Annotated in this window: 43 protein-coding genes and 1 pseudogene (1 of these 44 running past the window's edge); 25 read left to right on the forward strand and 19 right to left on the reverse strand. The window is 68.1% G+C overall.

Annotation, left to right across the window (positions count from 1 at the left end):
- From AB0M24_RS24445 to AB0M24_RS24460, 4 genes are all read left to right on the forward strand, one after another.
- A protein-coding gene (locus AB0M24_RS24445; protein WP_363772033.1) for a Pls/PosA family non-ribosomal peptide synthetase crosses the window boundary here: on the forward strand, nucleotides 1-3529 show its 3' portion. Its footprint begins 203 nt before the window's first position; the window shows 3529 of its 3732 coding nt (coding positions 204-3732); its start codon lies off the left edge, out of view; it ends in the stop codon at nucleotides 3527-3529.
- Between the two features lie 71 nt (nucleotides 3530-3600).
- Nucleotides 3601-4722 carry a M1 family metallopeptidase gene (locus AB0M24_RS24450; RefSeq protein ID WP_363772036.1) on the forward strand — a complete coding sequence of 374 codons (1122 nt, stop codon included), beginning with the start codon at nucleotides 3601-3603 and terminating at the stop codon, nucleotides 4720-4722.
- Nucleotides 4723-4883: 161 nt separating this feature from the next.
- The gene (locus tag AB0M24_RS24455; protein ID WP_363772039.1) at nucleotides 4884-5993 is read left to right on the forward strand and encodes a mechanosensitive ion channel domain-containing protein; all 1110 of its coding nucleotides are present in this window, start codon (nucleotides 4884-4886) and stop codon (nucleotides 5991-5993) included.
- Nucleotides 5994-6008: 15 nt separating this feature from the next.
- Complete coding sequence (locus AB0M24_RS24460) at nucleotides 6009-7199, forward strand: M48 family metallopeptidase (RefSeq protein WP_363772042.1); 1191 nt, start codon at nucleotides 6009-6011, stop codon at nucleotides 7197-7199.
- Here the strand turns inward: AB0M24_RS24460 and AB0M24_RS24465 are convergent.
- Entirely contained in the window at nucleotides 7192-7539 is a 348-nt protein-coding gene (locus AB0M24_RS24465) for a MerR family transcriptional regulator (RefSeq protein ID WP_363772045.1), read from the reverse strand. The genes AB0M24_RS24460 and AB0M24_RS24465 overlap by 8 nt on opposite strands.
- A gap of 42 nt (nucleotides 7540-7581) precedes the next feature.
- Between AB0M24_RS24465 and AB0M24_RS24470 the strand changes: the two genes are divergently transcribed.
- Genes AB0M24_RS24470 through AB0M24_RS24480 form a run of 3 tightly spaced genes read left to right on the forward strand, consistent with a single transcriptional unit; the run spans nucleotide 7582 to nucleotide 9906 of the window.
- Complete coding sequence (locus AB0M24_RS24470; protein ID WP_363772048.1) at nucleotides 7582-8250, forward strand: alpha/beta hydrolase; 669 nt, start codon at nucleotides 7582-7584, stop codon at nucleotides 8248-8250.
- The gene (locus tag AB0M24_RS24475) at nucleotides 8247-9593 is read left to right on the forward strand and encodes an MFS transporter (protein ID WP_363772051.1); all 1347 of its coding nucleotides are present in this window, start codon (nucleotides 8247-8249) and stop codon (nucleotides 9591-9593) included. The genes AB0M24_RS24470 and AB0M24_RS24475 overlap by 4 nt, the downstream gene beginning before the upstream one ends.
- A 4-nt stretch (nucleotides 9594-9597) precedes the next feature.
- Entirely contained in the window at nucleotides 9598-9906 is a 309-nt protein-coding gene (locus AB0M24_RS24480) for a hypothetical protein (RefSeq protein WP_363772054.1), read from the forward strand.
- A 50-nt stretch (nucleotides 9907-9956) separates the two neighbouring features.
- Here AB0M24_RS24480 and AB0M24_RS24485 read toward each other — a convergent pair whose 3' ends face one another.
- Both AB0M24_RS24485 and AB0M24_RS24490 read right to left on the reverse strand, forming a co-directional pair.
- Entirely contained in the window at nucleotides 9957-13190 is a 3234-nt protein-coding gene (locus AB0M24_RS24485) for a S8 family serine peptidase (RefSeq protein ID WP_363772057.1), read from the reverse strand.
- A gap of 247 nt (nucleotides 13191-13437) precedes the next feature.
- Nucleotides 13438-13962 (reverse strand): hypothetical protein, encoded by a 525-nt coding sequence (locus tag AB0M24_RS24490; protein WP_363772060.1) that lies wholly within the window; start codon nucleotides 13960-13962, stop codon nucleotides 13438-13440.
- A 271-nt stretch (nucleotides 13963-14233) separates the two neighbouring features.
- Between AB0M24_RS24490 and AB0M24_RS24495 the strand changes: the two genes are divergently transcribed.
- Both AB0M24_RS24495 and AB0M24_RS24500 read left to right on the forward strand, forming a co-directional pair.
- Complete coding sequence (locus AB0M24_RS24495) at nucleotides 14234-15886, forward strand: tetratricopeptide repeat protein (RefSeq protein WP_363772063.1); 1653 nt, start codon at nucleotides 14234-14236, stop codon at nucleotides 15884-15886.
- A 27-nt stretch (nucleotides 15887-15913) separates the two neighbouring features.
- Nucleotides 15914-16600, forward strand: a complete 687-nt coding sequence (locus AB0M24_RS24500; protein ID WP_363772066.1) for a hypothetical protein — start codon at nucleotides 15914-15916, stop codon at nucleotides 16598-16600.
- 279 nt (nucleotides 16601-16879) lie between these two features.
- Here the strand turns inward: AB0M24_RS24500 and AB0M24_RS24505 are convergent, their stop codons facing one another.
- Nucleotides 16880-17299, reverse strand: a complete 420-nt coding sequence (locus AB0M24_RS24505; RefSeq protein WP_363772069.1) for a cupin domain-containing protein — start codon at nucleotides 17297-17299, stop codon at nucleotides 16880-16882.
- Between the two features lie 74 nt (nucleotides 17300-17373).
- On the opposite strand from AB0M24_RS24505, the gene AB0M24_RS24510 reads away from it, so the two are divergent.
- From AB0M24_RS24510 to AB0M24_RS24525, 4 genes are all read left to right on the forward strand, one after another.
- Complete coding sequence (locus AB0M24_RS24510) at nucleotides 17374-19029, forward strand: FAD-binding dehydrogenase (RefSeq protein WP_363772072.1); 1656 nt, start codon at nucleotides 17374-17376, stop codon at nucleotides 19027-19029.
- 76 nt (nucleotides 19030-19105) lie between these two features.
- A complete protein-coding gene (locus AB0M24_RS24515) occupies nucleotides 19106-19906 on the forward strand; it encodes a serine protease (RefSeq protein ID WP_363772075.1) in 801 nt (266 codons plus the stop codon).
- Nucleotides 19907-19961: 55 nt separating this feature from the next.
- Nucleotides 19962-20441: an NAD(P)H-dependent oxidoreductase gene (locus tag AB0M24_RS24520; RefSeq protein WP_363772078.1), complete on the forward strand. Its 480-nt coding sequence runs from the start codon at nucleotides 19962-19964 to the stop codon at nucleotides 20439-20441.
- Nucleotides 20438-20905: a flavin reductase family protein gene (locus tag AB0M24_RS24525; RefSeq protein ID WP_363772081.1), complete on the forward strand. Its 468-nt coding sequence runs from the start codon at nucleotides 20438-20440 to the stop codon at nucleotides 20903-20905. Before AB0M24_RS24520 ends, AB0M24_RS24525 begins: the two co-directional genes overlap by 4 nt.
- On the opposite strand, the gene AB0M24_RS24530 is transcribed toward AB0M24_RS24525, so the two are convergent.
- Nucleotides 20894-22561, reverse strand: a complete 1668-nt coding sequence (locus AB0M24_RS24530) for an FAD/NAD(P)-binding protein (RefSeq protein WP_363772084.1) — start codon at nucleotides 22559-22561, stop codon at nucleotides 20894-20896. The two genes, AB0M24_RS24525 and AB0M24_RS24530, sit on opposite strands and share 12 nt — an antisense overlap.
- 193 nt (nucleotides 22562-22754) lie before the next feature.
- Between AB0M24_RS24530 and AB0M24_RS24535 the strand changes: the two genes are divergently transcribed.
- The 5 genes from AB0M24_RS24535 to AB0M24_RS24555 all read left to right on the forward strand — a co-directional run bounded on the left by AB0M24_RS24535 (nucleotide 22755) and on the right by AB0M24_RS24555 (nucleotide 28886).
- Nucleotides 22755-23852, forward strand: a complete 1098-nt coding sequence (locus AB0M24_RS24535) for an LLM class flavin-dependent oxidoreductase (RefSeq protein WP_363772087.1) — start codon at nucleotides 22755-22757, stop codon at nucleotides 23850-23852.
- A complete protein-coding gene (locus AB0M24_RS24540) occupies nucleotides 23849-24316 on the forward strand; it encodes a GNAT family N-acetyltransferase (protein WP_363772090.1) in 468 nt (155 codons plus the stop codon). Before AB0M24_RS24535 ends, AB0M24_RS24540 begins: the two co-directional genes overlap by 4 nt.
- Before the next feature lie 245 nt (nucleotides 24317-24561).
- Nucleotides 24562-26595 (forward strand): EAL domain-containing protein, encoded by a 2034-nt coding sequence (locus AB0M24_RS24545; protein WP_363772093.1) that lies wholly within the window; start codon nucleotides 24562-24564, stop codon nucleotides 26593-26595.
- A 67-nt stretch (nucleotides 26596-26662) separates the two neighbouring features.
- On the forward strand, nucleotides 26663-27496 hold the full coding sequence (locus AB0M24_RS24550; RefSeq protein WP_363772096.1) for a trypsin-like peptidase domain-containing protein: 834 nt from the start codon (nucleotides 26663-26665) through the stop codon (nucleotides 27494-27496).
- A 40-nt stretch (nucleotides 27497-27536) separates the two neighbouring features.
- The gene (locus AB0M24_RS24555; protein WP_363772099.1) at nucleotides 27537-28886 is read left to right on the forward strand and encodes a M20/M25/M40 family metallo-hydrolase; all 1350 of its coding nucleotides are present in this window, start codon (nucleotides 27537-27539) and stop codon (nucleotides 28884-28886) included.
- A gap of 36 nt (nucleotides 28887-28922) precedes the next feature.
- Here AB0M24_RS24555 and AB0M24_RS24560 read toward each other — a convergent pair whose 3' ends face one another.
- Together AB0M24_RS24560 and AB0M24_RS24565 are read right to left on the reverse strand one after the other, a co-directional pair.
- Nucleotides 28923-30155 carry a cyclopropane-fatty-acyl-phospholipid synthase family protein gene (locus AB0M24_RS24560; protein WP_363772102.1) on the reverse strand — a complete coding sequence of 411 codons (1233 nt, stop codon included), beginning with the start codon at nucleotides 30153-30155 and terminating at the stop codon, nucleotides 28923-28925.
- Nucleotides 30156-31406: an FAD-binding oxidoreductase gene (locus AB0M24_RS24565; protein WP_363772159.1), complete on the reverse strand. Its 1251-nt coding sequence runs from the start codon at nucleotides 31404-31406 to the stop codon at nucleotides 30156-30158.
- A gap of 229 nt (nucleotides 31407-31635) precedes the next feature.
- Between AB0M24_RS24565 and AB0M24_RS24570 the strand changes: the two genes are divergently transcribed.
- Nucleotides 31636-32085 (forward strand): hypothetical protein, encoded by a 450-nt coding sequence (locus tag AB0M24_RS24570; protein WP_363772105.1) that lies wholly within the window; start codon nucleotides 31636-31638, stop codon nucleotides 32083-32085.
- Nucleotides 32086-32105: 20 nt separating this feature from the next.
- Nucleotides 32106-33635, forward strand: a complete 1530-nt coding sequence (locus AB0M24_RS24575; protein ID WP_363772108.1) for an acyl-CoA dehydrogenase family protein — start codon at nucleotides 32106-32108, stop codon at nucleotides 33633-33635.
- A gap of 7 nt (nucleotides 33636-33642) precedes the next feature.
- Here AB0M24_RS24575 and AB0M24_RS24580 read toward each other — a convergent pair whose 3' ends face one another.
- The 4 genes from AB0M24_RS24580 to AB0M24_RS24595 all read right to left on the reverse strand — a co-directional run bounded on the left by AB0M24_RS24580 (nucleotide 33643) and on the right by AB0M24_RS24595 (nucleotide 39236).
- Nucleotides 33643-34794 carry an acyl-CoA dehydrogenase family protein gene (locus AB0M24_RS24580; protein ID WP_363772111.1) on the reverse strand — a complete coding sequence of 384 codons (1152 nt, stop codon included), beginning with the start codon at nucleotides 34792-34794 and terminating at the stop codon, nucleotides 33643-33645.
- A gap of 5 nt (nucleotides 34795-34799) precedes the next feature.
- Complete coding sequence (locus AB0M24_RS24585; RefSeq protein WP_363772114.1) at nucleotides 34800-36716, reverse strand: acetyl/propionyl/methylcrotonyl-CoA carboxylase subunit alpha; 1917 nt, start codon at nucleotides 36714-36716, stop codon at nucleotides 34800-34802.
- Nucleotides 36717-36718: 2 nt separating this feature from the next.
- A complete protein-coding gene (locus AB0M24_RS24590; protein ID WP_363772117.1) occupies nucleotides 36719-38308 on the reverse strand; it encodes a carboxyl transferase domain-containing protein in 1590 nt (529 codons plus the stop codon).
- Between the two features lie 139 nt (nucleotides 38309-38447).
- Nucleotides 38448-39236, reverse strand: coding sequence for an SGNH/GDSL hydrolase family protein (locus AB0M24_RS24595; protein ID WP_363772120.1), 789 nt, complete (start codon nucleotides 39234-39236; stop codon nucleotides 38448-38450).
- Between the two features lie 163 nt (nucleotides 39237-39399).
- Between AB0M24_RS24595 and AB0M24_RS24600 the strand changes: the two genes are divergently transcribed.
- Nucleotides 39400-39972 (forward strand): TetR/AcrR family transcriptional regulator, encoded by a 573-nt coding sequence (locus AB0M24_RS24600; protein ID WP_363772123.1) that lies wholly within the window; start codon nucleotides 39400-39402, stop codon nucleotides 39970-39972.
- 41 nt (nucleotides 39973-40013) lie between these two features.
- Complete coding sequence (locus AB0M24_RS24605) at nucleotides 40014-42029, forward strand: phospholipase A2 (RefSeq protein ID WP_363772126.1); 2016 nt, start codon at nucleotides 40014-40016, stop codon at nucleotides 42027-42029.
- Here AB0M24_RS24605 and AB0M24_RS24610 read toward each other — a convergent pair.
- From AB0M24_RS24610 to AB0M24_RS24625, 4 genes and pseudogenes are all read right to left on the reverse strand, one after another.
- Nucleotides 41989-42825, reverse strand: a pseudogene (locus tag AB0M24_RS24610) (acyltransferase family protein); the annotation flags it as partial. The gene AB0M24_RS24605 and the pseudogene AB0M24_RS24610 overlap by 41 nt on opposite strands.
- Nucleotides 42822-43529 carry an alpha/beta hydrolase gene (locus tag AB0M24_RS24615; protein ID WP_363772129.1) on the reverse strand — a complete coding sequence of 236 codons (708 nt, stop codon included), beginning with the start codon at nucleotides 43527-43529 and terminating at the stop codon, nucleotides 42822-42824. The gene AB0M24_RS24615 and the pseudogene AB0M24_RS24610, both read right to left, overlap by 4 nt.
- Nucleotides 43530-43591: 62 nt before the next feature.
- Nucleotides 43592-44245, reverse strand: a complete 654-nt coding sequence (locus AB0M24_RS24620; protein ID WP_363772132.1) for a response regulator transcription factor — start codon at nucleotides 44243-44245, stop codon at nucleotides 43592-43594.
- On the reverse strand, nucleotides 44242-45381 hold the full coding sequence (locus tag AB0M24_RS24625) for a histidine kinase (RefSeq protein ID WP_363772135.1): 1140 nt from the start codon (nucleotides 45379-45381) through the stop codon (nucleotides 44242-44244). The genes AB0M24_RS24620 and AB0M24_RS24625 overlap by 4 nt, the downstream gene beginning before the upstream one ends.
- Nucleotides 45382-45501: 120 nt before the next feature.
- Here AB0M24_RS24625 and AB0M24_RS24630 point away from each other — a divergent pair, with 120 nt between their 5' ends.
- Entirely contained in the window at nucleotides 45502-46008 is a 507-nt protein-coding gene (locus AB0M24_RS24630) for a hypothetical protein (RefSeq protein ID WP_355554743.1), read from the forward strand.
- Here the strand turns inward: AB0M24_RS24630 and AB0M24_RS24635 are convergent.
- Nucleotides 45980-47092, reverse strand: a complete 1113-nt coding sequence (locus AB0M24_RS24635; protein ID WP_363772138.1) for an erythromycin esterase family protein — start codon at nucleotides 47090-47092, stop codon at nucleotides 45980-45982. The genes AB0M24_RS24630 and AB0M24_RS24635 overlap by 29 nt on opposite strands.
- 79 nt (nucleotides 47093-47171) lie before the next feature.
- Here AB0M24_RS24635 and AB0M24_RS24640 point away from each other — a divergent pair, with 79 nt between their 5' ends.
- Nucleotides 47172-47858 (forward strand): TioE family transcriptional regulator, encoded by a 687-nt coding sequence (locus AB0M24_RS24640; RefSeq protein ID WP_363772141.1) that lies wholly within the window; start codon nucleotides 47172-47174, stop codon nucleotides 47856-47858.
- On the opposite strand, the gene AB0M24_RS24645 is transcribed toward AB0M24_RS24640, so the two are convergent.
- Nucleotides 47821-48831, reverse strand: coding sequence for a homoserine O-acetyltransferase (locus tag AB0M24_RS24645; RefSeq protein ID WP_363772144.1), 1011 nt, complete (start codon nucleotides 48829-48831; stop codon nucleotides 47821-47823). The two genes, AB0M24_RS24640 and AB0M24_RS24645, sit on opposite strands and share 38 nt — an antisense overlap.
- The gene (locus AB0M24_RS24650) at nucleotides 48831-50117 is read right to left on the reverse strand and encodes a bifunctional o-acetylhomoserine/o-acetylserine sulfhydrylase (RefSeq protein ID WP_363772147.1); all 1287 of its coding nucleotides are present in this window, start codon (nucleotides 50115-50117) and stop codon (nucleotides 48831-48833) included. Before AB0M24_RS24650 ends, AB0M24_RS24645 begins: the two co-directional genes overlap by 1 nt.
- 189 nt (nucleotides 50118-50306) lie before the next feature.
- Here AB0M24_RS24650 and AB0M24_RS24655 point away from each other — a divergent pair, with 189 nt between their 5' ends.
- Complete coding sequence (locus AB0M24_RS24655; protein WP_363772150.1) at nucleotides 50307-51314, forward strand: Gfo/Idh/MocA family oxidoreductase; 1008 nt, start codon at nucleotides 50307-50309, stop codon at nucleotides 51312-51314.
- Between the two features lie 102 nt (nucleotides 51315-51416).
- Here the strand turns inward: AB0M24_RS24655 and AB0M24_RS24660 are convergent, their stop codons facing one another.
- On the reverse strand, nucleotides 51417-52637 hold the full coding sequence (locus AB0M24_RS24660) for an IS110 family transposase (protein WP_363772162.1): 1221 nt from the start codon (nucleotides 52635-52637) through the stop codon (nucleotides 51417-51419).
- Between the last annotated feature and the right edge of the window lie 414 nt (nucleotides 52638-53051).

The following is a 53051-nucleotide window of genomic DNA, read 5'->3' on the forward strand; positions in this document are numbered from 1 at the left end:
CGGAACCGTGGACCTCTACGTCTCGATCCTGGCCACCCTCGCGGCGGGCGCGGCGTACGTGCCCGTCGACTTCGAGGACCCGGACGAGCGCGCCGAGCTCGTTTTCGGTGAGGCGCAAGTGAGTGCCGTGCTCGGCGAAGGCCGATCCCTTGTGCTGCACGGCACTCCGTTCGGCATGCCGGGCGAGCCGGGTCTCGACAACGACGCGTGGATCATCTTCACGTCCGGCTCCACCGGCAAGCCCAAGGGCGTTGCGGTCACGCACCGTTCCGCGGCTGCGTTCGTCGACGCCGAGGCGCGCCTGTTCCTCCAGGACGAGCCGATCGGCCCGGAAGACCGCGTGCTTGCGGGGCTTTCCGTCGCGTTCGACGCCTCCTGCGAGGAGATGTGGCTCGCGTGGCGGTACGGCGCCTGCCTCGTGCCCGCGCCACGTTCGTTGGTGCGCACGGGAATGGACCTCGGCCCGTGGCTGGTCGAGCAGGAGATCACCGTCGTCTCCACGGTTCCGACGCTGGCCGCGCTGTGGCCGGTCGAGGCGCTGGACGACATCCGGCTGCTGATCTTCGGCGGCGAGGCGTGCCCGCCCGAGCTGGCCGAACGGCTCGCGGTTGACGGCCGCGAAGTCTGGAACACCTACGGCCCAACGGAAGCGACCGTTGTCGCCACCGCCGCGCAGCTGACCGGCGAAGGTCCTGTGCGCATCGGTCTGCCGCTGGCCGGCTGGGAGCTCGCCGTCGTGGACGCGGCGGGCGAGGTCGTGCCGATGGGCGAGTCCGGTGAACTGGTCATCGGTGGTGTCGGTCTCGCGCGCTACCTGGACCTGGCCAAGGACGCCGAGAAGTACGCGCCGCTGCCCTCGATGGGCTGGGACCGCGCGTACCGCAGCGGTGACATGGTCCGCGCCGAGCCCGAGGGCCTGCTGTTCCTGGGCCGCGCGGACGAGCAGATCAAGCTCGGTGGCCGTCGTATCGAGCTCGGTGAGGTCGACGCGGCACTGCTGGCGCTGGACGGCGTCGCGGGTGCCGCCGCCGCCGTGCGCAAGACGCGTGGCGGCAACCAGATCCTCGTCGGCTACGTCGTGACCGACGGCGAGTTCGACCAGGCCGCCGCGGTGGAGACGCTGCGCGCGGAGCTGCCTGCCGCACTCGTGCCGTTGATCGCCGTCGTCGAGACGCTGCCGACGCGCACGTCCGGCAAGGTCGACCGCGCCGCGCTGCCGTGGCCGCTGGAGTCGATGGACACCGCCGGTGTGGTGTTCTCAGGTGTCGAGGGCTGGCTCGCGGAGCAGTGGGCCGCCGTGCTCGGTTCCGGTCCCGCGTCCGAGGGCGCGAACTTCTTCGCGTCCGGTGGTAGCTCGCTGGGCGCCGCGCAGCTCGTCTCGATGGTGCGCACGCGCTACCCAAGCACGTCCGTGTCGGACATCTACCAGAACCCGACGCTGTACAAGCTGGCGCGCCGCCTGGAGTCGTACGGCGAGACGGCCGAGGTGCGCGAGGTCGCGCCGACGCCGCGCTGGACCGGTGTCCTCCAGACGCTGCTGATGATCCCGCTGCTCACCATCTCCGGTGTGCGCTGGGTCGTTGCCCTGACGGCACTTTCCAACGTGCTGGGCTGGACCTCCGTGTCCTGGTGGTGGGTCGTCGCGGGCTGGGCGGTGTTCATCTCCCCCGCCGGACGACTCGCTCTGTCGGCGGGCGGTGCGCGGTTGCTGCTGCGCGGCGTGAAGCCGGGCGAGTACCCGCGCGGCGGCTCCGTCCACATGCGACTGTGGACCGCCGAGATGCTGGCGCAGATGTCGCGCGCCACCGAGCTTTCCGGCTCGTGGGTGACGCACTACGCGCGGGCGTTGGGCGCGAAGATCGGCTCTGGCGTCGACCTGCACTCGCTGCCGCCGGTCACCGGCATGCTGAAGGTGGGCCGCGGTGCCGCCGTCGAGCCCGAGGTCGACCTGTCCGGCTGGTGGCTGGACGGCGACCGCCTGGTCCTGGGCCGCATCCGGATCGGCGCCGGCGCGACCGTGGGTGCGCGTTCGACGCTGTTCCCCGGTGCCCGCATCGGCAAGCGGGCCGAGGTGGCGCCCGGTTCGGGTGTCATCGGGTCCGTGCCGACGGGTCAGCGCTGGGCCGGTGTGCCCGCGATCCGCGAGGGCAAGTCGGCGCGCTCGTTCCCGTCGCGTCGCCCGACCCGGTCGCGCTTCTGGAACCTGATGTACGGCGTGTCCTCCGGCCTGCTGGGCGCGCTGCCGTTGCTGGCGGCCGCTCCCGCGCTGCTGTACGTGCTGCGCCAGCCGGTGACGCTGACCTCGGCGCTGTGGGACGTCCCGGTCGCTTCCGCGATCTGGTTCGGCTCGTACGCGTTGCTGGTGCTGGTTTCCGTGCGCCTGCTGGGCATCGGCATGCGCGAGGGCTACTACCCCGTGCACAGCCGCGTCGCGTGGCAGGCGTGGACGACCGAGCGCCTGATGAACAACGCGCGTTCGGCGCTGTTCCCGCTGTACGCCTCGCTGTTCACGCCGGTGTGGTTGCGCCTGCTGGGCATGAAGGTCGGGCGGCACGTCGAAGCGTCCACGGTGGTTGCTCTGCCGCGCATGACCCGCGTCGACGACGGCGCGTTCCTGGCCGACGACACAATGGTCGGCTCGTACGAGCTCGGCGGCGGCTACCTGCGCATCGCGGCGGCCCGCGTGGGCAAGCGCGCGTTCCTGGGCAACTCGGGCATGACCGCGCCCGGCCGCACCGTTCCCAAGGGCGGGCTCGTCGGCGTGCTCTCCGCTGCTCCGAAGCGTGCCAAGGCGGGTTCTTCCTACCTGGGCATGCCTCCGATGAAGCTGCCGCGCGCGGCCGAGGTCTCCGACCAGTCGCGCACGTTCAACCCGCCGAAGAGGTTGATGTGGGCGCGCGCTCTGGTCGAGCTCTGCCGGTTCGTCCCGGTGATGCTCAACGTCGCGCTGGTCGTGCTCGTGCTGTTCGCCTTGAAGGAGTTCGGTCTCTGGTGGTCCGGCGTGGTGCTGCTGGGTGCCGGCGTCGCGGCCTGCTTGGTCGCCGTGGTGGCCAAGTGGGTGCTCGTGGGCCGTTTCCGCGTGCGTGAGTACCCGCTGTGGTCGGCGTTCGTGTGGCGCAACGAGCTCGCGGACACGTTCGTCGAGGTGCTCGCGGTGCCGTGGCTCGTCGGTTTCTCCGGTGGCACCCCGCTGATGAACTTCTGGCTGCGTTCTTTGGGCGCTTCCGTCGGCCGTGGCGTGTGGTGCGAGTCGTACTGGCTGCCCGAGGCGGACCTGGTGTCACTGGGCGCCGGTGCGTCGGTGAACCGCGGCTGCGTCGTCCAAACGCACCTGTTCCACGACCGGATCCTGCGCATGGACCGCGTAACCCTTGGCCGCGGCGCTACTTTGGGCCCGCACGGCATCGTCCTGCCGGGCGCGTCGATCGGCTCCGACACCACGATCGGACCCGCCTCGCTGGTCATGCGCGGAGAGGATGTACCGTCGGGAACCCGTTGGCTGGGCAACCCGATCTCCGCGTGGACATGAGCTTCTCGGTACATCACTACGCACTAGAGCTTGACTACAAGCCGCACTCCGCACGCCTTTCGGGGCGTGCGGTGCTGCAGGCTTCGTGCACGTCGCTTTCGTCGTTCTCGCTCTCCTTCGGACCCTTGCGGATCTCGAAGCTGCTGGTGAACGGCAAACCCGCGCGCTACACGCATGCTGCTGGCGTGTTGCGGGTGCGCGCGGCCGTGCGGGGGTCCTTTTCGGTCGAGGTCCGCTACTCGGGCATGCCGGTGCCGGTGCACACGCCGGAGTGGGGCGACCTCGGCTGGGACCAACTCACGGACGGCTCTCTGGTGGCCTCGCAGCCGGTCGGCGCGCCGTCGTGGTTCCCGTGCCTGGACGAGCCGTCCTCGAAAGCGTCGTACCACCTGGAAGTGACCGCACCCTCGCCGTACACGGTGGTGTGCAACGGGGTGCTGGTGGACGGCAAGGTGTCCGGCAGCACGACGCGGTGGACGTACTCGATGGCCGCGCCGATGGCCACCTACCTGGCGACCGTCCAGATCGGCCAGTACGTCGAAGCCCTGCCAGGAGTGTGGGCGCCCGCCCGCCTGCGTCGCCTGGTAGCGCACGACTTCGCCCGGCAGAACCAGATGATCTCGCTGTTCTCGTCGCTCTTCGGCCCGTACCCGTTCTCCACGTACTCGGTCGTGGTGACCGACGACGAGCTCGACGTTCCCGTTGAGGCACAGGGATTGTCGACGTTCGGAGCCAACCACGTGGACGGCCGGCGAGGCTCCGAACGGCTGGTGGCGCACGAGCTGGCGCACCAGTGGTTCGGCAACTCGGTCGGCATCGCGTCGTGGGACCACATCTGGCTCAACGAGGGCTTCGCCTGCTACTCGGAATGGCTGTGGTCCGAGGCTTCGGGTGGCCGCTCCGCCGACGCGTGTGCCGCCGGAGCCCGGGATCTGCTGCGGCGCCTGCCCCAGGACCTGGTGATCGGGCGGCCTTCGCGCGCCGACTGGTTCGACGATCGGGTGTACAAGCGCGGGGCGCTGACCGTGCACGCGTTGCGCCGCGAGATGGGCGACGACTCGTTCTTCGCGCTGCTGCGGGAGTGGTGCGCGCGCAACCGGCACGGCGTGGTGACCACCGAGGACTTCCTGTCGCTGGCGGGGCATCGGGATCTGCTCACGCGGTGGCTGTTCTCGCCTGCATTGCCCGCCTGACCAGGGGTAGTACTGGTAGCGCCGGATTTCGGGCACCCGGAACGTGATCAGGCGCCCCTCCAGCGTCCGAACGCCGAGCCGGACAGCCACGCCGTGAGCCGGTTCATGGTGTGCGGTCTCCCAGACGCCGGGTACCCGCCCCCGATATGGAGGGAGGCATCATGCTGTTCGTGGTCCTCGGCTGCTCGGTGGCCTTCGCGTTGCTGGTGGTGGAGGTGGTTCACCGCCTGGTCCGCCGCTTCACCCACAGCGGCAGGATGTACCGCCCCGGCCAGGTGTTCGGAGCGTTGCTCGCCGCTCAAATAACCCTCAGCGTCTACCCGGTCGAAGCACCCATCACCCTGCACCTGCTGGGAATCGCACTGATCCTGGCCAGCGCGTGGCTCTTGTCGGCGTTCATCAGCACGTTGGTGGACATATCGCTGTCACGGATCCGCACTGACGTCACGGACAACCGCCACGCACGGCGCGTGCACACGCAGGTCGTGCTGATAAGGCGGCTGGTGTTGGTGGTCATCGGTGTGCTGGCGGTGGGCACGATCCTGATGACGTTCCCCGGCGCGCGGGCGATCGGGTCGACGGTGCTGGCGAGTGCGGCCGTGATCGGTGCGGTGGCTGCGTTGGCGGCGCAGTCGTTGCTGGGCAACGTGATCTCGGGGATGCAGATCGCGTTCAGCGACGCGATCAGGCTGGATGACGTTGTGGTCGTTGAAGGTGAGTGGGGGCGGGTCGAGGACATCACGCTCACGTACGTCGTGATGCACCTGTGGGACGACCGGCGGCTGGTGCTGCCGACCTCGTACTTCCTCAAGACGCCGTTCGAGAACTGGACGCGCACGCAGTCGGCGTTGCTCGGGACGGTGGACCTGGACCTCGACTGGACCGTGCCGGTGGAGCCGATGCGGCAGGAGATGCGGTCGATGCTCGAGGGCAGCGATCTGTGGGACGGGCGGGTGTCCGTGCTGCAGGTGACGGCCGCGACGCAGGGGTTCGTGCGGCTGAGGGCGCTGGTCAGTGCGGCGGATGCGGGCAAGTTGTGGGATCTCAGGTGCCTGACGCGCGAGCACCTGGTGGACTGGGTGCAGCGCCACCACAGCGGGGCGTTGCCGCAGGTCAGGACTCGGACGGTGACCGGGGCGAAGAAGCAGCAGCCGGTCAGCGACCAGCACACGGACGCGCGGGTGTTCGGGGAGAGCGTGGACGGGGCGCAGCGGGAGCAAGCGTTTGCGGGGCCTAGGGAGTCAAGTGCGCCCGCAGCGCCTCCGAGTTGACCTACGATCCCGCGCGTGGAGATTGCCAGAACCCGCCTGACCTGCCCGGAGTGCGGAACGCAGCTGTCGCGGGCTGGCGACGACGCCCCGTGGTGCGCGTCGTGCGAGTGGAACCTGCTCACGCCCGCGAGCAAGCTGGCGACGCGGTGGGATCGCGCGCTCTTCGCGGAGTTCTCGCGGCAACGGCCGACCAAGCCGCCGCGCACGCCGCTGGGTGTGGCGCTGGTGATCGTGTCCGTGCTGCTCGGGCTGGTGCCGTTCGCGCTTCTCGGCTGGGGCGCCTGGCTGCTGGCCAACGGGTCGTGGCTGCTCGGGCCGCCGTTGCCGGTGCTGGCGTTTCTGCTGCGGCCGAGGCTGGGACGGTTGCCGGGCAAGGACTTCCGGCTGCGCAGAGAGCAGGCCCCGACCCTGTTCACCCTGATCGACCGGGTCGCCGCGGCGGCGGGCACGCCGGTGCCGGAGATCGTCACGATCAGCTCGGACTACAACGCGTCCACCTACCGGATGGGGTTCCGGTTCACCAGGGGGCTGAACATCGGCACCTACCTGTTCGCGACCCTCACTCCGCAGCAACGCGTCGCGCTGCTCGCCCACGAGCTCGGCCACCAGGTCAACGGCGATCCGGCGCGGGGGCTGCTCGTCCGGCCGGCGCTGACGACGTTCGGCACCCTGGCGAACATGTTCGGGGCGTACGAGAGCATGCGCGAGGTCGTCTTCGGCGGGAAGTCCATGATGCCGTTGCGGTTCCTGATGTTCTTGGTCGGGCGGGTGTTCCTGGCCGTGCAGGTGGGGCTGTCGGTCCTGGTGTTCCGCGACCGGCAGCGGGCCGAGTACCTCGCGGACGGCGTGGCGGTGGACGTCGCCGGGTCGGAAGCCACCGCGAGCCTGGCGGACCGGTCGGTGCTCGGGTCGCCGATCGTGCGCCTCCTCGCCTACCGCGCGGACACCAAAGGCCCTGCCGACTGGCCCGCGCTGGTCGCCGGCTTCCACGCCGCACGGCAGGAGGAGATCAGCGCGTACCGGCAGCTCACGTTGCGCGAGTCGAACCTGTGGGACAGCCACCCGCCGTCGGGGCTGCGGGCGCGGATCGTCGAGGCCTGGCCGCAGAAGTCGCCCGCGTTCGTGTTGAGCGAGCGGGAGTCGGCGCGGATCGACGCCGAGCTGGCGCGCTGGTACGGGCTCGCATACCAGCGGTTGCTCAACTAGAACGCTCCAGGATGCCGGTGATCAGGCCGCGGCACCGGGCGATCTCGGCCGCCTGCGAGTCCAGGCGGGCCACCTCGGCGTTCAGCGTCGCGATCAGGTTCGAGCACGGGTCCAGGCGCGGCGAGGCGTCGACCACGCACGGGAGCAGCTGTGCGATCGTCGCGACGGGCAGACCCACGTTCAGCAACGCCTTGATGCGCCGCACGGTTTCGACGTCCTCCAACCGATACGTCCGATAGCCGTTCGACGAGCGCAAAGACGTCAGCAGGCCGCACTGCTCGTAGTAGCGGACGGAGCGCGTGGAGACGCCGCACTCGGCGGCCAGTTCACCGATCAACACGCCTTGACCTTGACACTGATGTCAAGCCTTACGGTCGGCGCCATGAACGTGATCGTGCACGGGGTGCAGTCGGTTTCCGAGGACTGGGCGCAGGTCAGCGCACTGCTGGGCGAGACGGAGGTGCCGGACAGGCGTGGGCGCAAAGGGGTGCCGCTGCCGGACGACTACAGCCTGCGCACCGAGATCGATGACCTGCACGCGGTGCTGGACCGGCACGAGAACCCGACGCTGATCGGGCACAGCTACGGCGGGCTGATCGCGCTGCTCACCGCACGGGAACGCGACGACCTCAAAGCCCTCGTGCTGTACGAACCGGCGCTCTACCTCGCCGGCGAGATCCTCGACCGGATCGAATCGGCGTTGCGGGAGGGCGACCGGGACAGGGCGCTGGAGATCGTCGCGGTCGAGGTCGCCGGCGAGCAGCCGTTCCGCGTGGAGGACCCGGAGGGCTGGCTCAGGGCGCAGGACCTCGTCGACACGACGTTCCGCGAGCTCCAGCAGGTCAGCTTCTACGTGCACGAGCCGGCGGAGATCAAGGCGCCGTTGACCGTCATCCTCGGCGAGCGCACCGAGCCGTACTTCGGACGAGCAGCCCGCGATGCCGGAGGTGAGCTCGTCACGCTGAAGGGCGAAGGCCACGTCGCCCACGTCACCAACCCCGAGCTCCTGGCCGAGACGATCCGCCGCGGATCCACCACACTGGGCGGATGAGAACCGGGGACCAGGTCGTCCAGAGCCTGCCGTGGCGATGGCGCGCGCAAGGCACGATCTTCGTCATCGGCGGGCTCGGGTTCCTGTTCGACGCGTGGGACGTCACGCTCAACGCGTTCCTGATCCCGCTGGTGAGCGCCGAGTGGGGGCTGAGCCTCGGCGAACGCGGGTGGGTCGGCACGGCCAACCTCATCGGGATGGCGGTCGGGGCGTTCGCGTGGGGTGCGGTCGCGGACACCATCGGGCGCAAGAAGGCGTTCAGCCTCACGATCCTGATGTTCTCGGTGTTCACGGTCGCGGGGGCGGCGTCGCAGGACTTCGTGACGTTCTGCGTGTTCCGGTTCCTCGCCGGGATGGGGCTCGGCGGGTGCATCCCGGTGGACTTCGCGCTGGTCGGCGAGTTCACGCCGGCCAAGGTCCGAGGTCGCGTGCTGGCGGCGATGGACGGGTTCTGGCCGCTCGGAGCGACGTTGTGCGGCCTCACCGCGGCGTTCGTCGCAGGGCTCGGCAGCTGGCGGTACCTGATGCTCATGATGGTGCTGCCCGCGCTGCTGCTGTTCTGGATCCGCCGCAGCGTCCCCGAGTCGCCGATGTTCCTGGTGGCCAGGGGCCGACCGGAAGAAGCCAAGAAGGTCATCGACGACCTCGTCGCCAAAACCGGGGCGCCGAAAGAGGAGTGGCGGCTTCCCGAACCACAGCAAGTCCAGCAGCTCTCGCCCAGAGTCATGTTCGCGCAGCTCAAGGACATCTGGCGGTTCGACCCGCGACGAACGGGCGCGATGTGGTTGATGTTCCTCGCCGTGTTCCTGCTGTACTACGGCGCTGTCACGTGGCTGCCGAGCATCCTCAAGGCGCAGGGCTACGGGACGTACGCGGCGTTCATGGTCACGACGGGGACCGTGGCGGTCGGCGTGGTGAGCGCGTTGATCAGCGCCTGGCTCGTGGACGTGTTCGGGCGCAAGTGGGTCATCGCGGTGACCGCGCCACTGGCGTCCATCGCCCTGGTCATGTTCGCGGTGCAGATCAACGTCGACACGGCCGCGAAGGTGTGGATCACGCTGTACGGCGCGCTGATCCAGATCGCGATCCCCGCTCTGTACGCGTTCGCGCCCGAGCTGTACCCGACGCACCTGCGGGCCAGCGGCTTCGGGTGGGCGTCGACGATCAGCCGGATCGGGGCCGCGTTCGTTCCGGTGCTGTTCGGGGCGATCCTCTGGCCACGTCTCGGGCTGCCGCTGACGTTCGCGGTGATCGGTGTCGTGGTGGTAGGAGGCGTGATCATGATGATGCGCCTGCTGCCGGAAACGAAGATGCAACCACTCGCGGAGGCTGTTCCGTCCTAGGCGCATGAGAAGACCGCACGCCGTCGCGTCTTGTGCGCTGGCTCTCGGGAAGCCGGACAAGCTCCGGGTCGAGCAGGCGATACGCGACGGCTTCCTCACCGTGCCACTGACGATCTCCGTGCAGCCGGGACGCGACGAGGAGGTCGAGCAGGCACTGACGAAGCTGGGCGCGACCGTCGAGTCGCGGGATCCCAGAATCGGCTACCTGCGGGCCGAGATGCCGGTGGACAAGGTGGAAGACGCGTTTCTCATCACCGGCGTGTCCAAAGTGGACGTGGACGAGCCGTTGAGCAACAAGTTGCCGGAACCGTAGAAAGCCCCAGGATCTCGTGAATCCTGGGGCTTTCTGCGTACTACGAGCTACTAGCTGACGGACTGCACGATCACGGCACCGTTGCCGACGGCGTTCCCGTCGGCCGTGCGCACCTCGAGCTCACCGCGCAGCACGCGGCCGGCACCGGGCTGGCCCAGCGGCGTGATGACGCCCGCGGCGGTCCAGGCCGCACCGGCGGCGCGGTCGGCGTTGGCGTCGGTCACGGTCAGCGTGCCGAGACCGGACGAGACGTAGACGTCGAAGTAGTCGTACTGCGTGGTGCCCGTGGGCACCGCGAAGCCGTCCACCTGGACGCGCCACAGACCGGCGGCCGGAGCGTTGACGGTCACCGACTCCTCGGAGTCACCGTCCGCCGACTGACCCGCGACCACGCACGTGCCGGACGTGCAGTTGAGCAGGAACAGGTCGAGGTCGGACGCGGCGTCGGACGGGTTGCCGATCGTCGTGGTGATCCGCGAGGCACCGGCGGGAACCTGGATGTCGAAGAACTTGGTCTCCAGGTTGCCGATCGTCTGACGACCCGACACGGCGCTGCCGACAGCGCCCGCCACGAGCCGGCCGTTGAACGCGGCCTGCGTGTTCGTGACGGTGTAGCTGCGGTTCACCGGCGTGCCCAGCGCCGCGGACGCGATGACGTCCGGGTTCGGGCTGATCGCCGTGCCGAGCACGGACGCGGTCACCGAGTACGGCGCCTCGTCGGCGTCGGAGGTGCGGCGTGCCTCGACCACGATCTCCCACACACCGGCCATCGGGCTGGTCAGCGTGCGGCTGGTCGGCGTGCCACCGGCACAACCGGCACCCGCGTCGGGGTTGTAGCAGTTGGTCGACGCGCTGGAGTCGAAGCCGGTGCCCTGCGGGGTGAAGCGCAGGAAGCGGACCTGACCCTTGCCGGCCTCGCCGCCGCCGGTCATGTCGACCTTCAGCGCGGTGGTGCCCTTGGGCACGTTCACGAAGAGGCTGGTCGACTGGTTGCGGGCGATCGTGCCGGACTTCGTGACCGAGAACTTGTTGGCGGCGTTGAAGTTCTCCGCCGCGAACACGGTGTTCAGGGTCTGCACGTCGACGCCGGGGGTCTCGGTGTCGTCGAGCTGCAGCACGGCGCTGTGCACGCCGGGCGTCTTGGCCTTGATCGTGACCGGGAACTGCACCGGCGTGTTCAGCGGGAGGTAGACCCAGCCGTCGGCGCGGAACGTGCCGTCGTCGCCCTTCCACGTCACCCGCCAGCCCTCCACGTGGTCCTCACCGGTGGTGCGGGTCAGCGTGTAGACGCGGGTGTACTCCTGGCCGACGCTCACGCCCTCGCGGTCGTGGATGCCGACGCCGACGTTCGGGGTGGCCAGCAGTCCACTGAGGACGGTGTTGACCGGGACGGAGACGTTGAGCTTGTTCGGCACGCCGTGCTTGTCGAGCAACGACCACGCGGCGTTCGTGTTGAACAGACCCGCGCCCTGCTCGTAGGCACCGAGGTTCTTGATGTAGTTGGCGCTGCGCTGGATCGCGTACCGCAGCTCGGCGCTCGTCGGACGCTGGCCGTCGTGCTCGGCCTTGAACGCGCTCACGAGCAGCGCGGCGGCACCGGTCGCCTGCGGGGCGGCCATGGAGGTGCCGTTGAACATCGAGTAGCCGGGCGGGAGGGCGTAGGTGCCCGCCACCGGGCCGCCCGCCTGCCAGCGCGGCGTGGTGGAGATGGCCGAACCGGGCGCGATGATGTTCGGCTTGAAGCCGCCGTCCTCACGCGGGCCGCGCGACGAGAAGCCGTGCAGGCCCTGCTTCTGCGCGGTCTTCGAGCCGTAGTTCGACAGCCAGGTCTGGCTGGTGATGTACGAGCCGACGCTGACGGCGTCGGTTGCGACCGACGGGTCACCGACGGTGTTGGCGCCCGCACCCGAGTTGCCCGCCGAGATGAACAGCTGGACGTTGTACTCGTTGATCGTGCGGTTGTAGAGCTCCGCACGGGCGTTGTTGCCGTCGTTGAGCGCCGGGAGGCCACCGATGGAGATGTTCACGACGTCGGCGCCGTTGCGCGCGGCGTAGAGGACACCGTCGATGAGGCCGGAGCTGGTGCAGGCCGACGAGGTGAGGCAGGCCTTGATCGCCATCAGCTTCGCGCCGGGGGCGGCACCGGCCATCTTGCCGTCGAACAGCTTGTGAGCGGCGGTGATGCCGGCGACGTGGGTGCCGTGCGCGGCGCCCGCGATGCCCAGGTTCACGTACGGCGTGCCCTGGTTGTCGTAGATCGAGCGGTCGGTCTGCACGACGAACGCCATCCGGTCGGCCACCGGCGTCGCGGGGTTGTCGGTGCCGAAGAACCCGAAGTCCTTCTTGACCTTGTAGTCGATCATGCGCGGGTTGTTGGTGAAGTTGCCGTCACCATCGGTGTCGACGAAGACTTCCTTCGTCGTGATGTCCTGCAGGACACCGAACCCGTCGAGGCGGTCGCCGTCGCGGTTGATGTCACCGCCGGTCTCGCTGCCGGCGCTGCCGAGGTCCTGCGCGGTCTCGCGGAAGAGGCCGAACGAGTAGGGGCCACCGGTCGCGGGCGCGGTCCACTCGCGGCCGCCGTTGGTGAACTTGCCGACGGTGCCGGTCTTGGTCATGGTGACCCAGGTGCCGTCGCCGGAGTTCGTGGCGTTCGCGTTGTACCAGTCGATGATCTTGCGCTCACCGGTGCTGGTCGTCTGCAGCGCGGGCGTGTCGAGGTCGACGCCCGAGTCGATGATCGCGATCGTGGTGCCGCGGCCGTCCCACTTCGGGTGCGCGGTGGCGAACTGCGCCGCCTGCGTGTCCTGCGTCGGCATGTACGGGTTCGTGCGCGGCGTCGTCGGACCGGGCGGCGTCTGCGGGGCCGGCTGCTCCGAGCCGTCCGGACGCGGGTCGTCGAGCTGGATGAGGCCGTCGACGTCCACGGTGCTGACGGACTTCAGCTTGGCCGCCTTCTCCGCGTTGTCGCGCGGGATGGTGACCTTGACGTAGTCGACGTCCTTCTCGGTCTTCTGGACCGTGGCGCCGAGCGCCTTCAGCTCGCTGACCGCGGCGTCGGTCTTGCCGGCCTCGGCGGCGACCAGCAGGTCGACGGTCGGCTTGCCCTCGCGGGCCGCCTGGTCGACGAGCTCGCGGTCGGTCTTGTCCAGCTGCTTGTCGGCCGCCGGCTTTTCCTGCGTTGCGTTCTGCGCGACAACGGGGGTGGCGGCGAAGCCGAGCCCGGCAGTGCCCAGCACCGCGGTCAGCAAGACCGTTCCGGTGCGGCGTCTCCAGTTCTTCACGGCGCATGTGCCCTTCGTGGGGTAAAGAGTGCTCCGAAGCACATCTCTTCGCCTCGCGAGGGGCAATCGTCTTCCTGGACCATTCTTGCGTTCCACATTGGACTGTTCAGCGGCTTGTCCGGGCACACTTCTAGTGCTGCGCGTTTTGTTTTCGTTTTAGAACGAGCAGTTCCTCTCCAGTCAAGAGCTGATGGAGGGGAATGTCAAGGGCTCCGTCAACGGTGAACGCTGTTGCCGTGTAACAGGATCACGACTGGGCGCGATGTTCTCCGCGCAGTCGCGACCACAGTCGGCCGAGGATGCTCTGGCTGGTCGCGAGCACTTTTGGCTGAGCACCACAGGTAGCGCAGTTCGCGCGATGGTGCCGCAATGCGTTTTGCAACTCGGCCACCTGACGCTGTGCCCGTTCGGGCACGACGTCCTTTTTGATCGAGAGCAGGCTCAGGTCGGTCAGCGTCTCTTTGCCGTGCCGCATCCGGACAATCGGCGCGATGGTGTGAAAGAAGATCAGGTTGCGCCGCCGGTGTGGCTCGATCGACTGAACGTCGCACCACTGAATGGCCGTCTGACGGTCGAGGCTGTTCGAAGTAATGCCATCAGCGGACAGCTTGGTGCCCATCCGAAAACTGCGCCACGCGACCGTGCCGCCCATCAACGACCACAGGCCGCCGAAGACGTAGCCGTACCAGGGGCCGCCCGCCATCGCGATCGGCCCGCTGGCGGCGACCGCGCCGCCGAGCCCGAAGAGGACCCATCTCCACCTGGTGTGCATCTCCCCATCCTGTTTACCCGATTGCCGGGCCTAACCTTGTTCGGTGCGAAACCAGGACCTGCCGCTGTCGGCGACGTTCCGCGGCCTGCCCGCGGTACCCGCCGGCCAAGTGGTCACCGGGCTCATCCCGCACGAACCTCCCAACTTCCAAACGCCTCCCGCGCTCGCGTTGTTGAGTGGGCCCGTGTGTGTGGTGACCGGGCAGCGCGGCGTCGGCAAGACGCAGGTCGCCGCTGCTCTGGCACGTCAGCGGGTGCTCGACGGGTGGCTGGTGGCGTGGATCGGCGCCGAGACCGCTGACCAGATCAAGGCAGGGCTGGCGGAGCTGGCTGATCGGTTGGGGTTGTACCGGCCGGAGGACAGCGCCGACGTCACTGCTGTTCGAGTGCGCAACCACCTGCAGACCCGTTCGGGGCCCGCGTTGCTGGTGTTCGACAACGTGGTGTCGCTGGACGCGGTCAGGCCGTACCTGCCGTCCGCGGGGCCTGCGCAGGTGGTGATCACCAGTACCTCGCGCGGGTCGCAGGTCGGCTCTGAGGTGCCCGTCGAGGTGTTCTCGCCGGAAACCGCACTCGAGTTCCTGCGCGAAGCCACCGGGCGCGACGACCCTCTTGCCGCTGAGCTCGCTGCCGAGGTCGGTTACCTGCCGTTGGCGCTCGCGCAGGCGGCGGCGCGGATCAAGGCCGCACGCTGGGACTACGCGAAGTACCTGGAGAACTTCCGGAAGTTCCCGGCGGAGAAAACGCTCATCCGACGGGACGGGGATCCATATCCGCTCGGCGCGGCGACCGCGATCCTGATGGCGTTAGAACCATTCCAAGGCAGCGAACTCCTGGAAGTGCTGTCAGTGCTGTCACCGGAGGGTGTCTCGCGGCAGGTGTTGGGCGGCAACGCCGACGACGAGCTGGTGCGGCTGCATGAGGCGTCGCTGGTGGAGCTCGCGGGTGACTCGTCCGTGCTCATGCATCGGTTGGTGCAGCGGGTGATCCGCGACCGGGCAGCAGACCAGTGTGCATTGACTGGTGCGGCACTCCTGCTCTCTCAACGCGCCCAGATCGAAGGCGACCCCTGGACCTACCGCCACTTCGGCCAGGAGTTGGTCCGGCAAGTCGAGGCCCTGGCCACCAACATCACCCCCACCACCAGGCTACCGTCGGTCGAGGTAGTGCTGAGGCTTCGGCTGTGGGCGAGCAACTTCCTCATGAGAACCGCCGACCTCGCTAGGGCCGACCTGATCGCGAAGGAAATCCGTGCGGAAGCCGTCACGCGACTCGGAGAGAAGCACCTGTTTCCCGTCCTCGCCAGGCAGATCATCGCCCAGGTGATGCTGAGTACCCGCACAGAAGACTTCACAGACCTGCTGGAAAAGGACTTGGCAAGGTTGCGGGAGGAGTTCGGCGTCGAGCATCCCAACACGCTTACCGCAGCGACCCTGCTGAGCAGCAACCATCGACAGCTTGGGCGAGCGGAAGACGCCATCGCGGTGCTCGAACCATGGCGAGAAGACTCAACACTCAACGTGGTGAGAGTGCTTGCGCGCGCCTACCTCGCAGCCGGACAACCAGAAGACGCGATCGCTGTTCTGGAACGAGGTCTACGGGGCAAGGCAGACGTCGAATCCGGAGGCACGCTCGAACTGAAGGTCGCACTCGCCGATGCGTACAACGCCGTAGGCCGTTCCGACGAAGCGCAAAGGTTCTATGAGCATGTGCGGGATGCGTATCTGAGATTGGTCGGACCTGATCACCCACTCAGCATCGTGAGCGCGAGCAGACTTGGGATCACTCTCCTCACACACGGGCAGTACGACAGGGCCAGGCAAGTGCTGGAGGAAACCCACGCGATCGCAACCAAGGTGCTCGGAGCGGATCACCAGACGACAGTGCTGACCCGCACGGCGCTTGAGGCGATTCGGCAGGACTGAAGGCTGATCAGGCGCTACCTTGCGCGCATGGACCTCAAGCTGGTCGCCGACGAGCTCTACGGGCTGACCCCGAAGGAGTTCACCGCGGCCCGCAACGCCGCCGCCAAGCAGGTCGAGGACAAGGACCTCGCGAAGGCCATCGCCGACCTGCGCAAGCCGACCGTGGGCGCGTGGGCGGTCAACAGGCTGGTCCGCGACGCCCCGGAGGGCCTGGAGGAGGCGCTGGGGCTCTCCACGGCGCAGCTGACGATGCGAGAGCTCGGGCGCAAGCGCAAGGAGCTGCTGGAGGCGCTGGTCTACCGCACGCTGGAGCTGACCGGGCCGCTCGCGGACGACGCCGTCACGCAGGTGCGCAACACGCTGACGGCCGCGATGGCCGATCCCGAGTCCGCCGAGCAGGTGCGGGGCGGGCACCTCACGAAGTCGCTCGAGTACTCCGGGTTCGGGTTCGCGTTGCCCGTCGCAGAGCCGGCGACAGACGGTGAGGACGCGCTGGCCCGCAAGCGCAAGGAGCGGCAGGAGCGCAAGCGGGCCGAGGCGCAGCAGGCGTTGGACGAGGCGGAGCAGGCGGTCGGTGAGGCTCAGGCCGACCAGCTGGCGGCGCAGCGGGCGTTCGACCGGGCGGCCGAACGGCTGGAGGACGCCAAGCGGGTCACCCAAGGTGCCGAGAAGGCTCGGAAGGCCGCTGAGCGCAAGCTCAACGACCTTTCGTGAGCGCGTGACCACGGCGAGCGTTCGGTCCGCTTCGAACCTGAAGACGAGCTGAAGGAATTGAGTCCCGTCACAGTCAAAACCGACCGGAACACAGCGGTCCGGTTGTACGTTCAACAATGTGGTTGGCCGCGGGCGCTCGAGCTGCTCGCCAGGACGATCCGGCACCCCCAGGCTGGAAAAGTCCTTCCGCAGGCGTCGCGTGCTCGCGCCGCGGTCAACCCGCCGTCGGCCGGCACTCCGGAACTCCCCCCTCACCGGTAGTGGCGGTCGACGGCATCCCTACAGGTTGTACTGGTCGTGCCGCGCGTAGAAGGCCGCCAGCGCCTCCGGGTCCAGGCCCTTCGCCTCCCCCACCTCCAGGAAGAAGTTCTCGCGCGCGATGCCGGGCGAGAACAGGATCAGCATGCGGACGGGCGCGTCGCTGTCGTTGCGGAACGCGTGCGGCCGGTTCGGCGGCACGTACAGGAAGTCGCCCTCGCCGCCGCGGATCCACTCGTCGCCGTCGAACAGCGTGATCTCGCCTTCGAGCACGTAGAACGACTCGGAGAACGTCTTGTGGAAGTGCGGGCGGGCTCCGGCCGCGCGGGCCTCCATCCGCCACTCGAACAGGCCGAACTCGCCGTTCGTCACCGACCCCGGCGCGACGAAACGGGTGGTCTTGGTGCTGAAACCCACCTCAGAGGCTGGTCGAAAGCTCATCGATCACTCAACTCCCCAGATATGAAAATGACTCAGGTCTCGTGCGTGATCTGCGGTGGATCTATGCTCGCCCGATGGCACATGACGCGGATGTCATCGTCGTCGGCGCGGGCCTCGCAGGTCTCGTCGCGACCGCAGAGCTCGCGGACGCGGGCCGCAAGGTCATCCTCCTGGACCAGGAGCCGGAAGCGACCCTCGGCGGCCAGGCCTGGTGGTCGTTCGGCGGGTTGTTCCTCGTGGACACCCCCGAGCAGCGCAGGCTTCGGGTCAAAGACTCGCACGACCTGGCCCTGCAGGACTGGATGGGCTCGGCGCAGTTCGACAGGGACAGCGACCACTGGCCCCGGCTGTGGGCGCAGGCCTATGTGGACTTCGCGAGCGGCGAGAAGCGCAGCTGGCTCCACAACATGGGCGTGCGCTGGTTCCCGTTCGTGCAGTGGGCCGAGCGCGGCGGTTATCTCTCCAACGGGCACGGCAACTCGGTGCCGCGCTTCCACGTCACCTGGGGCACCGGGCCGGGCGTGGTCGAGCCGTTCGAGCGGCGGGTGCGCGAGGGCGTGGCGAAGGGCCTCGTCACGCTGAAGTTCCGCCACAAGGTCACCGGCATCAACGTCACCAACGGCGTGTGCGACGGCGTGTCCGGTGACGTGCTGGAGCCGTCGTCGGTCGGCCGCGCGGAACCCAGCTCGCGCACGGTCGTGGGCGACTTCCAGCTCTCAGCTCAAGCCGTGATCGTCACGTCCGGCGGCATCGGCGGCAACCACGACCTGGTGCGCAAGAACTGGCCGGAGCGGATGGGCACCCCGCCGAAGTTCATGCTGTCCGGTGTGCCGGACTTCGTGGACGGGCACATGATGGAGGTCGCGCAGAAGGCCGGCGCGTCGATCATCAACGCCGACCGCATGTGGCACTACCCCGAGGGCATCGCGAACTACGCACCCGTGTGGGGCAAGCACGGCATCCGCATCCTGCCGGGCCCGTCGCCGCTGTGGCTCGACGCGGACGGCAACCGGTTGCCGATCCCGCTGTTCCCCGGTTTCGACGCGCTGGGGTCGTTGCAGCACATCACGACGCACGGCCACGAGCACTCGTGGTTCGTGCTCAACAAGAAGATCATCGGCAAGGAGTTCGCGCTGTCGGGCTCCGAGCAGAACCCGGACCTGACCGGCAAGGACACGAAGGCCGTGCTCAAGCGGGCGTTGCCGGGTGCGGTGGCTCCGGTCGAGGCGTTCGCGCAGAAGTCCAAGGAGTTCATCCAGGCCGGGACCGTCGCGGACCTGGCGCGCGGCATGAACGCGCTGACCGGCGACTCGCGCATCGATGCCGCCGCGCTGGAGAAGATCATCGTCGAGCGCGACCGGCAGGTGACTTCCGGACTGGGCAAGGACATGCAGGTCAACGCGATCCGCGCGTCCCGGCACTTCCTGACGGACAAGCTGATCCGCGTCGTCGAGCCGCACCGGCTGCTGGACCCGAAGGCCGGCCCGCTGATCGCGGTGAGGCTCTCGGTGATCACGCGGAAGACGTTGGGAGGCCTGCACACCGACCTGTCGTCGCGCGTTCTCGACGGGTCCGGCGAGGTGCTGCCGGGGCTCTACGCCGCCGGTGAGGCCGCAGGCTTCGGTGGTGGTGGCGTGCACGGATACCGTGCGCTGGAAGGAACTTTCCTCGGCGGCTGCCTGTTCTCCGGACGGGTCGCCGGTCGTGCCGCGGCCGAGGCGGTCTCCTAAGTTACACAGCCGAACTGAGACGAAACATTCGCCGTTCCTTGCCGCGTAACGAAGTTCCCCGCGGAAGGAACGGCGAATGCTTTTACGAGGTGGAATCGCGGCTGTCCTGCTCACACTGCTGGCGGGCACGGCGGTCGCGGATCCGTCCGCCCAGGTGGTCGGCGGCACGCGAGCGTCCATAAAGGACAACCCGTTCGCGGTGTACCTGGCCCCCACTGCCGACACGCGCGATCCCCGCTGCACCGGTGTGGTCGTCGCACCGACCAAGATCCTCACCGCCGCGCACTGCGTCGACGAGGGCGTGACCGGGCCGAAGCCGATCCCGTTGAACAAGCGCGTGGTCGTGGCAGGGCGCGAGAACGTGCACAGCGTCGACGAAGGCGTGGTCGCGAAGCTCACCAAGATCGTCATCAACCCCAAGTACGACGGCATCTCCTTCGACTCGGCGGTGCTCACGCTCGACCGCTCGCTGAAGCAGAAGCCGATCAAGATGGCCGGTGCGGCCGACCGGCACCTGTACGCGCCGGGCAAGTCCGCCACCGTGATGGGCTGGGGCGCGGTGAAAGAAGGCGGCAGCACCAACGGTTACCTGATGAAGGCCTCGATCCCGATCCTCGAGGACGAGACCTGTCGCGTGTACTGGGGCGACGACGGCGCCGGCAACGACTTCTACGAGAACCGCTCGATGATGTGCGCCGCCGTGATGAAGGGCGGCATCGACGCGTGCAACGGTGACTCGGGCGGGCCGTTCGTCGCGGGCGGCAAGCTGATCGGTCTGGTGTCGAAGGGCGACGGCTGCGCGCGGCCGAACACGCCGGCGATCTACGCACGGGTCGATGCCATCAACTCGTGGGTCGCGAAAGAGATTTTGCTCTGATCTCGCGTGGTGGACGCGGGTTGACGGTCTTCCGGCTTGCGGCTGTGCTGGAGGCATGACGCAGATCGGTGTTCTGGTCGGCAACCCGCGGCCCGCCTCGCGCACTCTGCAGGCGGCCCTGGCCCTGCGCGAGGCTCTGGCCTCGACGTTCGGCGTGCCCGTCGAGGGACCTGTGGTGGACGCGGCGGAACTGGCGCCCGCGGTGTTCACGTCGCCGGACACGATCAAGGCAGCGCTGGAGACGTTGGGCCAGGCCGACGTGCTGGTGGTCGCCACTCCGACGTACAAGGCCGCGTACACCGGGCTGCTGAAAGCCGTGCTGGACCAGGCGCCGTCGGGGTGGTTGCGCGGCAAGATCGTCGTGCCGCTGCAGATCGCCGCCGCGGACAAGCACGCGCTGGCCGTCGAGGTGCACCTGCGACCGGTGCTGGCCGAACTGGGCGCCTTGGTGCCGCAAGCCTTCTTCCTCAACGAGTCCGCGCTGCCCGCCGACGTCACCGACTTCGACCTCGAAGCCCTGAAGGTGCTGCGATGAAGGAACAGCTGCGCGACGCGTTGAAGCACCACGCCCAGGCCGTCACGATCGTCACCGCCACGGGCCCCGACGGTCCGGTGGGAACGACGGTCAGCTCGTTCACCTCGGTCTCGTTCGAACCTCCTCTCGTCGTCGTGTGGATCGGCGAAGGCGCTTCGGTGTGGCCCGTGCTGCGAACCGCTCCGCTGTTCGCCGTGCACCTGCTGGACGCCGCGCAGACTCCGCTCGCGGACCTGTTCGCGACCAAGAACGTCGACCGGTTCGGCGCCGAAACCCGCTGGCAGCACGACGACGACGGCGTGCCGTGGCTGCTGGACGCGCCGGTGCGGTTGCGGTGCCGGACCGCGCGCCGGATCGCAGTGGGCGACCACATCGCGCTCGTCGGCGAGCCGTTGGACATCACGCACTCCGACATCGCCGCGCCCCTGGTTCGGCACCAGGGGCGCTACACCTCAGTCGCCTAAAGTCCGCAGGATCGCCCGCGCCACCACGTCGTTCTGCCGGAACGCCGGGGCGTTCGTGTTGGGCCGGGCGAACGCCGCGAAGGACTTGCCCGTCGTGTAGGGGCCGACAGCGAATCTCACCGGGTCCTCCACACCGCGGTCGTTGATCAGTCGGCCATCAGCGGAGACCTTGACCAAGCCGGTCGGGTCCTCCGCGATGTCGCCGGTCGCGCGCAACGACTTCAACACCGGATCCGCGGTCCGGGACAGGCTGTGGGTGGGCAGCCGGGCCTCGACCAGACCGTTGGCGCGCACCACTTCCGGCGTGGTCGCGCTCCCGGCCAGGAACGCCCCGTCCACGGCCTCCACCCACATGTCCGCGCCGAGGAAACGCACGATTCCCGCACGCGACAACGCCAGCAGCTCCTCCAGCCGGTCCGGGGGCGGGCCGGACGCCAGGTAGCTGAAGTAGCCGTGCCACCAGCCGTCGGAAGCACCCAGCTGCCCGTACACCGACAGCAGCGCCAGGAAAGCGCCCAGATCGGCGCTGTGCCGTGGATCTGAGCGACGGGCCACATCCGCCCCGACGTAAGACCGCAGGTACTCCTGGAAGTCCTCCGCCGACGCGAAGGTCAGGCCTTCGAGCGGGCGGTCGAGCTTCTCGAAGTCGATGCGGTCAGCCGGGTCGGGCACCGCACGGGCTTCCAGAGCGCGCATTTCGTCGCTGTACCAGGGCAACTCGGCGAAAGCCGCCTCGAACTCCGCGAACGGCAGGCGCACCAGCCCGGGATGGCCGGTGAACAGCTCGTGGTAGTAGCCCCACGCGATCTCCTTGGCCATCAGCGGCCAAACCTCGGCGCTGAACGGCTTGGGGCCGGTGAAGAAACGCGGCAACGCAGGCCTCTTGCCCTGCAGGCGATAGCTGGTCTTCGAGTGGTACGGAACGCCCCGCCGCGAGCCGACGTAGATCGTCGGCTCGGCACCGGACGGGAGGTACTCCAGATCCCCCGAAGAGCGCACGTACCTGCCGCCACGCCCCTCGGTCAGCAACACCATCAGGTCGATGAACGCGAGCCCGAACCCGCGCAGCACAACGTCTCCCGCGACCTCCGACAGATCAGCGTCAGCGGAGTACAGCGGCGGCACGTAGACCAGGCCGTGCTCCGAGGCGTGCTCGGCGAGTTTGCGGTGCTCGGGTTCGGGTTCGGCGTCGAGGTGGCCCAAAGCGAGAACCAACACGTCAGCCCGCAGCGACTCCCCGCTGTCCAGCCACACCCAGTTGCCGACGACCTTCAACGCCCGAGCCGGATGCACGGTCACAGAGATGTTCGGAGGCAGAGATTTCCTTACGTGGTCGAAAAACCACTCCAGATACCCGCTCTGCACCTGACGCGACGGGAAGGAGGTCGGGTCCACGTCACACCACTCCGAGAGCGACGGACCGGGGCGAATCGGGCCATCGCCGTCAAACGACGAATCCGTGAAGACCGTCACGTCCTCGGCCATGGAGTTCATGCGCAGCAACGGAGACTGCGCGTGCCGCCACACCCGGCCCGCACCGGGCGGGTAGGGGTCGATGACGTGCACGGTCAGGTCGAGTGTCGGCGATTGGGCGGCAATGCGTTCGAGCAGGCCGGCGGCACGAGGTCCGCCGCCGATGATCACGAGTGAGCGCATGCGCGTCTTTCCGTTGGAGGGCAACGAGAAACGAGCCGCGCCCCTCAACGCGAACACCACCACAGTACCCCGCGTGTGCAACCAAATCCCGCTCTGTGGACACCGTTGCGACGAGCGCGCGGCCAGGTGTGCACTCGAAGAGCGTCTCCCTCAACGCAAGCCGGAAATCACCACCAACTCTGGGGATCAGGCCATGCCAGTCGAGTTTCTCGGGATCGCCGCCACGAACAACGGGTCGGAGACGACGCCGCGTTCGGGTGGGGCGTTCGACAAGGACTACACGATCAGGCTCGCTCGGGCGCACGAGGAGCACGGGTGGGACCGCGTGCTGTTCGCGTACGGGTCGGGCGCGCCGGAACCCGCGTCAGCGGCGGCCTATCTCGCGTCGAAGCTCGACAAGCTGCAGATCCTGCTGGCGCACCGGCCGAACGTCTCGTACCCGACGTTCGCCGCCAAGACGTTCGCCACGCTGGACCAGATCAGCGACGGCCGGCTCACGGTGCACTTCATCACCGGCGGCACCGACCACGAGCAGCAGCGCGAGGGCGACTACCTGACGAAGGACCAGCGCTACAGCCGCACCCGCGAGTACATCCAGATCGTCAAGAAGGCGTGGATCAGCCGCGAGGCGTTCGACCACGACGGCGAGCACTACCAGTTCGCGGACTTCGTGAGCGACGTTTTCCCTGTCCAGCAACCACGTCCGGGTGTGTCGTTCGGCGGATCCTCCCCTGCCGCGTACGCCGCAGGTGGTGCGGAAGCGGACATCTTCTGCCTGTGGGGAGAGCCTTTGGCCGAAACCGCTCAGCAGATCGAGTCGGTGAAGCAGGCGGCGAAGGAAGCGGGACGCAAGGACGTGCCGCGGATCCAGGTCGCGTTCCGGCCGATCATCGCGCCGACCGAGGAACTGGCGTGGGAGAAGGCGTATCGCACGGTCGAGCGGATCGAGGCGCGGAAAGCGAACGGGCCGTTGAGCCGACGGCATTCGCTGACCAATCCGGAGAACACCGGCTCGCAACGACTTCTGGCCGTCGCGGAACGCGGTGAACGATTCGACCGTGCATTGTGGACGCCCACCGCGAAAGCGACCGGCGGTGCGGGCAACTCCAACGCGCTGGTCGGCACGCCGGAGACCGTCGCGCAGGCGTTGCTGGACTACTACGACCTCGGCGTGGACATCCTGTCCGCGCGCGGATACGACCTGCTGGACGACGCGATCGACTTCGGCCGGTACGTGATTCCGCTGGTGCGCGAAGAGGTCGCGAAGCGGGACCGGGCCAAGGCCGCATGACCACTCTCGAAGTGCGCCGCGTCCGGCAGTCGGATCCGGACGCGGCGCGGCTCGTCGCCGAGCTGACGTACGAGTACACGTCTCGCTACGGCCCGCGAGGCGCCGAGGAGATGCAACGACCGGCGGACGTCTTCGAACCGCCGCACGGACAGTTCCTGCTGCTCGTAGAAGCCGGGGAGGCCGTCGCGGGCGGCGCGTTCAAGCGGTACGACGAGGAGACGGCCGAGCTGAAGCGGATCTGGACGCACTCACAACACCGGCGGAAAGGCCTGGCACGACGGGTCGTCGAGGAGTTGGAGAAGGAGGCGCGGGCGTTCGGCTACCGCCAGGTCTACCTCACCACCGGGCCGAGGCAGCCCGAGGCGAAAGCGCTGTACCTCGCGACCGGCTACACGCCGTTGTTCGACGTCGACGCGGACCCACTCTCAATAGGTCCGCTCGCCTTCAGGAAGGCCATTGATTAGTTCAAACGAGTGAATTCGTGGCCGATCGACCCATTCCCGACCGGGTTTCGGGGTTCGGTTGGACAGGCCAGTCGTGATCAGTAAGCTGTTTCGTTGGACCCACACCCGGTGGTGGTACCGCGCGGGGCTGTCACCCGTTCGACCGAATCTGGCGGAAGTGGGTTGCGAGGCGTATCGATTGGCGTCCGACGATCGATCAGCAGATCACACCGGTCCCCACGAATGGCCACCAGAGCTGAATGAACATGGTCGACAGCCGAGAGCGCGCCGTCCACTGGGCGGCAGCGATCTCTCCCACTCTCCTCGCGGGCCTCACCCGCGAGAAACTCGAGGAACTGCTCGGCGGCTACGTCGATCAGTTGCTCGGTGGTGGGGTCGACGAGGCCCGGCGGATCGGCCGCTCGATGGTGGAGCACGACTTCATCTCCTCGACCACGCTGGAGCAGTCGCTCACGTACCTCGGTGAGCAGGGGCTGGTCACGCCGACGCAGGTGGCCGCGCTCGCCGCCGGGTACGCGGAGGGGCTGCGCGACCGCACGCTCGACCAGCAGGAGATCAGCCGCACCGCCGCGATCAACACGATGCGCAGGGCGGAAAGCGCCGTCCGGGCGAGCGAGGCGAAGTTCCGGGCGATCTTCCAGAGCTCGGCGTTCCCGATCGTGGTGTGCGACCTCGAGGGCAAGATCATCGACGTCAACGAGGCGTTGCTGACGATGCTCGACCACAAGCGCGAGGACATGCGCAAGATGCTCGGCCGCGAGCTCGTGCACCCCGACGACCGCGACTCGCTGCGGGAGATCGGTCAGACGCTGGTCGAGACCGAGCTCGACCACATCAGGGTCGAGAAGCGGATGATCCGCAGCGACGGCGAGACGATCCAGACGCACATGGCGATCTCGCTGGTGCACGAGGACGACGACGCGCCGCCGTACTTCGTGACGATGATCGAGAACATGAACGAGATGCGGGCTCTGCAGACGCAGCTCGTGCGGCAGAGTCTCAACGACATGCAGACCGGCCTGCCGAACCGCGCCCAGTTCCTCGGCTGGCTGGAGGGCGCGGTCGGCACCAAGGGTCCGGAGGCGCTGGCGCTGGTGCAGGTCGACATCGACGGGTTCCGAGGGGTGAACGACGCGTTCGGCCACGAAACCGGCAACCGGGTGCTGATGCAGGTCGCCACACACCTGCGCGCGGTGTTCACCGAGGAGGTCGGCAAGGTCGCGCGCATCGGCGAGGACGAGTTCGGCGTGCTGATCAAGGACCCGCACGACGTGCTGGGCGTGATCGCGCTGGTCGAGGAGTTCACCGCGCGACTGGAGGAGCCGATCTGGATCGGCGGGCACGGGGTGGGCGTGACGACGTCCGTCGGCATCGTGGTGCGGGCGGCTCGGGGCGGCGACGCGGTGGACCTGCTGCGCGCGGCCGACGTCACCGTGGGCTGGGCGAAGCGCGACGGCAAGGCGCAGTGGGCGCTGTACGACCGCGATCGCGATGTGCGAGACAAGGAGAGATACGCGCTGGCCGCGTCGATCCCCGGTGCGCTGGAGGAGGGTCAGTTCCGGGTCGACTACCTGCCGGTCTACTCGCTCGCCGACGGTTCGGTGCTCGCGCTCGAAGCGAAGATCGTCTGGAACCACCCGGAACGCGGGGTGCTGTGCCCGGACATGTTCATGAACCAGTCCTCCGCCAACGGCATGATCGTGCGGCTCGTGCACTGGGCTCTTTCCGAAGCGTGCGCGCAGGCCGCGTCCTGGTACTCGGTACTGGGGTCTTCGATGCCGGTTCTCTCGATCGACCTGCCGCCGCGGTTGTGCCAGGAGCCCGAGCTCGTCGCCGAGGTCTCGCGCGTGCTGGACCGGACGGGGTTGCCGGCCACGCTCCTGCGCTTCGAGCTGAACGAGCACCTGCCGGCGTTGCTGAACGACGAGCAGATGGAAGAGCTGACGATCCTGGCCGAGCGAGGTGTCGGCCTGGTGCTGGACCAGATGAACGGCGGCAACGTCGGGGTCGACCGGTTGCGGCTGCTGCCGTTGAGCGGCGTGAAGTTCACCGGAACCGTGGTGCACGGCCTGGATTCCGGTGCGAACCGCGTGGACGAGAGCGCGTCGGTCGCACTGCTGCAGTGGGCGTCGATCTTGCGACTGCCGTTGTACGCCGAGGATGTGCGCACTGATGCCGAGGCCGCGCGGCTTGCCGCGTTGGGCGTGACGGGTGGACAGGGCTCGCATTTCGGGCCGCCGTTGCTGGCCTCAGACGTCTCTTCGCTTCTTCTCAGTTAGTTCTTATTAGAGTTTGCACGGGTTTGCGCACAGGTTGCTCACATGATGGCGGTCCATCGTTGTTGGCATGACCGAGCAGAGCTTCCCCGCGATGAGCGGGTCACTGGTGGAACCGCAGCCCGCCGTTACCCCGGCGCCGAAGTTCTGGCGCCGCACGGCCCCGATGCTCACCGCGGCGGCACTCGTCGCGGGGCTCTTCGGAGGTGTGACCGGCGCGGTCATCGCGTCACCCGACACTCCTTCGACCTCTTCTTCCGTGTCGGCGCAGACGATCTCGAACACGTCCACAACGGACTGGTCGGCGGTCGCGTCCACCGTGCTGCCCTCGGTGGTGCAGGTGAACGTCGGCAACGGCCTCGGCTCCGGCGTGATCCTCTCGTCGGACGGCAAGATCCTCACCAACAACCACGTCGTCGCCTCCGCCGGCGGCCAGGTGACCGTGACGCTGAACGACGGCCGCACCGTGCAGGCCAAGGTCGTCTCCACGGACCCGACCTCCGACCTGGCCGTGCTGCAGGCTTCCGGCGTGTCCGGCCTGACGCCGATCAAGTGGGCGAACTCGGACAACGTCAAGGTCGGCGACGCGGTGATGGCGATCGGCTCGCCGTCGGGCCTGCAGGGCACCGTGACCACCGGCATCGTCTCCGCGCTGGACCGCAAGGTGACCGTGCCCGGTGAGACGCGCCGCTCGCAACCCGTTACGTACCAGGCGATCCAGACCGACGCGTCGATCAACCCCGGCAACTCCGGTGGCGCGCTGGTGAACGCCGCGGGTGAGCTCATCGGCATCAACTCGGCGATCTACTCGCCGGCGTCGAGCAGCGGTGAGGCCGGCAGTGTCGGCATCGGGTTCGCGATCCCGTCGAACCAGGCCAAGCAGATCGTGGACCAGCTCAGCTAGCCCCTTGTGCGGGCGTGCGCTTCAGGTCTAGACCGAAGTGATGCCCAGTCGACGACAGTTCATGACCGCGGCGGCTCTGAGCCCCGCGGTCACGGCCGTTATCCCTGCCAACGCGTCCTCTCCGTCTGCTTGGCCCACCGGCCCCGGCCGTCCCACGACTCCCCAGCAACCCGACCGCGAGCTGCGGCGAGTTCTGGGTGAGATCGACCAGCGGCGGATCGAGGCGACCGTGCGCAAGCTGGTCTCGTTCGGCACCCGCCACACCCTGTCCAGCCAGACCGACCCCGTGCGCGGCATCGGGGCCGCGCGGGACTGGATCTTCCGCGAACTTGGCTCATACCCCGGCAAGCTGTCCGTCTCGTTGCAGTCGTTCGTGCAGCCGCCGACCCCGCCGCGCGTCCCGGTTGCCACGACCATCACCAACGTCCTGGCCACTTTGCGCGGTTCCAAGGACCCGTCCCGCATCTACGTGGTCTCAGGCCACTACGACTCCCGAGCTTCCGATCCGAACGACGCGGTGAGCGACGCACCGGGCGCCGACGACGACGCGTCCGGGGTCGCGGCGGTCATGGAGATCGCGCGGGTCCTGGCCACACGCGAGGTGGACGCGACGATCATCTTCGCCGCGGTGGCCGGTGAGGAGCAGGGCCTGTTCGGCGCGGCGCACCTGGCGTCGACGCTGACCGGCGTGCAGGGCATGTTCACCAACGACATCGTCGGCGCCGACCCTGCTTCGGTTGGCGTGGTCCGGTTGTTCGCGGAAGGCGTGCCCACCTCGGAAACCCCGGAGCAGGCGGCGATCCGGCGCTCGGTCGGCGGCGAGAACGACTCGCCGTCGCGGCAGCTGGCCCGGTTCGTCTCCGACCTCGCGGGCACCGGCCTGACCGTGGAGGTGATCTACCGGCGCGACCGCTACCTGCGCGGCGGCGACCACATCCCGTTCCTGGAGAAGGGCTTCCCGGCGGCGCGGTTCACCGAGCCGCACGAGGACTACGCGCACCAGCACCAGAACGTCCGCGTCGAGAACGGCGTGCAGTACGGCGACCTGCCCGAGTTCTGCGACTTCGGCTACGTGCAACGGGTCGCGCGCGTGAACGCCGCCGTGATGTGGTCCCTCGCGACCGCTCCGGGCACGCCGCGCAACGTCCGCATCCGCACCAACCGGCTCACGAACGAGACGGACCTGGTGTGGGACGTGGATCCCGCCGCTGCCGGGTACGAGGTGGTGTGGCGGCCCACCGAGGCGGCGGACTGGACGCACCGGATCCCGCTCGGGCCGGTCGGCGCGCACACCGTGAACCTGTCGAAGGACAACGTGTTCTTCGGGGTGCGGGCGATCGGGGTGAACGGGCGGCGCAGCCCGGTGGCGTTCCCCGTGCCGGCACCGTGAGTGCGAGGCGGGCGGCGACGAGCCGCCCGCCCTCCGTCAGGACAGCCAGGTCGGACGCAACGGCATGTGCGACTCCGTCCCGTCCAGCTTCACCCCGAGCACCTGGTGCAGCTGGATGTTGTTGCGGTCGAACCCGAGCCGCGACGCCGCGAGGTACAGCCGCCACACCCGAGCCCGCGCCTCCCCTACCTCCTCGACAGCCTCTTCCCAGTGCGAATCCAAATTCCGGCCCCACGCCGCGAGCGTCAGCGCGTAGTGCTCGCGGATGTTCTCCTCGTGCCGCACCTCGAACCCGACGTCGTGCATCTGCGACACGATGTGGCCGGGCCCGACGAGCTCGCCGTCCGGGAACACGTACCGGTTGATGAACGGCCCGGACAGGGCGCGTTCCTTGTTGTTGGGGCGGGTGATGCAGTGGTTGAGCAACCGGCCGCCGGGCTTCAGCTTGCGGTACAACGACTTGAAGTACGCGGGCAGCTGCGCCTTGCCGATGTGCTCGGTCAGGCCGATGGACGACACCGCGTCGAACCCGGTCTCGCGCACGTCGCGGTAGTCGAGGTGGCGCACCTCGGCCAGGTCCGACAACCCCGCCTCGACGATCGCCTTCTGCGCCCACTCGGCCTGGTTGCGAGACAACGTGACGCCGATCGCGCGCACCCCGTACTCGCGGGCCGCGTGCATGACCATGCCGCCCCAGCCGCAGCCGACGTCCAGCAGTCTCATGCCGGAGCGCAGGCCCAGCTTGCGCGCCACCAGGTCGTGCTTCTCGAACTGGGCTTCCTCCAAAGTGGACTCGGCGGAAGGGTAGACAGCGCAGGTGTAGGCCATCGAGGGGCCGAGGATCCACTCGTAGAACTGGTTCGAGACGTCGTAGTGGTGCGCGATGGCCTGCGAGTCGCGCGCCTTCGAGTGGCGCAGGCCGTGCAGGCGGGCCTCCTGGGGTGGAGGACTCACCTTGTGCGACAACCGGATCCGGCCCAGGAAGCGCAGCAGCTCCAGCCGCTGGAACACCGGGAGGTGCCGCAACGAGAAGTCGGAGAGCTGCGAGAGACCGGCGTGCACGTCGCCGAGGATCTCCAGCTGACCCGTCACGTAGGCACGGGCCAGGCCGAGCTCACCGGGCGCGGAAGCCAGGTAGGACAAGGCTTCCGGTGTTTTGATGTCGATGGACACCGGCGCTGACGAAGGGCCGGCGGAACTGCCGTCGTAGGCCTGGAAGCGAACGTCGCCGCCACCCGTGATGCGCTGGAAAATGGAGGCCAACCGCATTCATCGTCCCCTGACACACTTGGCGTACAGATCAGGCAGGCGGTTCGTCTGGTCGTACCGGCTCTTCACGGACCGGTAGTGCGAACCGTTGTAGTGCCGCCAGAACTCGTCCTCCTCGTAGTAGGAGTCCGAGTACAGCGACTTGTGGCCACCCAGCCGCGCCACCTCGCGCTCGATCAGCCGGTTGCGGTCACCCATCTTCTCGCCCGGCCGCACCGGGACCTCCGACCAGAACCCGACGTTGACGTACAACGTGTCGGCGTCCATCGGGTACAGCGGCCAGCCCGTGGTGTCGCGCAGGCGAACCGGGCACAGCCACACCGGCGAGATGCCGATCTCGCGGTCGAAGAAGTCGAGGAAGTCCGGCAGCGCTCCCACCGGGATCTCCACGTCCTGGATCACCGGCTCGACGTCGACCCGCGGCCTCAACTGCCGGTGCTTGGCCACGAGCTTGCGGTACACGTCCGAACGCAGGTAGCGCTTGGGCCACATGCGACGGACGACCGGGTTCTGCGCGCCGAACGCCCTCGAGCACCAGAACCAGTCGGTGTCCCAGCGCCACAGGTAGTCGTGGATCGTGAGGTGGTCCGTGCGGCGTTTCTGGATGGACCGGTAGTAGATCTGGTTGCCGGTGTAGTCGGACGTGTACGGCGCGATGTCGGCGTAGTGCCCCAACGTCAGGTACATCTCGCCACGCGAGAACACCGTGCCGTCGACGAAGTCCGCCGAACCGTCCGAACACACTTCCTCGATGACAGCGGCACATTCGGCGAAAGAGCCGAACGGCACGTGTCGCAACCGGACGTACTGGCGCACCGGTTCCAGCTCGATCTCCAGCCGCAGCGCGTAACCCAAGGTCCCGTAGGAGTTGGGGAACGCGCGGAACAGGTCGTCGTCCGGCTTGGCGACCACGACTTCGCCGTCACCGGTGAGGATCTCCAGCTCCCGCACGGACTCGTGCGGCAGCCCGTTGCGGAAGGACGTGGACTCGATGCCGAGTCCCGCCACCGCGCCGCCGATCGTGATGGTCTTGAGCTGCGGAACGACCAGCGGCATCAGGCCGTGGCGCAGCGTCGCGGCGACGAGGTTCTCGTAGGTGGTCATGCCCTGCACCTGCGCAGTGCGTCCGACCGGGTCCACCGCCAGCACCCGGTCGAACCTGCCGACGTCCAACCCGCCCGACTGCTCGGCGCGGAACCGGAACAGGTTCGACGTCTTCTTCGCGAGCCGCACCGGCGCACCTTCGCGCATCGCGGCGTACTGCGCGGTCAACGCAGCAACGGCCGTGCTGTGCCCATGGTCACTCACCAGAACGACGTTATTCCTCGTCAGCGCCGTTGGCACGCCCAAAAGCCCGAATGGGCCAGCGATCTTCCCCGCCGCCACGCGCCGTGCCCGGGGCGTTTCGACCGTTGCGGGCGATTCACCCGCAGGTACCGGGACGGGAACCGGTTCCAGGCGATGAGGCACGATCGCGGGCATGACAGACGTGCGCCAAGCAGCCGTGACGGCGTTGATCGACCTGGCCCGCAGCCCGCGCTGGCACGACCGGGCCGACGCGGGCCACGGCCTGGCGTCCTTCACCGACGTGCCGGCCGCACGGGCGGTGTTGCTGGAACTCGTGCTCGACGCCGGGGACACCTACGTGACGCGGGAGACGGCGGCGGCGCTGTTCCGCAAGGGCGACACCGGGGCGCTGGCCGTGGTCAGCGCGGCGACCGCGACCGCCGCGGACGCCGAGCAGCTCGACCACGTCTACGACGCGTTGTGCGAGGTGCTCGGGGTGTACGAGCGCGACCGGGACGCCGCGGTGGCGACCTGCCGGACGCTGGCGGACGACCCGGACGAGCACGTGCGTTCGGGTGCGGAGGCGCTGGTCGCGGCGATGCTGGCGGTCGAGCCCGCGTTGAGGTCTGCCGAAAGTTACTGATGAGTAGTAGCGTGCGAGGCATGGCTACGCACGAGGTGACCAACCAGGTTCCGCCGCTGAGCGGTCACGACGTCGCGGACGACCCTGCGCTGCTCGGCTGGGTCGACGACGCCGAACTGCACTCGCTGGGCAGGCTCGCGGGCAGCGAGGAGTGGCAGGAGCGCGGACGCCTCGCGAACACGTATCCGCCGGTCCTGCGCACGCACGACCGGTACGGGAACCGGATCGACGAGGTCGAGTTCCACCCTGCGTGGCACGAACTGATGAACGTGGCTGTTTCGCACGGATTGCACGCGTATGTCGACGGTGGCCATCTGGAGCGCGCCGCGAGGTTCTACGTGTGGTCCCAGGTGGAGGCGGGCCACGGCTGTCCGATTTCGATGACGTACGCGGCGGTGCCCGCTTTGCGCGTCGAGCCGGAACTGGCCGAGGTCTACGAACCTCTTCTCACCATGCGGGACTACGACTTCGGCCTCAAGGCGCCGCTCACCAAGCGCGGCCTGATCGCCGGCATGTCCATGACCGAGAAGCAGGGCGGGTCGGACGTCCGCGCGAACACCACCGTCGCACGGCCGGTCGACGACGGATACGTGTTGACCGGGCACAAGTGGTTCACGTCGGCACCGATGTCGGACGTGTTTCTGACTTTGGCGCAGGCACCGGGCGGGCTCACGTGCTTCCTCGTGCCGCGGGTGCTGCCGGACGGGACGCGCAACCGGTTCTTCCTGCAGCGGCTCAAGGACAAGCTGGGCAACAAGTCCAACGCGTCCGCCGAGATCGAGTACGACGAGGCGTTCGCGCACCGGGTCGGCGAAGAAGGCCGTGGCGTGCGGACGATCATCGAGATGGTCAACATGACCAGGCTCGACTGCGTTCTGGGGAGTGCGGCGGGCATGCGAGCCGGTCTCAGGCAGGCGGCGCACCACGCGGCGCACCGCAAGGCGTTCGGGAAGTACCTGATCGACCAGCCCGCGATGCGGAACGTGCTGGCGGACCTGGCTGTCGAGTCCGAGGCGGCCACGACGACGGCGATGTGGCTGGCACAGCACCGGCCGCGGCTCGGGCTCGCGGTCACCAAGTACTGGGTGTGCAAGCGCGGGCCGGTGCACGCGGCCGAGGCGTTGGAGTGCCTGGGCGGCAACGGTTACATCGAGGACAGCGGGATGCCCCGGCTGTTCCGCGAGTCGCCCTTGATGTCGATCTGGGAGGGCTCCGGCAACGTCGCCGCGCTGGACGTGCTGCGGGCGATGCACAAGGAACCGCAGACCGTGCAGGAGTTCTACGAGACCGTCAGCGGAGTCGACCCGCGGATCGACAAGGCGATCAACGAGCTCGCTTTGTCCGATGTGGACGAGTCGCAGGCACGCCGGATCGTCGAGCGGATGGCGCTGATCCTGCAGGGTGCCTTGCTGGTCAAGCACGGACACCCTGCAGTGGCAGACGCGTTCTTGGGCTCACGACTCGGTGGGGATTGGGGAGTTGCTTTTGGCACGCTCCCCAAAACCACCGACTTCGCTTCGATCATCGATCGAGCGGTGCCCAAGCTGTAGAGAAGGACTACAGCCCGAGCTCGCGGGCGATCAGCATCTTCTGCACCTCGGAGGTGCCCTCGCCGATCTCCAGGATCTTGGCGTCCCGGTAGAAGCGGCCGACCGGGTACTCGTTCATGAAGCCGTAGCCGCCGAAGATCTGCGTGGCGTCGCGGGCGTTGTCCATCGCAGCCTCGGACGACACGAGCTTCGCGATCGCCGCCTGCTTCTTGAACGGCTCACCGCGCAGCATCCGGGACGCGGCCTCGTAGTAGGCCAGGCGAGCGGTGTGCACGCGGGCCTCCATCTCGGCGATCTTGAACTGGATCGCCTGGTACGTCCCGATCTTCGCACCGAACGTCTCACGCTCGTGCGCGTACCGGACCGACTCGTCGACGCAGCCCTGCGCGAGACCGACCGACAGAGCGGCGATGGCGACACGGCCCTCGTCCAGCGTGCGGAGGAACTGGGCGAAGCCGCGGCCGCGCGTGCCGAGCAGGTTCGCGGCGGGCACCCGGCAGTCCTGGAAGGACAGTTCGCGGGTGTCGGAGGCGTTCCAGCCGACCTTGGAGTACTTCTTCGACACCGTGAAGCCCGGCGTGCCGGACGGGACGATGATCGACGAGATCTCCTTGCGGCCGTCGGGCAGCGTGCCCGTGACAGCGGCGACCGTCACCAGGCCGGTGATGTCCGTGCCGGAGTTCGTGATGAACGCCTTGGTGCCGTTGATGACCCACTCGTCGCCCTCAAGGCGCGCGGTCGTCGCGAGCGCACCCGCGTCCGAACCGCTGCCCGGCTCGGTCAGGCCGAACGCGCCGAGCTTCTCGCCGGACGTCAACGAAGGCAGCCACTCAGCCTTCTGCTCGTCCGTGCCGAAGCGGTAGATCGGCATGGCGCCCAACGAGGTCGCGGCCTCCACCGTGATCGCGACGGACGAGTCGACGCGCGCGAGCTCCTCCAGCGTCAGGCAGAGCGCGAAGTAGTCGCCGCCCATGCCGCCGTGCTCCTCGGGGAACGGCAGGCCGAGCAGGCCCATCTGCCCCATCTTCGCGACGATCGGGTAGGGGAACTCGCACCGCTCGTAGTAGTCGCCGATGACCGGCGCGACCTCGTCGCGGGCGAACTCCTCGACAGTCTTGCGCAGGTCCTCGTACTCGCTCGGGAGCCTGAAGTCCAACATCGGTGTCACTCCTCGTGAGAGACGACGAGGGCCAGCACCTGGTCGAGTGCGACCTGCTGGCCTGCTTGCACGTTCACTTCGGCGAGCACGCCGTCGACCGGCGCGGTCACGGTGTGCTCCATCTTCATGGCCTCGACCACGAACAACGCTTGACCGGCGGTCACCTCGTCGCCCTGGGACGCCCGCACCACCAGCACGGTGCCGGGCATCGGCGACTTCACCGGACCACCGGAGGCAGCGGCGCCACCACCGGCGGCGCCCACCAGGAACTCGGCCTCGGTCAACGCCCAGGAGGCGCCGTCGTGGCCGAGCCACAGCACATCGCCGTCGCGAGCGATCGCGTACCGGCGCGACCCGACGAACAGGTCCGCGCCATCCCGACGAGCCCGCGCACGAACCGGTTCTCCAGCGCCCACAACGACTTCATCGCCACGCACGCGCACGTCGACGTCGTTGATCCGCCACGTCGTCCACGCGTGCTCGCCGATGCGCCACCCGGACAGCTGGTCCCACGGGTCGTCGCCGACCGGCTCCAGCGAGCGCTCCAGGCCGGCCGCCACGTACACCTCGTCCGGAATCTCGGCCGTGGTCAACGAGTCCAGCTTCCGCTCCACCAGACCGGTGTCCAGCGCGCCGGAACGCACGTCCTCGTCGCGCAGCAACGCACGCAGGAACGGGATGTTCGTCGTGACGCCGAGCAGCACCATCTGACCGAGCGCGTGGTCCAACCGCCGCAACGCTTCCTCGCGAGTGCGGCCGTGCGCGATCACCTTGGCGAGCATCGGGTCGTAGTCCGAACCGACGACGAGTCCCTCGTACAGCCCGGAATCCACGCGGACCGACGTGGGCTCGCTGAGCGCGAGCACCCTGCCACCGGTCGGCAGGAAGCCGCGCGACGGGTCCTCGGCGTAGACCCGAGCCTCGACCGAGTGACCGGTCAGCGAAACCTCGAGGTCCAGCACCTCACCGGATGCGACCCGGAGCTGCCACTCGACCAGGTCGACGCCCGTGACCATCTCGGTCACCGGGTGCTCGACCTGCAGCCGCGTGTTCATCTCCATGAAGAAGTAGTCGCCGGTCGTACCGTCCACGATGAACTCGACCGTGCCCGCACCGACGTAACCGCAGGACTTCGCCGCGTCGACGGCAGCGGATCCCATCGCCTCGCGCACCTCTGGGGTGAGGAACGGCGAAGGCGCCTCCTCGATGATCTTCTGGTGTCGCCGCTGGAGGCTGCACTCCCGCTCACCGAGGTGGATCACGTTGCCGTGCGCGTCCGCGAGCACCTGGATCTCGATGTGCCGCGGGTTCGTGATGAACCGCTCGATCAGCAGCGTGTCGTCCCCGAACGACCCGCGCGCCTCCCGCCGTGCCGACTCGATCGCCTCGCGCAGCAGTGCTTCCTCGTGCACCAGCCGCATGCCCTTGCCGCCACCACCGGCGGAAGGCTTGAGCAGCACCGGAAAACCGATCTCCAGCGCGGCTTCGACGAGATCGTCGTCGGACATGCCGGAGCGCGTGCGGCCCGGCACCACGGGAACACCGGCCGCCGACACCGTCAGCTTCGCGCGGATCTTGTCGCCCATCGCGTCGATCGCCGACGCGGGCGGCCCGACGAAGACGATCCCCGCCTCAGAGCAAGCCGCCGCGAACGCCGTGTTCTCGGCCAGGAAGCCGTAGCCGGGGTGAATCGCCTGGGCGCCAGTGGAAACAGCGGCCGCGACGATCTTCTCGATGGACAGGTACGACTCACGAGCCGCCGCCGGCCCGATCCGCACGGCCTCGTCGGCCAGCCGGACGTGCAACGCATCGGCGTCCGCGTCGGAGTACACGGCGACGGAACGAATCCCGAGCGACCGCAACGCGCGGATCACCCGTACCGCGATCTCCCCGCGGTTCGCCACCAGAACGCTGTCGAACATGATCACATCCGGAAGACGCCGTAGGAAACATCGTCGATGGGGGCGTTGGCGGCAGCCGACAACGCGAGCCCGAGCACCATGCGCGTGTCGCGCGGGTCGATCACGCCGTCGTCCCACAGCCGCGCGGTCGAGTAGTACGGGTTGCCCTGGTCCTCGTACTGCTGGCGGATCGGCGCCTTGAACGCCTCCTCGTCCTCCGCGGACCACTCGTCACCGAGTTGGTCACGCCGGACCGTCGCGAGAACGGACGCCGCCTGCTCGCCACCCATCACGGAGATGCGCGCGTTCGGCCACATCCACAGGAAGCGCGGCGAGTACGCCCGGCCGCACATCGAGTAGTTGCCGGCGCCGAACGAGCCACCGATGATCACGGTGAACTTCGGGACCCGAGCGCAGGCCACCGCGGTGACCATCTTGGCGCCGTGCTTGGCGATGCCGCCCGCCTCGTACTCGCGGCCGACCATGAACCCGGTGATGTTCTGCAGGAACACCAGCGGGATCGACCGTTTGTCGCACAGCTGGATGAAGTGCGCGCCCTTGACCGCGGACTCCCCGAACAGGATGCCGTTGTTGGCGACGATGCCGACCGGGTGGCCGTGGATGCGCGCGAAGCCCGTGACGAGCGTGGCGCCGTACTCCTTCTTGAACTCCTGGAACTTCGAGCCGTCCACGACCCGCGCGATGACCTCGCGCACGTCGTAGGGCGTCCGGGAATCCGTTGGCACGACACCGAAAAGATCGTCGGTGACGGCGGGAGCCTCGACCGGTGAGACGTCCCACGGCCGCTGCACGCGCGGGCCGAGCGTCGAGATGATCGAGCGGACCATCCGCAGCGCGTGCGCGTCGTTCTCGGCGAGGTGGTCGGTGACGCCGGACGTGCGCGAGTGCAGGTCGCCGCCACCGAGATCCTCAGCTGAAACGACCTCGCCGGTCGCGGCCTTCACCAGCGGCGGACCGCCGAGGAAGATCGTGCCCTGGTTCCGCACGATGATCGCCTCGTCGCTCATCGCCGGCACGTACGCGCCGCCGGCGGTGCACGAACCCAGCACGGCGGCGATCTGCGGAATGCCGCGCGCCGACATCGTGGCCTGGTTGTAGAAGATCCGGCCGAAGTGCTCGCGGCCCGGGAACACGTCGTCCTGCTTCGGCAGGAACGCGCCGCCGGAGTCGACCAGGTAGACGCACGGCAGGTTGTTCTGCAGTGCGACTTCCTGCGCGCGCAGGTGCTTCTTGACCGTGATCGGGTAGTAGGTGCCGCCCTTGACCGTGGCGTCGTTCGCGACGATCACGCACTCACGGCCGGACACCCGCCCGACGCCCGTAATGATGCCCGCGGCCGGTGCCTCGTCGCCGTACATGCCGTTCGCGGCCAGCGGCGACAGCTCCAGGAACGGCGAGCCGGGGTCGACCAGCGTGTCGACCCGCTCGCGGGGCAGCAGCTTGCCGCGGTCGACGTGCCGCTGACGGGCCTTCTCGGGACCGCCCAGAGCGGCGGTGGCGAGCTTGCCGCGCAGCTCGTCGACGAGCGCGGCGTGCTCCTTGGCGTAGCGGTCCGACGGTTCGGCTGCGCTGCGCAGGGCGGGTGCGTCCATGCTCCCCAGACCTCAGGTTAGCGGGCGTTAACTTCCTCATGTTAGCGCCCGCTAACCTAGCGGTCCACCGGAACGGCTCAAGAGTGACCCGAACGCAGGTCAAGCACCTTTTCGGGCACTCCCACGTTCCGGAATCAACCTAGCCGATGACGCTCTGGAGCGCGGGCAGGTAACCGCTGCGGTGCCCGTTCTGGTTCGGGTGGTACGACTCCTCGACCGGCCAGCTGAGGCTGTTCAGCCACCAGCTCGACGAGCAGATCTCATGCCCGGTGAACGCCCCGCGCACGTCGACGTAGCTGAACCCGGCCGCACCGGCCCGCGCGCTGATGCCCGCGTGCAGCGCGTCGGCACCCGAGTTGATCGCGGCTCGCTTGGTGTCGCTCAGCCCGACGTTGCAGGAGCCTGGCACCTTGTAGAGGCGCGGGTAGCCGAGGACGACGACCTTCGCGGACGGCGACTTCGACCTGACCGTTCCGTAGACGTTGTTGAGCAGTCCGGGAAGCGTGTTCTGGATGTAGGCCTTCGACTGGTTCACCCGATTGATGCAGTCTTGGTCTGAACCAAAAGTACAAGTCGTGACCACGTCGGTGAAGCCCGCGTCGTTGCCGCCGACCTGCAGCGTGACCAGCGTGGTCGAGGCCGTGAGCGACGAGACCTGGTTGTTCAGGACGTCGGATGTTCGCGCGCCGGAGCAGGCGACGGACTTGAAGCTGGCCGGTGCGTGCGAGGCCGCCCAGAGCGCCGGATAGGCGAGCGGACCGCGCTTGCAGCTGCCGCTGGAACCGTCGTACGAGCCCGTACCCAGGCCCGATGCGTACGAGTCGCCCAGCGCGACGTAGTTGACGGCGGCCGCGCTCGCGGGGTTGGCGAGCGCGATGACGGCCGCGGCGGCGGTGACCACCGAGGCGAGGAAGTGAGCAGGACGCATCGAAGACTCCCGAAGGGGCCGCAGGGGGTGATGCATTGCACGGCAATGGTTACCCACGAGTAAGACCTGTGTGAAGTATTCGTGAAGAGTCAACATTTGGGTCTTGTACCTGCGGAAATTCCACCCATCGGACGACTAGGTAAACGGCTGCTAACCTCCCGGTGTGGCCGAGAAACCCTCACGTCGGGACCAGATCCTCACCGCCGCGGCCGAGCTCTTCGCGCGGCACGGCTTCCACGGCGTGGGCATCGACGACATCGGCGCTGCCGTCGGCATCTCCGGCCCGGCGCTCTACCGCCACTTCCGCAGCAAGGACGCGATGCTCGGCGAGATGCTGACGTCGATCTCCGAACGGCTGCTCGACGGGGGCCAGGCGCGGGTGGACGCGGCGACGACCGCTGACGAGGCGCTGCAGGCCCTGGTCGGCTGGCACGTCGACTTCGCGCTGGACGACCCGGCTCTCATCACCGTGCAGATGCGCAACCTGGCGAACCTCACCGACCCTGACCGCCGGCGCGTGCGGGCCTTGCAGCGCCGGTACGTCGAGGTGTGGGTGGAGACGATCAGGCGCACGGTGCCCGACTTCGACGAACCCACCGCGCGAGCAGCGGCGCACGCGGTGTTCGGGTTGATCAACTCGACCCCGCACAGCGCGCACCTCGACCGCGACCAGATGGCGGCGCTGTTGTCGCGCATGGCACTCGCGTCACTCACACCGGTCGTCGTGACCTCGTGAATTGGCGATCAACCGAGACACTTCCGTAACCTGGCGCGACAATGGGCGCGCGCACACTCCTCCTCCGACTCCCGGCCTGGTTCCGGTTCACGGTGATCACGCTCGCGGTGTTCGTGTGCGGGGTCGTCGCCTCGCGCCCCGCGACCGGCTCCGAGGGCTTACCTCCCAACGCTGACGTGATCGCCGCGGCCAACGCCGTCAACGCGTTCATCGCGCCGTCCGCGACCCACGATCCGATCATCAACCTGCCGTCGGACTTCGCGCGGGACATGGGCCGTGACCCGAAGACGATCGCGGCGCCGGACGGGACGCTGCGGGTGGTCGACGCGTCCGGTGGCTGCTCGGGACCCGCCGGTGACACCGAGTGGGACTTCAGCGCGGCCTGCCGGGCGCACGATCTGGGCTACGACCTGCTGCGCTACGCCGAGCACAAGGGACAGCCGCTCGGGCAGCAGGCGCGCAAGGCGTTGGACGATCGGCTGGCCGCGGACCTGCACACGCAGTGCCGGCTGAACCCGCGTGGCTCCGAGTCCAGCTGTCACGCCGTGGCCGAGACCTACGCGCTGGGGCTGAAGTTCAACTCGTGGCGGCAGCGGTGGGGGCCACCGGGGCACGAACCCGTGGTGGCGTGGGCGTTCGGCAGTGCGGTCGTGGTGTTCCTCCTGCTGGCAAGGCTCCACGGCCGTCGCCGGGAGGACCAGCCCTCCACCACCGCCCCGGTCGTACAAGATCGCTACGCCACGTTCCTGAGGCTGTTCAGCCTGGCGGCGCTGGTCCTCGGCGAGACCGTCGCGACGCTCGCACATCTGCGCGGCGTCGGCACTCCGTGGTTGTGGGCGCTGCAAGCGGTGCCGTTGTTCTTCTTCGCCGGTGGGCACGCGAACCTGCGGTCCTGGCAGGAGCACCAGGGCGGGTTCGGCTGCTGGGTGTCGTCACGGACGTCGTGGCTGCTGCGGCCGGTGCTGGCGTTCGTGTTGCTGTGGGTGGTGCTGTTCGCGGCGTTGAACCTGCTGGACGTGCGGGTCGACGCGTACAGCCGGCTGATCACGCATCCGTTGTGGTTCCTGGGGGTCTACCTGCTCGCGGTGGCCGCCACGCCCGCCGCCGCGTGGCTGCACGAGCACTTCCGCCGCACCACGCCGTTCGTGCTGACGCTCGTGACGCTCACGGTCGAGGTCGCGCGGACGTCCACCGACTGGAAGACCGGCGGGTACGTCAACCTGATCGTCGGCGCGTTGCTGATGCAGCAGGTCGGGTTCTTCTACGCGGACGGCACGTTGCAGCGGATCTCGCGGCGGGTGCTGGCGGCGCTGGGCGCGATCACGTTGCCCGCGCTGGTGTTCTTCAGCGACTACCCGCGCTCGATGATGGTGCTCGGGGTGGCGCAGGTGTGCCTGGCGCTGCTGGCGCGCGGGCGTGTCACGGCGTGGCTCGAGGGTCGTTCGTGGCACGTCGTGAACTTCGCGCGCCGGGCACCGATGACGGTGTACCTGGCCTATCTGGCCGGAGTCGGCGCTGTGGTCGGGTTGCTCGGGCTCACCCAAGCGCCGATCTGGTTGGTGTTCCTGCTGCTGCCGCTCGTGCTGGTGTTCCACCGGTTCGAGGCGCGCAAGGTCCGGCTCCCGCGGTTGCCGCACGAGTCGCACCGGACTCGGTTGGCGACGGCGATGGGTGTGTCGTTCGGGACGTTGGGCGTGCTCGGGTTCGTGGTGAGCGGGTTCCTCGGCGACGGGACGCTGGTGCTGCTGCCGGTGGATCCTCTGCAGAACCTCATCCACCTGCTGCTCGGCTGGTACCTGATCCACACCGCGCGCACCGGCAGCTGCGACACCCGGTTGCCGTGGCTGCTCACGGCGCTGGCGTGCGTTCCGCCGATGCTGGCACTGGATCCGACGCCGCCGGTGGTGGTGCTGCACGCCGTGGCGATCGGCCTTGCAGTGCTCGGAGCCATCCCCAGGTCACGACCGCGAACGCCGGCAGCCACAGCAGTCGTTGCCACACCCAGCCCGGATGATCTGGTGGCAGCTGGAGCCACGGCAGGGCCAGGACCACGGTGATCAGCGCGCTCTGATGCGCGAGGAAGATCCCCAACGCCCGTTTGTTCAGCCACCGCACGGGTTTCGTCGTGCCGAAGCGGGTCAGCAACGGCGCGATCGTCAGCACCAGGCCGATCTGGGCGAACGCCAACGCCAACGTCGCGTAGTTCGGCGGGTTGAGGTTCGAGACGGCCGCCCCGGGAATGCCCACCGCGGACAAGGGATAGCCACCGAACTTCGTCAGCAAAGCGTACCCGACCACGCCCGTGATCAGCAGCGGCAGACCGGAGATCTTCCTGCGCGCCAACGAGTAGCCGAGCTGCCACGCCGCCCACCACACCGCGTACGGGAGCACGAACACCAGCGCCACCGGGACGAGCACACCCCACGAGTACTCGTCCAGCTTGCGCACCAGCGGTTTCATCGCCAACAGGACCAGGTACACGCCCAGGAACCACAACGGCGTCGTGACGAGGAACCCGATGTTGTAGGCCGATCCCTGGTCGACACCGCGCATCGACAGTCCGAAGAGGACAGCGGCCCACACGCCGAGCATCAGCGACGTCGGCACGGCAAGCTGCTTCAACCGGACCAGAAACGGCGTCTTCGAGTGAGCCGCCGCGAAACCGCCCACGAAGAAGAACAGGCCGAGCGTCTGCAGCACCCACGAAAGCGGTGTGAGACCGGGTAAGTGTTTGAGCGGGCTGTCGATGTACATGCCGGTCGGTGTGTCGACCAGTGCGGTCACCAGCCAGTGCCCGAGGACAACGGTGACGACCGCGATGGCCCGCACGGCATCGATGAACGGATTCCTCACGACTTCTGCTCCCCAGAAGAGATTCGGACGAGCGCGGCGAGCGTGGCGGTCCCTGGTTCGTAGTAGGTGTCGTGCTTCCCGCCCTCGAACCGCAACACCGTCGCCCCGAACCCCTCGCTCACCGGGTCGGTGCCGTGGCCGAGGTCGAACAGCCGGACGTTGGGCACGAACCGCATCCAGTCCCCGCTCGACCTCAATGCCCAGACGCGAGCCTTGGTCCCCAGCTCCGACACCGAACTCGCCCGCACACCAGGACTTCCGGTGAACACGATGTCGTCGACGTCCAGCTCGTGCGCCGCCATTGCCACCACGACCGAGCCGTAGCTGTGCCCGAACACGTGGATACGAGCGTTGGTGCGCAACGAACGCACGAAGTCCACGAGCGCCGAAGCACCCTGACGCGCCAGCCCACCGGTAGCCGCGTCCACCCCAAGTCCTTGCGGCGTCCGGTATCCGAGCCACGCGATCACCGCGAGGTCGGAACGGTGAGCCTGCTCGTACAGGTTCGTCGCCATCTTCCCGACGGTCCGGTCGAACCGGTCGACGTCCACGTCGGATCCGGGCACGACGACCACGACGTCACGTGCGGTGGCCAGGTCACCGACGATCGCGACCCGGCGGGCGACGTCGGCACGCCACTCGGCGATCGACGGCGTGACCGACGGAACGGCGATCAGCAGGAGGAACAGGACGGCTCGGCGCATGAACCGAAGCTAGGAAGACGACATCCTCCGAATCGTCCCTCTGACGTGCTGTTTCCAGGCCACTACCCCGGTACTACGAGCCCGCTCTCGTAAGCCGCGATGACCGCCTGGGCCCGGTCGCGCAACCCGAGTTTGGTCAGCACGCGGCTCACGTGCGTCTTGACGGTCTGCTCGGCGAGCACGAGATGCGCGGCGATCTCGGTGTTCGACAGGCCCTGCGCGATCAGCACGAGGATCTCGGTCTCCCGTTCGGTCAACGCCGAGAGCTGCGCCGGCCGGACGCGTTCGGTGCGACGAGAGCGAACGAAGTCCTCGATCAGCCGCTTCGTGATCGACGGTGCGAGCAGTGCTTCTCCCGCCGCCACAACGCGAACGGCGTTCAGCAGCTCACGGGCGGGCGCGTGCTTGAGCAGGAACCCGCTCGCCCCGGCCTGCAACGCCTCGTAGACGTAGTCGTCGAGGTCGAACGTCGTCAGCACGAGAACCTTGGCCTCGACAGCCCCGTCGAGCAACAGGCGAGTCGCGGTCAGTCCGTCCATCTCGGGCATGCGGATGTCCATCAGCACGACGTCCGGCCGAACGTTGCGCGCGAGTGCGACGCCCTCCACGCCGTTGCCCGCGGAGCCGACGACCTCGATGTCGTCCTGGGCGTCGAGCAGCGCGGAGAACCCCTCGCGCACCATCTCCTGGTCGTCGACCACGACCACCCTGATCACTTGTCCCCCAACGGAATCCGCGCACGCACCATGAATCCGCCGTCGTCGGTGGACTTCACGGTCAGCGTGCCCCCGTGCACCGCCACGCGCTCACGCATTCCTACCAGGCCCTGCCCGCTGCCACCGCCCATGGACGGCCCGCCGGCGGTATTGATGACGATCACGTCCAGCTGACCGTCGTTCTTGTGCACGTGGACGGACGCCCTGGAGCCGGGCGCGTGCCTGGTGGCGTTCGTGAGCGCCTCCTGCACGATCCGGTACGCGGTGAGCCCGACCGCCTCCGGAACGTCGTCCACGTCGACCTCAGCCTCGTCGCCGGGCCTCGTCAGCTCCGGTATGCGGCTGATGCCCGGCTGCGGTTCGCGTTCCGGCTGCTGGCCGTTGGTCCTGAGCACGCCCAGCAGCCGTTGCATGTCGGTGATCGCCTCACGCGCTGCCTCACCGAGCTCGGCGAACTCCTTCTCAGCTTCTTCGTTGAGTCCTTTCAGGCGGTAGGGCGCGGTCTCGCACCGGACAACCACCATCGACATGTGGTGTGCCACGACGTCGTGCATCTCGCGCGCGATGCGGGCACGTTCCTCAAGAGCAGCCTTGGATCCGCGTTCTTCTTCGAGCTCGCGTTCAGCCCGTCCACGTGCACCGAACAGGTAGACGACAGCCACGATCAACGGCACGTAGAACGCCAGAGCAGCCCGTTGAGGCTCGGCGAACGGCACGATCGCCATCGTGATCAGCGCGACGGTGACGACGATCGGTCGCGAGTAGAAGGCCGCGACCGCGATCAGGACCGGGATGACCGTCCAGTACTGGAACGCCGCGGCCCGCTCGTCCGGCAGCAGGAAACTGACGAAGAAGAACCCCGGCGCCGCCAGGCGCCAGGCGTAGAGCGGGGACCAGATCGCCAGCACGTACGGGACGAGGGTGACGACGAAGATCAGCACCCACCAGCCGTCGCCGCGGTCCGGCGCACCGCCCGGGAGCACGCGGTCCACGTACTCGACGCTGCCGATGATCGCCCAGACGAAGCCGTAGATGATCAGCGCGGCGTGCACCGGGACGCGGAACCGGCCGAGCACTTTCGCGAGCACGCGGGTGCGGTCGGGTCCGAGGATCGTTCGGTAGAGCGCTGGGAACACCACCCGATGCTAGGTGGATCCGCTGATTCCCACATTGACCTGCGGAGTGACATACCCCGGTAGCACTCTGATCAAGATGGGGCATTGCGAACGCGTCACACCGCGCGGTAGGCAGTACCTGTGAGACCACCACAGGATCCAGATCGCTGGGCACGGCTGACCGCCGTGGCCGGTGAGGCGCTGGCCGCGGCCAGGGCCGGTGAGGACGCTGTGGCGGTGGACCTCGTGACCGGCTACCTCAGCGGGTCTCCCGAGGGCAACGAGGAGATCCGTGAGCTGGTGCTGCTGCTGTTCGCCGAGTGCAGCAGCATGGTCGGCGCGCTCGGCTCCGGCGGTGCCACGCCGGTGAAGATGCAGGTGTTCGACGAGGACGGCAACGAGGTCCAGATCGACGACGCGGACCCGCCCGTGCGCACGGCGATCCGGGCGTTGCTGGCCGAGGTGCACGGCGACCAGGACGCGGCGTCCGAGCAGATCGAGATCGCCCTCGCCAACGGCCAGCCGCAGGAGCTCGCGACCGTCGTTTTACAAGCCCTGCGGTGGACGTTGAAGCTGGCGATCGAGTGCGAGACGCGCGACCTGCCCGTCGCGCCCTGGATCACCGCGTCACTGGACGACCAACCCTGACGTGCAGCAGAGCGTCCACACCGGCCAGCAGGTGCTGGTCGAGCGGGAAGTGGTGCCAGAGTTCCTCGGCGTCCGCACGCGTCGGACCCTGCGGTTTGTCCTTCGTCAGGCCCCAGGTGGTGAATCGGCTCTGCAACTGGCCTTCCAGGGTTGCTTTGTCCGGTTCGCCCAGTCCGAAGCTGTCGTTGCGGCCGAGGCTGCCCGCGATGACCGTGTACTGGTCGCCCAGCACCGGCGCCACTAGCGCGCCCGCGGAGAACCACTCGATCCGCTCGCCCGCCATCTCCATGCTGCTGTTGGTGCGCTGCAGGTGGGCGTTGTGGGCGTGCACGAACGTCGGTCCCCTGCCCGCCTCGCGCCTCCTGATCTCCAGCAGGTTGCGGGCCATGACGCCGTCGCGCATCTGACACAGCCTGGTGAGCCGCACGCCCAACGGGTTCTCCTCGGCGCACTCCCGGTGGTACTGCAGGAGGCTCAGCCCGGCCCTGAGGTGGGTCTCCGCCCGAGCCCAGGCGTCGTCGACCTTCTCCTGCCGGTACAACCGCTGGAGGAGCTCGGTGCCGATCTCGCGGAACCTGATGGCCTCATCGGAGCGGCCGGGTGACCGGGTGAGGTCCATGACGGCCTCGTCCCGACTCCACTTCTCGTCGTCGGTGCTCAGGTCCACGTCCACGCCCAGGTAGTCCCTGGCGTGCTCCAGGTAGGGACGAGGGCTGGGCGCGCTGGTCGTCTCGGTCTGGAAGTCGAAGCCGTGGAACGCCAGCTTGTCCTCTTGGGGCTTGTCCGCGTTGTACTCGCGCATCCACGCGACCAGCTCGCGGTTGGCCGGCCACTCACCGAACCGGTGCGAGAAGCCTTCCTTCATCACCGTGTCGAGGTCGCCGGGCCCGCCGTGGACGTAGTCGTTCACTCGCATGCCCCGGATGCGGCAGGTTTCGAGGGCGATCGACCGGTACCCCAGCGCGGCCAGCTGCTCGAACAGCTCGTTGCGGATCCAGGTGTGGGCGTGCTCCAGGTGCGTCGGCTCGCCGAACGCCAAGAGCTCGGTGAAGGGACTGATGAACTCGCGAATGTCCTGGCTCATGTGGTTCAACCGTAACATTGAAACGTCTGTTGAGACTTTGGTGCGTTCCTAGCTGCTGGATGGCTCTAAAGTCTCAACCGTGCGCCCCTCCGACCTAGCCCGCGAGCACGGCCTGTCGACCCAGGCCGTTCGCAACTACGAGGAGTCCGGCTTCCTCCCGCCGGCCGAGCGCACCCCGTCCGGCTACCGCGTCTACACGGCGATCCACGCCTCCGCCCTGCGCGCGTTCGTGGCCCTCATCCCCGCCTTCGGCCACGCTCGTGCCGGTCAGGTCATGGTGCTGGTCCACGCAGGTTCGCTGGACGACGTGCTGCTGACCATCGACCGCGGCCACGAGCAGCTCCTGCGCGACCGGGAGACGTTGAACTCGGTGAGCCGCGCGGTCGAGGACCTGACCGGCTTCGAGCCGGTGCTGGAACCGCGCTCGATCGGCGAGCTGGCACGGCGCCTGGACGTCACTCCGGCGACCTTGAGGGCGTGGGAGGAAGCCGGAATCCTCGTGCCGTCCCGCGAACGCACCGGCTACCGCACCTTCACCGCAGAGGACGTCCGCGACGCCGAGCTCGCCCACCTGCTGCGGCGCGGCGGCTATCCGTTGGCGCGCATAGCTTTGGTGGTCTCGCAGATCCGGACGGCGGGCGGCACCGACACGTTGGCCGCCGCCCTGACCGACTGGCGCCGTCGTCTCACCACACGAGGCCTGGCGATGCTCACCGCCTCCGCCCGGCTCAGCGAGTACCTGACCGCACGGGAACAAGCTCCCTGACCAGCGCGCCGACCTGCTCGCTCTCGATCAGGAACGCGTCGTGCCCGTACGGCGACTCGATCACCCTGACGTCATCCGCTCCAGGGATGCCCTCGGCGAGTTCTTCCTGCTGCGCCAACGGATACAGCCGGTCGGAGTCCACCCCGGCCACCAACGTGCGCGCCTTGACTCGGTGGAGCGCCTGCTTGATGCCGCCTCTCCCGCGCCCGACATCGTGCGAGTTCATCGCTTCCGTGAGCGTGACATAGCTGGCCGCGTCGAACCTCCTGGTCAGCTTGGCCGCGTGGTGGTCCAAATAGGACTCGACCTCGAACCTGCCGTCTCGCTCTTCCCTCCCGAACCTGGCCTGCAGCTCTTGTTCGGACCGGTAGCTGATGTGTGCGATCCGCCGCGCAACCCCAAGCCCTTCAACAGAATTGGCCCTGATCGCGTGCAACTGCGCGCTCGCCAGCCCAATCTGCTCAGCGGACGCCGCCGCAGTAGTGGCAAGCAGCAGAAGGGATTGCACCCGATCGGGCTCGCCTACAGCCCACTCGACCGCGCGCATGCCACCCATCGAGCCGCCGAGTACAGCAGCCCATTGCTGGACACCGAGGAAATCCGCGAGATGAACCTCGGCCCGCACCTGATCGCGAATCGTCAGGACCGGAAAGTCCGGGAACTGCCACGGCCCGGTGCTCCCCTGACACCCGCCCAGCACGTTGGGCGCCACCACGAAGAAACCGTCGAGCGGCCTTCCTCGGCCCACCAGCGCGTCCCACCAGCCCGGCGTGGGGTGACCCGGCTCCACGCCCCCGGCGACATGACTGTCGCCAGTGAGGGCGTGGAGCACGAGCACCGCGTTGGAGGCCTCCGCGTTCAAGGTCCCCCACGTCTCGTACGCGAGCTGGAAACCCGGCAGTCCCCCGAACGGCGCGGTGTGACTGAACCACTTCCGCCGCCCGTTCGGATCCCCGAACCGCCAGCCGCCCACTACAACTCCGACTTGGCCGCGGTGAAGCCGGCCTCCAAGTCCGCCTTGAGGTCCTCCAGCCCTTCCAGCCCGACCGACAACCGCACCAACCCAGGTGTGACACCGGTGACCAGCTGCTCCTCGGCCGTCAACTGGCTGTGCGTGGTCGAGGCGGGATGCACGATCAACGACCGCACGTCGCCGATGTTCACCAACTGGCTGAACAAACTCGTCCCGTCCACGAACGCCCTACCGGCCTCAACCCCACCACGCAGCTCAAAACTCACCACCGCACCCGCCCCCTTGGGCAGGTACTTCTGCGCGGCAGCGTGGAACGGAGACGACTGGAGCCCGGCGTAGTGGACCTTCTCCACCTCGTCCCGCTCCTCCAACCACTCCGCAAGCGCTTGCGCGTTCTGCACGTGCCGCTCGATCCGCAGCGACAACGTCTCGATCCCTTGAATCACCAGAAAACTGGTCAACGGCGCGATAGCCGCCCCCGTGTCCCGCAACCCCTGCACCCGCAACTTCGCCGCGAACGCCCCGTGCCCGATCACCGGCCAGTACCGCAACCCGTTGTAACTCGGGTCGGGCTCGTGGAAGTCCGGGAACCGCTCCGCGCCGTACTCGAACTTCCCGCCGTCCACCACCACACCGGCAATGGCCGTCCCATGACCACCCAGGTACTTCGTGGCGGAGTGGATGACGATGTCCGCACCGTGCTCCAGCGGCTTGAGCAGGTACGGCGTCGGCACGGTGTTGTCGACGATCAGCGGTATGCCGTTCTCGTGCGCAACGCCCGCAACGCCCTCGATGTCCAGCACATGACTGCGCGGATTCGCCAGCGACTCCCCGAAGAACAACTTCGTGTTGGGCCTGACCGCCGCCCGCCACGCCTCGAGGTCGTCCGGATCGTCCACAAACGACACTTCGATCCCGAGCTTGGGCAACGTGTAGTGGAACAGGTTGTACGTCCCGCCATACAGCGAGGCACTCGACACCAGATGATCCCCGGCCCGCGCCAGGTTCAGAATCGCGGCCGTCTCCGCGGCCTGCCCAGAAGCGAACGCAACAGCCGCCACGCCTCCCTCAAGCGCGGCAACCCGCTTCTCCAGCACGTCCTGCGTGGGATTGTTGATGCGCGTGTAGATGTTCCCGGGCTCAGCCAGCGCGAACAGATCCGCCCCGTGCTGCGTGTCCCTGAAAACATACGACGTCGTCTGATAAATCGGCGTGGCGCGAGCACCAGTGGCCGGATCGGGCGCGGCACCCGCGTGAATCTGCGCAGTCTCAAAGGACCAGGACATGGCTGTGCTCCGTCTGTCGGCTCGATTCGGGATCTGGGATCAACCGGAGCAACGACAAGCCATGCTGGTGACGCGCACGAAATCCACGTGGCGTCGGCTAACCAGCAGCTTGCTCATACCCAACGAACCTAGAGCCCACGTGAGCGCTCCAACACCCCGTCCAACCTTTGAGACGCCTAGTCTGACCACATGCGCACAGCTCTGGTCGGCTACGGACTAGGAGGGGCGGCCTTCCACGCCCCGTTCATCGCGGCAACCCCCGGTCTGGAACTCTCCGCCGTGGTAACCGCGAACCCGGCCCGCCAAGCCGAGGTCGCAGAGCGCTACCCCACCACCCGACTCCTGTCCTCTCTGGACGAAGTCTGGAACGGCGGCTTCGACCTGGTGGTGATCACCACCCCGAACCGCTTCCACGCAACCCACGCCCGCCAGGTCCTGGAACACGGCCTGAACGTAGTGGTCGACAAACCCTTCGCAGCCTCCTCCGCAGAGGCCCGCGCCCTGGCCTCAATCGCCTCCTCCAGAGGCCTGATGCTCGTCCCGTTCCACAACCGCCGCTGGGACGGCGACTTCCTGACCGTCCAAAAGCTCCTTTCCTCCTCGGCCCTGGGCAAGGTGCACCGCTTCGAGTCCCGCTTCGAGCGCTACCGCCCAGAAATCAAGTCCTCCTGGAAAGAGTCAGGCGACCCAGCAGACCTGGGCAGCATCCTCTTCGACCTGGGCACCCACCTGGTCGACCAGTCAGTAGCCCTCTTCGGCCGCCCGAAGTCCGTAACAGCAGAAATCGCCACCGTCCGCCCAGGCGCCCGAGCCGACGACGACGTCTTCCTCTCCCTGTCCCACGAAAACGGCGTCCGCTCCCACCTCTGGATGAGCGCCCTGGCAGCCGACCTGGGCCCACGCTTCCGAGTCCTCGGCCACGACGCCGCCTACGTCAAATACGGCATGGACCCGCAAGAAGACCGCCTGAAAGCAGGCGAAACCCCAGCAGGCCCGGGCTGGGGCGAAGAACCAGAATCAGCCTGGGGCACCCTGGGCGGCAAGCCAATCGAAACCGAACCAGGCGCCTACCAGAACTTCTACGCAGCAGTAGCCACTGGCACAGCCCCAGTCTCCCCGCAAGACGCAGTAACGGGCCTGGAAGTAATCGAGGCAGCCAAGCAGTCAGCCACAACAGGCGACTCGGTCCCGCTTTAACGCCGAAGGCGACCATCAAGCCCGAGGCCGAAGGCGAGGCGACCCAAAGGCGAAGCCGAGGAGTCTTTGGCGACGCCGAAGACATCCCAGTTGCTAGGGCTGTCAAGCGGCGGCGGTGTGGTGCTGCGGCCAGGCGGTGGTCTCGTTGTAGTGGGTGCGGGTTTTGAGGCAGCCGTGCAGGATGCCGACGAGGCGGTTGGCGAGTTGGCGTAGTGCGGCGTTGTGGGTGAGTCCTCGGGCGCGTTGGCGCTGGTAGTAGGTGCGGGCGCCGGGGCTGACCCGCATGGCGACGAAGGCCTGGGCTTGTAGTGCGTCGATCAGCCGGTCGTTGTGGACGTGGCGGGCGTGAACGCTGCGTTTCTTGCCGGAGGCGATGGTGATCGGGCTGGTGCCGGCGTAGTTCTTGCGTGCTTTCGCGGTGGCGTAGCGGGCAGGGTCGTCTCCGAACTCGGCGAGCACCCGAGCGCCGAGAATCGTGCCGATCCCCGGCTGGGACAGCACGATCTCAGCGTCCGGGTGCCGGCCAAAATGGGCCTCGACCTCGTCCTGCAGAACCGCGATCTGCTCAGCCAGCGTGGCCAGGATCGCGATCGTGGCACGAGTGGTCGCGGCGTAAGCGGAACTCACCACGGCCGGTTGTTCGAGCTGCTCGCTGCGCAGCGCAGCCTGGATCCCAGCGGCCTTGGTGTCGACGTCACGCCGCCGCGCCCGTGCCAGCGCACCGCGGATCTGGTTGAACGACAACCTCTTCGCGCTGTCCGGATCAGACGCCCGGCCCAAAAGCTCCAGCGTGTCCGGCGCGTCCAGATCAGCGAACGCCACCAGCGCCGCGGGAAAGTACTCCCGCAACGCGCTGCGCAGCCGCAGCGTGTGACGGGTCCGGTCCCAGATCAGCGTCTTGTGCACCCTGGCGACCACCTTGATCGCCTCAACCTCCGCACTGTCCCCCGCGACCGGCCGCAACTGGTGAGCATCCGTGCGCACCATGTCCGCCAGCACGTGCGCGTCCCCCGCGTCGCTTTTCGCACCCGACACCGCGTGCCGATCCCGGAACCGCGCCACCGACAACGGATTCACCGCGAACACCGCATACCCGGCGGCGATCAGAGCCGCGACCCACGGACCCCGATCGGTCTCGATCCCGACCCGCACCTGCACATCCTCGACATCCACATCACCCGCGTGCTCGGCCAGCAACGCGTGCAACCGGGCCATCCCGGCCACACCCTCCGGCAACCGCGCCCTGGCCAGCCGACGCCCACCGACATCCATCACCTCGACGTCATGGCGATCCTCGGCCCAGTCATCGCCCACCACCAGCAGCATCGCGTCCTCCCGCCTCGCATCAGCAGCAACTCGGGAGAACCCTCGGCGACCTAATGAACAGTGCTCACACCCGAGGATGGGCACGACATCCCAGCAGCGATCACGTTCTCCCGGCACCAGCGAGGGCACGATCTTCGGCAAGGACTCACACGTCCAGGCGAGCAGAGTGCTCACCCACCAGCGCTACCAGGAACGAGCCTGCCAGACGACCGGCCCACCACTCATTAGGCGAGCTGCTTGAAACGTGCGCTCCGGCGGGCCCCGTCACGAGTCGTGGCTGAACGTCTGCCGCGCCAGGGAGGGGAGGTCAAGTCGACACGCTTTTCGTCGACTTGACCTCCCCTCCCCGGTGTGGCTCGCTCCGACGCGACTCGTGACGGGGGCCACCGGACCGCACCACCTACGCAACAG

It is taken from the genome of Lentzea sp. NPDC051838 (assembly GCF_040681245.1).
Classification (GTDB): domain Bacteria; phylum Actinomycetota; class Actinomycetes; order Mycobacteriales; family Pseudonocardiaceae; genus Lentzea.

Bases quoted from the DNA above. Each gene is read 5' to 3' on its own strand.
- AB0M24_RS24635 (WP_363772138.1), bottom strand. From the start codon at position 47,092: ATGAGCCAGGACATTCGCGAGTTCATCAGTCCCTTCACCGAGCTCTTG.
- AB0M24_RS24605 (WP_363772126.1), top strand. From the start codon at position 40,014: ATGGGCGCGCGCACACTCCTCCTCCGACTCCCGGCCTGGTTCCGGTTC.
- AB0M24_RS24565 (WP_363772159.1), bottom strand. From the start codon at position 31,406: ATGCGCGAAGGTGCGCCGGTGCGGCTCGCGAAGAAGACGTCGAACCTG.
- AB0M24_RS24515 (WP_363772075.1), top strand. From the start codon at position 19,106: ATGCTTTTACGAGGTGGAATCGCGGCTGTCCTGCTCACACTGCTGGCG.
- AB0M24_RS24590 (WP_363772117.1), bottom strand. From the start codon at position 38,308: ATGGACGCACCCGCCCTGCGCAGCGCAGCCGAACCGTCGGACCGCTAC.
- AB0M24_RS24535 (WP_363772087.1), top strand. From the start codon at position 22,755: ATGCCAGTCGAGTTTCTCGGGATCGCCGCCACGAACAACGGGTCGGAG.
- AB0M24_RS24500 (WP_363772066.1), top strand. From the start codon at position 15,914: ATGGACCTCAAGCTGGTCGCCGACGAGCTCTACGGGCTGACCCCGAAG.
- AB0M24_RS24580 (WP_363772111.1), bottom strand. From the start codon at position 34,794: ATGTTGGACTTCAGGCTCCCGAGCGAGTACGAGGACCTGCGCAAGACT.
- AB0M24_RS24595 (WP_363772120.1), bottom strand. From the start codon at position 39,236: ATGCGTCCTGCTCACTTCCTCGCCTCGGTGGTCACCGCCGCCGCGGCC.
- AB0M24_RS24455 (WP_363772039.1), top strand. From the start codon at position 4,884: ATGCTGTTCGTGGTCCTCGGCTGCTCGGTGGCCTTCGCGTTGCTGGTG.
- AB0M24_RS24560 (WP_363772102.1), bottom strand. From the start codon at position 30,155: ATGCGGTTGGCCTCCATTTTCCAGCGCATCACGGGTGGCGGCGACGTT.
- AB0M24_RS24470 (WP_363772048.1), top strand. From the start codon at position 7,582: ATGAACGTGATCGTGCACGGGGTGCAGTCGGTTTCCGAGGACTGGGCG.
- AB0M24_RS24480 (WP_363772054.1), top strand. From the start codon at position 9,598: ATGAGAAGACCGCACGCCGTCGCGTCTTGTGCGCTGGCTCTCGGGAAG.
- AB0M24_RS24555 (WP_363772099.1), top strand. From the start codon at position 27,537: ATGCCCAGTCGACGACAGTTCATGACCGCGGCGGCTCTGAGCCCCGCG.
- AB0M24_RS24510 (WP_363772072.1), top strand. From the start codon at position 17,374: ATGGCACATGACGCGGATGTCATCGTCGTCGGCGCGGGCCTCGCAGGT.
- AB0M24_RS24520 (WP_363772078.1), top strand. From the start codon at position 19,962: ATGACGCAGATCGGTGTTCTGGTCGGCAACCCGCGGCCCGCCTCGCGC.
- AB0M24_RS24545 (WP_363772093.1), top strand. From the start codon at position 24,562: ATGGTCGACAGCCGAGAGCGCGCCGTCCACTGGGCGGCAGCGATCTCT.
- AB0M24_RS24540 (WP_363772090.1), top strand. From the start codon at position 23,849: ATGACCACTCTCGAAGTGCGCCGCGTCCGGCAGTCGGATCCGGACGCG.
- AB0M24_RS24575 (WP_363772108.1), top strand. From the start codon at position 32,106: ATGGCTACGCACGAGGTGACCAACCAGGTTCCGCCGCTGAGCGGTCAC.
- AB0M24_RS24505 (WP_363772069.1), bottom strand. From the start codon at position 17,299: ATGAGCTTTCGACCAGCCTCTGAGGTGGGTTTCAGCACCAAGACCACC.
- AB0M24_RS24490 (WP_363772060.1), bottom strand. From the start codon at position 13,962: ATGCACACCAGGTGGAGATGGGTCCTCTTCGGGCTCGGCGGCGCGGTC.
- AB0M24_RS24650 (WP_363772147.1), bottom strand. From the start codon at position 50,117: ATGTCCTGGTCCTTTGAGACTGCGCAGATTCACGCGGGTGCCGCGCCC.
- AB0M24_RS24550 (WP_363772096.1), top strand. From the start codon at position 26,663: ATGACCGAGCAGAGCTTCCCCGCGATGAGCGGGTCACTGGTGGAACCG.
- AB0M24_RS24655 (WP_363772150.1), top strand. From the start codon at position 50,307: ATGCGCACAGCTCTGGTCGGCTACGGACTAGGAGGGGCGGCCTTCCAC.
- AB0M24_RS24530 (WP_363772084.1), bottom strand. From the start codon at position 22,561: ATGCGCTCACTCGTGATCATCGGCGGCGGACCTCGTGCCGCCGGCCTG.
- AB0M24_RS24570 (WP_363772105.1), top strand. From the start codon at position 31,636: ATGACAGACGTGCGCCAAGCAGCCGTGACGGCGTTGATCGACCTGGCC.
- AB0M24_RS24475 (WP_363772051.1), top strand. From the start codon at position 8,247: ATGAGAACCGGGGACCAGGTCGTCCAGAGCCTGCCGTGGCGATGGCGC.
- AB0M24_RS24585 (WP_363772114.1), bottom strand. From the start codon at position 36,716: ATGTTCGACAGCGTTCTGGTGGCGAACCGCGGGGAGATCGCGGTACGG.
- AB0M24_RS24525 (WP_363772081.1), top strand. From the start codon at position 20,438: ATGAAGGAACAGCTGCGCGACGCGTTGAAGCACCACGCCCAGGCCGTC.
- AB0M24_RS24615 (WP_363772129.1), bottom strand. From the start codon at position 43,529: ATGCGCCGAGCCGTCCTGTTCCTCCTGCTGATCGCCGTTCCGTCGGTC.